Here is a 56,320-nt window from a genome sequence, read left to right as displayed (position 1 = left end):
TTCTTCCAGCCCCGCATTGAGGGTCGTTGCCGACATGCGGACCACACGGAGGGGCGGCCAGTCGATCCGCGGAACGCGGTCGCTGTTGCCGATGGAGACCCAGCGTTCGAATGGTGCTTGGGTGGTCAGGCCATGCAGGCGCAGGGCACTCAGCAGGCATAGACGGGGGTGTGGCAGGCGTTCTGCAATGATCCGCAGTCCATCATCGGTGTCGTCGCTCTTTCTTTCCGCCAACGCGTAGACGCCACGGGACAACCGGATCAGTGCGCCTGCCTCGACCAGGCGGGTCAGTTGGGCGCGGGCGATCCCGGCAGTCACCAGTTCGCGGGCGCGCAGGGTGCCTGCGCGTCGCAATAGCTTTCGTGCCTTGGCCTCAGCGTTTCCCATGACGGCATTGTTCCATAATGTCGGGTGTTTTGAATATCGACTGACAAAAAGGAAAATCGTTGGCTGTGGCGAGTGAATGGTGCGGACCAAGGTCCGCACCCACCAACGCGGAATCCGCACCCACCAGAGCAGCGGAATCGGTAGATCCACGCCATGCATGGATGGATGAACCGGATGCCGCGATCAGCACGGCAGGAAGGGCGTGCGTAGGCTAGAATGTGCGTTGGCGGAGCCGGCCAGACAGTCGCGTCATCCCTTCGGGGGTGCCGAGGAAAGTCCGGGCTCCATAGGGCAAGGTGCCAGGTAACGCCTGGGCGGCGCAAGCCGACGGAAAGTGCAACAGAAAGATACCGCCTACGTCTTCTTCGGAAGGCCGGTAAGGGTGAAATGGTGCGGTAAGAGCGCACCGCGAGTCTGGCAACAGACCGGCACGGCAAACCCCACCTGGAGCAAGACCAAATAGGGATCCTTTGGCGCGGCCCGCGTTGGATCCGGGTAGGTTGCTTGAGCGTTGCGGTGACGTAACGCCTAGAGGAATGACTGTCCACGACAGAACCCGGCTTATCGGCCGGCTCCGCCTCCTTCTTCCATATGCGTGAACCGCGCATCGGTAGTGCCCTGCGGAAATGAACTGCGAGAAGCGCTCGCACCACACCACCACCGTGGTGTAGTCGTCCACGTTGACGTCATCGGGTACATCGACCAGGAAACGGTTGAAGGTCTTCACCTCGCCGATGCGCCGGGCCTGCGCCTTGATCTTCAGGAAGTCCGCCTTGTTGTCGACGAAATCGCGGACCAGGTAGACCTTGTAGTCCGGTCCCGGTCCCATCTTCCCGTCGAAGGCCACCTGGCGTGCGCTGACGCTGACCTTGCCTTCCGCCCAGTGCACCGCATCGCTGCCCTTGAGGTCGCGACGGAAGGTGGTGCGGTAGGTGGCATCACTCATGGCGGCCTGCACCTGCGCGACCGGCGGGTCATCGGGGGCGATCAGGATCGGCAGCAGATAGACGCCCAGGCCGAAGCCAAGGCCGAGGGTGAGTAGATGGGTGGCAAGCAGGATGAGGATGCGGCGCATGGGGCCTCCTTGTGGGTGTGGATCGCGCGGCATGGCGCCGGGCATGACCACCTTGGGAGGTTGCGGGCGGCATTTATAGACACAGTGCCAAGCGCAAAAAGGGCACAGTGGGGTGGCTGCGGCAACGCAGGCCCTGTGGCGCGGGCGGAAATGCGCTGCGTCGGGAAGCTGAATGACGTTGGCAGCCTTGGATCGCAGTGACGGGTAGTGCCGGCCGCTGGCCGGCAGCGGCGTGGCCTGCCCGAAGATCCGGAGGTTGCCGGCCAGCGGCCGGCACTACCCTGCTGGAAAGAGATTCCGGCCAGCGGCCGGCACGACCCGGTCAGAAAATGACGTGACTCTGTCCGTTGGCTGCGCCCTGTGGGCCAAAGCGGCGCTCGTGGATCTGGCCGTGGCCATCGGCGTCGATCAGCAGCACGGTGCTGGCGCGGGTGCCGTAGTCGTCGCCGCGGATGAAGGCGGGGCTCAGCCAGCGCTCGCGTTCCAGGCCGATGCCAGTGTCAGGCAGGTCGCTGTCGGCGGGGCGATGTTCGTCGGCCAGGGCGGCCCAGAGCGGGGTCAGGTCCGGGGTCAGATCCTTTTCGCTTTGCGAAAGGGATCTGGCCCGGTCTTCCTGCAGCCAGGCTTCAAGGGCCGCCATCAGCCGCCGGGTCTTCGGCCAGGGCGCGTCCAGCGCACCGTTGGACATGCCATGCACGCCCGGGCCCAGGCGCTGCCGCTCGGCGGGGTGGTTGCCCAGGAACTCCAGGCTGTGGCCGTCGGCCAGCAACAGGTTGAACGGCGCGTAGGCGCCGGCCACCGTTGCCAACCGGTCGATATGCACGGCGGCCGGGTCGCGGCCGCGCAGGAAGTCGGCCACCAGCGCGCCCCGTGAAGGACCGGTCTGGGAGGCCAGCGGATCACGCACATTGGTGACCACCGCCATCCGGCCTGCGGCACCGACGCCCGCCCAGCCGCCGCCGGAGCGCAGGTCGCGCCCCCCGATGACGGAGGTCTCATCTTGCCAGGGGGCCAGCGCCGCCGTCGGGCGGGCGTGGAACTCATCACGGTTGCCGGTCATCACCAGCCGCCAGCGCGGGTGGTGCATCCAGCCAAGAGCGAGCAGGCACATCGCCTCATTGTGCACGGTTTGCGCAGTCTGGCGCCGCTTCCAGCCCGTTTTGGATGAATGCGCGGCCGATGTTTCACGCGCTGTCCACAGCCCTGAACTTCCGTTCAATCTCAAAAATTGAGACGGATCAGCAACTTGTGGATAAGCCTTGAACAATTCTCTAAAGGTTGTTGCAAGCCATTGATGTGGCTGGCGATTTCCCCGCTGAAAAGTTGTTGACAACCCTTCGGCCGCTGCTAAGGTGGGCATCAGAGGGAAATCCGGGTGTTTTGTGGGTTTTCGTGGTTCAATGTTTCACCGGGCGAAGGATAGGTGCACGCGTCGTGTTCCAGGGCGAGACGGCCATCACAGTTGACGATAAAGGGCGCATGGCGGTTCCCACCGCTTACCGCGACCTCGTCGCGCGCGCCAGCAACAACCGTCTCGTGCTGACCTACAACCCGTTCGAAGCCGGCTGCCTGTGGCTGTATGCAGAGTCGGAATGGGAGCGGGTCCGCGACGACGTGATGTCCAAGCCCAACACCCAGCGCGTCGTGCGCCTGTTGCAGCAGAAGCTGGTCGGCTCGGCCGCCCATCTTGAGCTGGACGGCAACGGTCGCATCAGCATCCCCGCCAGCCACCGCGGTGCGGTGGGCATTGAGAAGAAGGCGGTATTGCTCGGTATGGGCGACAAGTTCGAATTGTGGAGCGAGCAGGCGCATCGGGCCCTGATCCAGCAGACATTGTCTGACGAGGATCTGGGTGATGGGTTGCTCGACCTGAAGTTGTGAGCCGGGGTGCCCGGATGCGCCCAGAAGCGCAGGCCGGTCACCTTCCGGTGTCGCAGTCGCCGGCGGTGCACCTGCCGGTCCTGTACACCCAGGTCCTTGAAGGCCTGAGGGTGATCGAAAACGGACGTTATCTGGATGGCACGTTCGGTCGTGGCGGTCATGCACGTGGCGTGCTCACCCAGCTCGGTCCCGAGGGGCGCCTGCTGGTCATGGACAAGGATCCGGAAGCCATCGCCGTAGCCGAGCGCGATTTCGCGCCGGACCCGCGCGTGTCCATCTTCCGTGGCAGCTTCGCCCAGCTGCTGCAGTGGGATGCGACGGCTGAAGGCCTGGACGGCGTCCTGTTCGACCTGGGCGTGTCGTCGCCGCAGCTGGACGTGGCCGAACGTGGCTTCAGCTTCGGCAAGGACGGCCCGCTGGACATGCGCATGGATCCGGACAACGGTGAAAGCGCCGCACAATGGATCAACCGCGTTGAAGAGCGCGAGATTGCCGACGTGCTGTGGACCTACGGCGAAGAGCGCCAGAGCCGCCGTATCGCCCGTGCCATCGTGGCCCGCCGCGAGAAGCAGCCGTTCTCCCGCACCGCCGAACTGGCTGAGCTGATTAGCTCGGTGATGCCGCGCAGCAAGTCGGGATCCGATAAGAGCCGGATCCACCCGGCCACGCGCAGCTTCCAGGCCATCCGCATCCACATCAACCGCGAGCTGGCCGATCTGGAAGCCGGCCTCGATGCGGCGGTGGAGCGGCTCAAGCCCGGCGGTCGTCTGGCGATCATCAGCTTCCACTCGCTGGAAGACCGCATCGTCAAGCAGTACATGAACCGCCTGGCCAAGGCGCCGCCGGCCAACCGCCGCCTGCCCGAGGCGGAGGTGTTCGTACCGACGCTGGATCTGATCGGGGGTGCCATCAAGGCTACCGACGAAGAACTGGCGGCCAACCCGCGTGCCCGCAGCGCCGTGCTGCGCGTGGCCCAGAAGCGGGAGGCCGATGCATGAGCCGGCTGCTGCTGATCATCCTGTTGGCCTCGACCGTGGCCTCGGCGATCGGCGTCGTGTTCGTGCGTCACCGTCACCGTCAGACGTTCATCGAGCTGTCGCGCGCTGAGCGCAAGCGCGATGACATCAATCTGGAATTCGGCCGCCTGCAGCTGGAGCAGGCTACCCTGGCCGAAGCCAACCGTGTGGATCGCATCGCCCGCGAGAAGCTCGGCATGAAGTTCCCCGAGGCCGCCGACATCGTGGTGGTGCGCCCATGAGCAAGACCGGCCGCAACCGCCCCCGCAACGCCTTCAACCTGCGCCAGCGCCTGCGTTGGGTCGCGCTTGCGCTTGGCCTGTGCTCGGTGTCGCTGGTGGGCCGTGCGGCCTACGTGCAGATCATCAACAGCGACTTCTACCAGCGCCAGGGTGAGGCCCGCTACCTGCGCGAGCTGCCGATCAAGACCTCGCGCGGCATGATCACCGACCGCAACGGCGAGCCGCTGGCGGTGTCGACCCCGGTCGCTTCGATCTGGGTCAACCCGCAGGACCTGCTGCGTTCGCCCGAGCGGATTCCCGAGCTGGCCCAGGCGGTCGGCATGTCGGTGGATGAGCTGAGCAGCCGACTGTCGCAGAAGTCGGACAAGGAATTCATGTACCTGCGCCGCCGGATCAATCCGGACGAGGCAGAGAAGGTGGTCGCGCTGAAGATTCCGGGCGTGGCCGCGCAGCGCGAGTTCCGCCGCTTCTACCCGCAGGGTGAGGCGATGGCGCACGTGCTGGGCTTCACCAACATCGACGACCGCGGCCAGGAAGGCCTGGAGCTGGCGTTCGACGAATGGCTGCGCGGCAAGGCCGGTGCCAAGCGGGTGATCCGCAACCGCAAGGGCGAGACCGTCGAAAGCGATCTGCTGCGCGCCGCCGAACCGGGCAAGGACCTGACCCTCAGCATCGACCGCCGCATCCAGTACCTGGCGTTCAAGGAACTGCGCAACGCGCTGGTGGCCAACAAGGCGGCCGGCGGTTCGATGGTGATCATGGACGTGACCACCGGCGAGATCCTGGCCATGGTCAACCTGCCGACCTACAACCCGAATTCGCTGACCGGCGCGCTGCCCGATGCGCGCCGTAACCGTGCAGTGACCGACCTGGTCGAGCCGGGTTCGACGATGAAGCCGTTGACCATCGCCACCGCGCTGCAGGCCGGTGCGGTGACCAAGGACACCATCATCGATACCAACCCGGGTTACATGCAGGTGGCGCGCTTCACCATCCGCGACGTGCCGCGCAACAACGGCGTGTTGAACGTGACTGGCGTGATCACCCGCAGTTCCAACATCGGCGCGGCCAAGGTCGCGGCGAAGATGCCGGACCAGGTGTTCTATGACGGCGTGCGCCGCTTCGGCTATGGCTCGGTGCCGCACAGCGGCTTCCCGGGTGAATCCGGTGGCGTGGTGCGGCGCCCGGCCAACTGGGACGGTGCCACCAAGACCACCATGTCCTACGGCTACGGCCTGAATGTGACCCCGCTGCAGATCGCCACCGCCTATTCGGCGCTGGCCAATGGCGGCAAATTGATCGCGCCGACCTTTGTCAAAGGCCAGCGCAACGAAGCGCATCAGATCATCGATGAGAGCGTCGCCAGGCAGGTGGTGGCGATGATGGAAACGGTTGTTACCCAAGGCGGCGCCAAGCAGGCGGCGGTGCTGGGTTACCGCGTGGCCGGCAAGACCGGTACCGCGCGCAAGACCGGCCCGGGTGGTTACGAGCGCGGCCATTACAACGCGCTGTTCGCCGGCGTGGTGCCGGCCACCAATCCGCGCTTCGCCACCGTCATCGTCATCAACGACCCGCAGGCCGGCAAGTTCTACGGCGGCCTGGTGTCGGCGCCGGTCTACCACAACGTGATGGAAGGCACCCTGCGCCTGATGGACGTGCCGCTGGACGACCTGCAGTCGTGGCTGGCCGCACAGCAGTCCGGCAAGGTCGGCCATTCGGCCTCGATCCTGCCCGCGCCGCCGGCCGAGGCCGCGCTGCCGGTGGATGCCGCCGCTGAATTCGACGCTGCGCTGCCCAGCGCGCAAGCCCAGACGCCGCCCGCTACGGGAGGCACGCAATGAGTCCTTCGATGTTGCTTTCGCAGTTGCTTCCGGATGTGGCCCTGGCGGGCCACGATCCCGTTTTGACCGGCCTGGTGCTGGACAGCCGCGCCGTGCGCCCCGGCAATGCCTTCGTCGCCATCGCCGGTTTCGGCGCGCATGGCCTGGGCTTTGTCGAGCAGGCCCGTGCGGCCGGCGCTGGCGCCATCCTGTTCGAACCGCCGGCACCGGTCGAACTGCCGGCACCGGACGATGCGATCGCTGTGCCGGGCCTGCGCGCGCGCATGGGTGCGATGGCCGACCAGTTCCATGGCGCACCGTCGCGGGCGATGGCGATGGTGGGCGTGACCGGCACCAACGGCAAGACCTCCACCGTGCAGCTGCTGGCCCAGGCCTGGCACCTGCTCGGAACGCCCAGTGGCAGTATCGGCACGTTGGGCGCCGGACTTTATGGTTCGGTTGAGCCGACCGGTTTCACTACGCCGCTGGTGCTGCAGATGCATGCGCTGCTGGCGCAGCTGCGTGATGCCGGTGCGCGCGCGGTAGCGATGGAAGTCAGCTCGCACGCGCTGGACCAGGGCCGCGTGGATGCGGTGCACTACGACGTGGCGGTGTTTACCAATCTCACCCGCGACCATCTGGACTACCACGGCGACATGGCCAGCTACGGCGCGGCCAAGGCACGGCTGTTCCATCGCCCGGGACTGAAGGCCGCGGTGATCAATCTTGACGACGCGTTCGGTCGCCAGCTGTTCGCCGGCCTCCCGGCGGGCGTGCAACCGATCGGCCTGAGCTCGCGCGGTGCCACCGATGCCAGCGTGCGCGCCGAGGCGCTGCAGCTGGACGGCCGTGGCATTGCCTTCGAACTGGTCATCGACGGCCAGCGCGCGGCGGTGCAGTCGCCGCTGCTGGGCCGCTTCAACGTGGACAACCTGCTGGCCGTGGCCGGCACCCTGCACGCGCAGGGTCAGCCGCTGCCGCGCATTGCCGAGGTGTTGTCGGCGCTGCAGCCGATCCGTGGCCGCATGAACCGCCTGGGCGGCGAAGACGGCCTGCCGACCGTGGTGGTCGATTACGCGCATACCCCGGACGCACTGGAACAGGCGCTGGACAGCCTGCACGGCCACCTGCAGGGCACGCTGTTCTGCGTGTTCGGCTGCGGTGGCGAGCGTGATACCGGCAAGCGCCCGCAGATGGCCGCGATCGCCGAGCGCTTGGCCAACCAGGTCATCGTCACCGACGACAATCCGCGTGGCGAAGATGGCGACGTGATCGTGGCCGACATCCTGGCCGGCTTCACCGATGCCTCCGCCGTGACCGTGCAGCGCAGCCGCGCGCGTGCGATCGGCCTGGCGGTGAAGCGTGCCGGTGCCGGCGACATCATCCTGATCGCTGGCAAGGGCCACGAGCCGTACCAGGAAGTGAATGGCGTGCGCCATGACTTCGACGACACCGAAGTGGCCGCCGCTGCGTTGGCCGCCAAGGCCGGTGTGCTCAGCGCGCAGGCCGGGGAGGGCATCGCATGAAGCGCACCCTGCTTTCGCTGATCGCACACTGGGCCGGCGGCGAGATCCACGGCGACGACGTGGCCATCGATGCGGTCAGCAATGACACCCGCAGCCTCGGCCCGGGCAGCCTGTATGTGGCGCTGCGCGGTGAGCGTTTCGATGGCCATGACTTTGCCGCCGACGCGCAGGCGCGCGGTGCCAGCGCGCTGCTGGTCGAGCGCCTGCTGCCGATCGAACTGCCGCAGGTGCTGGTGGCCGACAGCGAACTGGCGCTGGCGAAGATCGCCACCGGCATGCAGCGTGACCGTGATACCGAGGTGTTCGCGGTCACCGGCAGCAACGGCAAGACCAGCGTGAAGAGCCTGCTGCTGTCCATCCTGCAGCAGGTGGCCCGTCATGCGCACAAGGTGGTCTACGCCAACCCGGGCAACCGCAACAACGAGATCGGCCTGCCGCTGGCAGTGATCGATGCCCCGGAAGATGCCGACTACGCTGTCTACGAGATGGGCGCGGGCAAGCCGGGTGACATCGCCTACCTGACCGATATCGCCCGCCCGCGCTATGCGCTGGTCAACAACATCGCCCCGGCGCACCTGGAACGAATGAGCAGCCTGCTCGGCGTGGCAGTGACCAAGGGCGCGATCTATGCCGCGCTGCCGGCCGATGGCGTGGCCGTGATCAACGTCGACGATGCCTACGGCCGCTGGTTCGAACAGCACTTCGTCGGCACCCCGCCGCGCTGCCGCGTACTGCGCTATGGCCTGGAGCACACCGCGGACATCACCGCGCGCGACATCCGCGCCGGCGCCCAGGGCAGCCAGTTCACCCTGGTCGCACCGGGCGGCGAAGCCCGCGTGGTGCTGGGCCTGCCGGGTCGCCACAACGTCAGCAATGCGCTGGCCGCTGCCAGCCTGGCGCTGGCCGCCGGTGTCGATCTGGCGCTGATCGCGACCGGCCTGGCCGAAGCACAGCCGGTACCGGGCCGCCAGATCGCCCATCAGCTGCGCAACGGCGCGGTGCTGGTGGACGACAGCTACAACGCCAACCCCGGTTCGCTGGCCGCGGCCATCGACGCCCTGGCCGCCGCGCCGGAAGAGGGTTGGCTGGTGCTGGGCGACATGCGCGAGCTGGGTCCGGACGCCGAAGCGCTGCACGCGCAGGTGGGGCTCCGCGCGCGCGCTGCTGGCCTCAAGCGCCTGTATGCGCTGGGCCCGCTCAGCGCCGCTGCCGCCACCGCCTTCGGTGAAGGCGGCCGTCATTTCGCCACCCATGACGCGCTGTCGCAGGCGCTGAAGGACGAGCTGCACGCCGGCGTGCGCTGCCTGGTCAAGGGTTCCCGTGGCAGCGCCATGGACACGATTGTCAAAGCGCTGCTGGCGCAAGGAGAGGAATCCCCGCATGTTGTATGAACTGGCTCGATGGTTGCAGCAGTTGGAGAGCCTGTTCGGGCTGTTCAACTACCAGACGTTCCGCGCCATCCTTGCCGCGTTGACGGCCCTGTTCCTGTCGCTGTGGCTCGGCCCGGCGATGATCCGCAAGCTTGCCCAGTTCAAGGGCGGCCAGCCGATCCGCAAGGACGGTCCGCAGACCCATTTCTCCAAGGCCGGTACGCCGACCATGGGCGGTTCGCTGATCCTGCTCACCATCACCCTGTCGGTGCTGATGTGGGCCGACCTGCGCAACCGCTACGTGTGGCTGGTGCTGGCGGTGATGCTGTGCTTCGGCGCCATCGGCTGGTATGACGACTGGATCAAGATCGTCCGCCGCGACCCGAACGGCCTGAAGTCGCGCTGGAAGTACCTGCTGCAGTCGATCTTCGGCCTGGCCGCGGGCCTGTTCCTGTTCTACACGGCCGACGTGCCGGCAGCGCTGACCTTCTACATCCCGATGTTCAAGTCGATCGCGCTGCCGCTGGCCGGCATCGGATTCGTGGCCATCGCCTACTTCTGGATCGTCGGCTTCTCCAACGCGGTGAACCTGACCGACGGCCTGGACGGCCTGGCGATCATGCCGACCGTGCTGGTGGCCTGCGCACTGGGCGTGTTCGCCTACGCCTCGGGCAACGTGGTGTTTGCCAACTACCTGCAGATCCCGCAGATCCCGGGCGCCGGCGAGCTGGTCATCATCTGCGCGGCCATCGCCGGTGCGGGCCTGGGGTTCCTGTGGTTCAACACCTATCCGGCCATGGTGTTCATGGGCGACATCGGCGCGCTGGCGCTGGGTGCGGTGCTGGGTACGATCGCAGTGATCACCCGCCAGGAGCTGGTGCTGGTGATCATGGGCGGCGTGTTCGTCATCGAAACGCTGTCGGTGATGATCCAGGTCGCCTCGTTCAAGCTGACCGGCAAGCGCGTGTTCCGCATGGCGCCGATCCACCACCACTTCGAACTGAAGGGCTGGCCGGAGCCGCGCGTGATCGTGCGCTTCTGGATCATCTCCGTCGTGCTCGTGCTGATCGGCCTGGCCACGTTGAAGGTGCGCTGAGATGAACGACCTGTCCCGCCAGGCAACACGCCTTGAGGCCATCGAAGGCAGCTACGACAAGTGGCTGCTGGGCGCGATCATCGCGCTCACGGGCATCGGCGTGGTGATGGTGGCGTCCAGCTCGATCGCTCTGATGAGCAGCCCGTTCTACTACCTCAACCGCCACCTGATCTTCCTGGCGGTGGGTATCGTGCTGGCGGTCGTTGCCGCCCGCACTGAACTGAAGTCCATCGAGCAGTACAACCAGATGCTGCTGCTGGGCTGCTTCGTGCTGCTGCTGGCGGTGTTCGCACCGGGCCTGGGCAGCACGGTCAACGGCGCACGCCGCTGGATCAATCTGGGCATCTCCAAGTTCCAGACGGTGGAAGCGGTGAAGGTGCTCTACATCGTCTGGCTGTCCAGCTACCTGGTGCGCTTCCGCGACGAGGTCAACGCGACCTGGCCGGCGATGCTCAAGCCACTGGGCGTGGCCGGTGCGCTGGTGCTGTTGCTGCTGCTGCAGCCGGACTTCGGTTCCTCGACCCTGCTGCTGGCGATCACCGCCGGCATGCTGGTGCTGGGCGGTGTGAACATGCCGCGCATGTCGATGCCGGTGATCATCGGCCTGGTCGGCATGAGCGCGCTGGCGATCATCGAGCCGTACCGCATGCGCCGCATCACATCCTTCCTGGACCCGTGGGCCGACCAGCAGGGCGACGGCTACCAGCTGTCCAACGCGCTGATGGCCGTGGGCCGCGGCGAGTGGACCGGCGTTGGCCTGGGCAACTCGGTGCAGAAGCTGTACTACCTGCCGGAAGCACATACCGACTTCATCTTCTCGGTTACTGCCGAGGAATTCGGTTTCCTCGGCACCTGCGTGATCGTGGCCCTGTACGCGCTGCTGGTCGGCCGCACCTTCTGGCTGGGCATGCGCTGCGTGGAAATGAAGCGCCACTTCTCCGGTTACATCGCCTTCGGCATCGGCCTGTGGATCAGCATGCAGACCTTCGTCTCGATTGGCGTGAACCTGGGCATCCTGCCGACCAAGGGCCTGACCCTGCCGCTGATCTCCTCCGGCGGTTCGTCGGTGCTGATGACCTGCGTGGCGATGGGCCTGCTGTTGCGCGTCTCCTATGAGCTCAAGCGCGCCGAGCGTCGCCAGGCCGTGCGCATCGGCGGTGGCGACGAGGCCGTGGCCGATGCACCCGTGGACGCGCCGGCCGCACCGGCTGCGGCCAGCGTGCCGATGAGCGCCGAGCCGACGGCTGCCGCTGCAGCGAACGCCGCACGCGGTACCAGCCGCCTGCAGTCGCGCATCGAACCGACCTTCGGGAGGCTGTCATGAGCGCAGCCACCGATAACGTGCGCCCGGTGATGATCCTGGCCGGTGGCACCGGCGGTCACATCTTCCCCGGTCTGGCCGTGGCCCGCGTGCTGCGCGCCCGCGGCGTACCGGTCACCTGGATGGGCGCCGATGGTGCGATGGAAACCCGCCTGGTGCCGCAGCACGACATTCCGATCGACACGCTGGCCATCACCGGCCTGCGCGGCAAAGGCAAGCTGGCCCTGCTGGGCGCGCCGTGGCGGCTGATGCGCGCGCTGCGCGCGGCCGGCATGATCATCCGCAAGCGCCAGCCGCGTGCGGTGGTCGCCTTCGGTGGTTTCGCGTCCGGCCCGGGGGGCATGGCCACACGCCTGCACGGCCTGCCGCTGCTGGTGCACGAACAGAATCGCGCTCCCGGCATGACCAACCGCATCCTGTCGCGCTATGCGCGCCGGCTGCTGACCGGCTTCCCGGGCACCTTCGCCAAGGGCGAAGAGTTCGTCGGCAACCCGGTACGTGCGGAGATCGCCGCCATCGCACCGCCGGAACAGCGTTTCGCTGACCGCCAAGGTCCGCTGCGCGTGCTGGTGGTCGGTGGCAGCCAAGGCGCGCGTGCGCTCAACACCGGCGTGCCGCAGGCGATTGCTGCGCTGGGCACGAGTGTGCCGGTGCAGGTTCGCCACCAGAGCGGCGAGAAGCTGCATGCCGAAGCGGTCGAGGCGTATGCCAAGGCCGGCGTGCAGGCCGAGATCACCCCATTCATCGCCGACATGGCAGAGGCCTTCGCCTGGGCCGACCTGGTGGTGTGCCGTGCGGGCGCTTCGACGCTGGCCGAGCTGTGTGCGGTGGGTGTCGGCAGCGTGCTGGTGCCTTTCCCCGCTGCCGTCGACGATCACCAGACCCGCAATGCGGAGTACCTGGTCGAGCGCGGCGCGGCGGTTTTGCTGAAGCAGGACGGAACGCTGGCCGACGGCATTGCCGCACTGCTGCGCGATCTGTCCGAAAATCCCGCCCGCCGCATGCAGATGGCGCAAGCCGCGCGTGCCCTGGCCAAGGTCGATGCCGCCGAGCGCATCGCCGATATCATTCTTGAGGAAGCTGTATGAAGAAGGCATGCCACCGCGCCTGCCCTGCGCGAGGCCGCGCATGATCCGTCGCCTGCACGACACCAACGACCTGGTGCGCGCGTTCCCGCGCGTGCATTTCGTCGGCATCGGCGGCACCGGCATGAGCGGTATCGCCGAAGTGATGCTGACGCTGGGCTATGAGGTGTCCGGCTCGGACAATGCCGACAACGTGGCGACCCGTCGCCTGGCCAGCCTGGGTGCGCGCATCATGCGCGGCCACTCCGCAGCCAACGTGCTGGGCACCGACTGCGTGGTGGTCTCCAGTGCCATCCGCGAAGACAACCCGGAACTGATGGAAGCGCGCAGCCAGCGTATTCCGATCATGCCGCGTGCGGCGATGCTGGCCGAGCTGATGCGCTTCCGCCGCGGCATCGCTGTGGCCGGTACCCATGGCAAGACCACCACCACCAGCCTCACCGCTGCGGTGCTGAGCGAAGGCGGGCTCGACCCGACGTTCGTGATCGGTGGCCAGCTGCTGGCTGCCGGCGCCAACGCCAAGCTGGGCGGTGGACAGTGGCTGGTGGCCGAGGCCGACGAAAGCGATGGCAGCTTCCTGCGCCTGAACCCGCTGATGTCGATCATCACCAACATTGACGCCGATCACCTGGAGAACTACGGCAACGACTTCGCCCGCGTGCAGGCGGCGTTCGCCGAGTTCCTGCAGCGCCTGCCGTTCTACGGCCTGGCGGTGCTGTGCATCGATGATCCCGAAGTGGCTGCGCTGGCCGCCAAGACCCCGCGCCACGTGATGAGCTACGGCATGAGCCCGCAGGCCGACGTACGTGCCGAGAACGTGGTGCAGGAAGGTTCGCGCATGCGCTTCACCCTGCGCCTGCCGCAGGGCACCAGCCAGGAAGTGGTGCTGGCGCTGCCGGGCAAGCACAACGTACTCAACGCGCTGGCCGCCGCTGCGGTGGGCTGGCAGCTGGGCGTGGCACCGGACGCGATCGCGCGCGCGCTGGAAGGCTTCGCCGGTGTCGGCCGTCGCTTCAACGATCTGGGCGAAGTGACCACCGCCAGCGGCGCCAAGGTCCGCATCATCGACGACTACGGTCATCACCCGAGCGAGCTGGAAGCGGTGTTTGCCGCCGCCCGTGGTGGCTGGGCCGACAAGCGCCTGGTGGTGGCCTTCCAGCCGCACCGCTACAGCCGTACCCGCGACCAGTTCGACAAGTTCGCCGCGGTGCTGTCCAGCGTCGATGCACTGGTGCTGAGCGAGGTCTACCCGGCCGGCGAGGAACCGATTGCCGGTGCCGATTCGCATGCGTTGGCCCGCGCCATCCGAGCGCGTGGCCGCAGCGAGCCGGTGGTGGTGGGCAAGGCCGCCGAGCTGGCCAGCGTGCTGCCGGACGTGCTGCAGGACGGTGACCTGCTGCTGATGATGGGTGCCGGCGACATCGGTGCCGTGGCCACCCATATTGCGGTGGAAGGCTTCAAGGGGGAGGGCGAGGCATGAGCGCGCTGACCTTCCCGCCGCTGCGCGTGACCGACCCGGCCGTGTTCGGCCGCGTCGCCGTGCTGCTCGGCGGCAGCTCCAGCGAACGCGAGGTGTCGCTGGACTCCGGCCGCAACGTATTGGAAGCGCTGCAGTCGCGCGGCGTCGATGCGTTCGCGGTGGATGGCATTCCGGCGCTGGCCAAGGCGCTCGCCGCCGGTGGCATCGATCGCGTGTTCAACATCCTGCATGGCCACAACGGTGGCGGTGAGGACGGCATCGTGCAGGGCCTGATGGACGCCTTCGGCGTGCCGTACACCGGCTCGAACGTGCTGGGCTCGGCGCTGAGCATGGACAAGATCCGCACCAAGCAGGTGTGGCTGTCGCTGGGCCTGCCCACCCCGCAGTACCGGAAGGTGGACGCGACCACGGTGCATGCACTGGCAGCCGAACTGGGCCTGCCGGTAGTGGTGAAGCCGGCCAATGAAGGCTCCAGTGTGGGTATCAGCCGGGTCACCGACGACGCCGGCCTCGATGAAGCCGTGGCGCTGGCCGCGCGCTACGACGGCCAGCTGCTGATGGAACAGATGGTGGTGGGCGACGAACTGACCGTGGCCATCCTCGGCGATGTCGCACTGCCGTCGATCCGCATCGTGCCCAAGGGCCAGTGGTACGACTACAACGCCAAGTACATTGCCGAGGACACCCAGTACCTGTGCCCAGGCCTGGACGGTGACGACGAAGAGGAAATCCGCCGCATCGCGCTGGCCGCGTTCCGTGCCGCTGGCTGCCGTGGCTGGGGCCGCGTGGACGTGATGCGTGACCGCAGCAGCGGCTGCTTCTTCCTGCTGGAAGTGAATACCGCGCCGGGCATGACCAGCCATTCGCTGGTGCCCAAGGCCGCGGGCCAGGCCGGCATCAGCTTCGAAGAGCTGGTGTGGCGCGTGCTGGAACAGACCCTGGAGGCCTCGCACGCATGAACGCGGTGCTGCGCATCTTCGTCTGGCTGTTGGCGCTGTCGGTGGTTGCACTGCCGGTGGTGGCCGTGGTCAATGGCTGGGTCGGCGCCGAGCGCTGGCCGCTGGCGAAGCTGCGCGTGCATGGTGAGTTCAAGCGGGTGCCGGCCGAGCAGTTGCAGCAGGTGCTGCTGCCGTACGCGCACGCGGGCTTCTTCGCGGTCAAGCTGCAGGACGCGCAGGACGCCCTGGAGCAGCTGCCGTGGGTGGAAAGCGCGCAGGTGCGCAAGCAGTGGCCGGACGTGCTGGAAGTGACCCTGGTCGAGCACAAGCCGTTCGCGCGCTGGGGCAACGACCGCCTGGTTTCCGAGCAGGGCAAGCTGTTCCCCACGCCGAAGAAGCTGGCCGATCTGGCGCTGCCCGAACTGGATGGCCCCGACAGCCAGACCGAAGAAGTGATGAAGCTGTACAGCGACTCGCGTGCATTGTTCGCACCGGCCGGCGTCGACGTGCGCCGGGTGACGATGGATGCGCGCGGCAGCTGGTCGCTGGTGCTGAGCAACGGTACCGAAGTGGTGGTCGGCCGCGACGACGCGCGCTCGCGCATGCAGCGCTTCGTCAAGGTGCTGCCGCAGCTCAACCGTCAGGACGCGCCGATCGAGCGCGCCGACCTCCGTTACACCAATGGTTTCACGCTGAGCTGGGGTACCCCGGCCACGCCGGCGAAAACGCCGGCGACCCCAGCCAGCAGGACGCAGGAAAGGACATGAATCGCAAGGGTGACAAATCGCTGATCGTTGGCCTGGACATCGGCACCTCCAAGGTGGTGGCGCTGGTGGGCGAGTACTCGCCGGGCAACCCGATCGAAGTGATCGGCATCGGCTCGCACGAGTCGCGCGGGCTCAAGCGTGGCGTGGTGGTGGACATCGAATCGACCGTGCAGTCGATCCAGCGCGCGGTGGAAGAAGCCGAGCTGATGGCCGGCTGCGAGATCCGCTCGGTGTATGCCTCGATCTCCGGCAACCACGTGCAGTGCAAGAATTCGCCCGGCATCGTGCCGATCCGCGACGGCGAAGTGACCTGGGGCGACCTGGATCGCGTGCTCGATGCGGCCAAGGCCGTGGCGATCCCGGCCGACCAGAAGATCCTGCACGCGATCCCGCGCGAGTACGTCCTGGACGATTCGCAGGAAGGCATCCGCAACCCGGTCGGCATGACCGGCGTGCGCCTGGAAGTGCATGCCCACCTGGTGGTGTGCGCGCAGTCGGCTGCGGCCAACATCAGCAAGTGCGTCCAGCGCTGCGGCCTGCAGGTGGACGACCTGGTGCTGTCCTCGCTGGCCTCCAGCGTGGCGGTGCTGACCGCTGACGAGCGCGAGCTGGGCGTGGTGCTGGTCGACATGGGCGCCGGCACCACCGATATCGCGGTGTTCGTGCAGGGCGCGATCTGCCACACGGCTTCGCTGCCGATCGCCGGCGACCACGTCACCAATGACATCGCGCACATGCTGCGCACGCCGACCCCGGAAGCCGAGCAGATCAAGGTGCGCTATGCCTGCGCCCTGGCCCAGCTGGCCACCGCCGAGGAAAGCATCCAGGTGCCGTCGGTGGGCGACCGCCCGCCGCGCCGCATGCCGCGCCATTCGCTGGCGCAGGCCGTGCAGGGCCGCTACGAGGAAATCTTCGAGATGGTGCAGGCCGAACTGCGCCGCTCCGGCTTCGAGGAACTGGTACGCGCCGGCATGGTGCTGACCGGTGGCGCTTCGAAGATGGAAGGCGTGGTCGAACTGGCCGAGGAAATGCTGCAGATGCCGGTTCGCGTGGGCATCCCGCAACACGTCACCGGCCTGGGCGAAGTGGTGGGCAACCCGGTGCATGCCACCGGCGTGGGCCTGCTGCTGATGGGCAGCCAGATCGAGCACCCGCGGCGACCGTCGCTGCCGACCGGGCGCGCTGGAAGCATGTTCAAGAAACTCAAGACCTGGTTCCGCGGCGAGTTCTGACGCGGAACCCGTAACACCGGGCATCGCCCGGGCGCAGCACCCGCAGTACCCGTAGCACAACGCAACACCGGCAACACACAACCCACACAGCCGCAACGTCGGCATGCAGCAGGACGGCAGGACGCCCGAATGCCCATGCCAGCCAAAGCGGATACAACGAGGACACGGACATGGCGCATTTTGAACTGATCGAAAAGATGGCACCCAATGCGGTGATCAAGGTGGTTGGCGTGGGCGGCGGCGGCGGCAATGCCGTGGCGCACATGGTCAACTCGGCGGTGGACGGCGTGGAATTCATCACCGCCAACACCGACTCGCAGGCCATCAAGAATTGCGGTGCCAAGCTGCAGCTGCAGCTGGGTACCAACGTGACCAAGGGCCTGGGCGCAGGCGCGAACCCGGAAGTCGGCCGTCAGGCCGCGCTGGAAGACCGTGAGCGCATCATGGACGCCCTGCAGGGTGCGGACATGGTGTTCATCACCGCCGGCATGGGCGGTGGTACCGGCACCGGCGCTGCGCCGGTGGTGGCACAGCTGGCCAAGGAAATGGGCATCCTGACCGTGGCCGTGGTCACCAAGCCGTTCCCGTTCGAAGGCCGTCGCCGCATGCAGGTGGCGCTGAAGGGCATCGAGGAACTGAGCCAGCACTGCGACTCGCTGATCACCATCCCGAACGAGAAGCTGATCACCGTGCTGGGTCGCAACGCGACCATGATCCAGGCCTTCCGTGCCGCCAACGACGTGCTGCAGGGCGCCGTGCAGGGCATCGCCGACCTGATCGTGCGTCCGGGCCTGATCAACGTCGACTTCGCCGACGTGCGCACCGTCATGTCCGAAATGGGCCTGGCGATGATGGGTACCGGCACCGCCCGTGGCGATGACCGCGCCCAGGCTGCGGCCGAAGCCGCGATCCAGAACCCGCTGCTGGACGATGTGAACCTGGCCGGTGCCAACGGCATCCTGGTCAACATCACCGCCGGCGCCGACTTCACCATGGCCGAGTTCGACGAGATCGGCCGCACCATCGATGGCTTCGCTTCCGAGGACGCCACCGTGGTGGTCGGTACCGTGCTGGATCCGGACATGCAGGACGAAGTGCGCGTGACCGTGGTCGCTACCGGCCTGAACCGCGTGTCGGCCAGCAAGACCCAGCGCCCGGGCGAGCGTGCGCCGATCAAGCTGGTCCGCAATGCCACCACCGGCCAGCCGGAATTCGGTGACTTCGACAACGGCGGTGACGCCGTGTCCAAGGCCGTGGGCGGCATGGGTCTGGGCCTGCGTCGCGCCAGCAGCGATACCGCGGCAGCCTCCGCTCCCTCGGCCCCGGCCGCTTCGGCCCCGGCGGCGGCGGAACTGCCGAACGATTACCTGGACATCCCGGCGTTCCTGCGCCGCCAGGCGGACTAAGCGGGGCGCCCGGGGCTTGTCCTCCCCGGGTTGCGCCACCATGTCCTGAAAACGCGGGCGCCGGGCCAGGATGGGTCCGGCTGCCCTGCTTCACGCGCGTCCCCGCGGCGTGCCGATGCGTCCTGCCGGCAGCCTTCATTGGCGTTTCAGCCAGGGTAGGGGAGGGCGCGTGTTAATCTAATGTGTCACTTCCGGCCCATCCCCCATGATCCAGCAACGCACCCTCAAGAACACGATCCGCGCCACCGGCGTTGGCCTGCACAGCGGTGACAAGGTCTACATGACCCTGCGCCCGGCACCGGTCAACCATGGGATCGTGTTCCGTCGCGTGGATCTGGACCCGGTGGTGGAAGTGCCGGCCAAGGCCGAACTGGTCACCGAAGTGACCCTGTGCACCGGCCTGACCTGCAACGACGCCAAGATCCAGACCGTCGAACACCTGATGTCGGCGCTGGCCGGCCTGGGTGTGGACAACATCATCGTCGAACTGTCCTCGGCCGAGCTGCCGATCATGGACGGTTCGGCCGGCCCGTTCGTGTTCCTGCTGCAGTCGGCAGGCATCGTGGAACAGGACGCGCCCAAGCGCTTCATCCGCGTGCTGAAGACCGTGGAAGTGACCGAGGGCGACAAGGTGGCCCGCTTCAGCCCGTACGAGGGCTACAAGCTGGGCTTCACCATCCAGTTCGATCACCCGATGATCCCGGCCAAGCAGTCGCGCCAGGAAATCGAGTTCTCGACGCTGGCCTACACCAAGGAAATCTCCCGCGCGCGCACCTTCGGTTTCATGCGCGACCTGGAATACATGCGCGAGCGCAACCTGGGCCTGGGCGGTTCGATGGACAACGCCATCGTGCTGGACGAGTTCCGCGTGCTCAACGAAGACGGCCTGCGCTACGCCGACGAATTCGTGCGCCACAAGATCCTCGACGCGATCGGCGACCTCTATCTGGCCGGTGGCCAGGTGCTGGGTGCCTACGAAGGCTTCAAGTCCGGTCACGCCCTCAACAACAAGCTGGTGCGGGCGCTGATGGCCGACGCCACCGCCTGGGAATGGGTCAGCTTCGACTCGCCGGCCACCCCGGACCCGGTGGAATATGCCACTCCGGCCTACGCCTGATTCCTGTAGATCGTTGAATTGAAAGACAAAAGCGCCGCCTTCCAGGGCGGCGTTGTCGTTTCAGGCGTGTCCGGCGCATTCAGCATGCTTGACGCGCGTCAAGGCCGGTTCGAGGTCACGGTTTTGTGAACCTGTTGGATCGGAAGCCTGAATTTAACGTATTTTTAACGGCAATCTAACGACAGGCCCCCGGATGGCAGCTAGGATGCGACCCGGCCCCCGAAATGTTTCACGCCGTGGTGACACGCGCGACGGGGAGCGGAGCCGGATGCTCCGTTGTCGTCAGGACCGCTTCTTCGGCTTCGAAGGAACGTCCTGCAGGCAAGCCAAGGCGTCGCGTAGCCCTTTGTGCGTGGCGGCTGAAACTGCGTGGGGTCCATTCCGGTTGTCGAGCGCTGGGGAGCGCGTGGGAGTGGGAGACGCAGTCTTGATGGTCACCCTGGTGGCCTTCAGCCCGATGGAACGGGCCGCGTCGAGCAACTGGGCTTCGGCAAGCCGCAACTTGGCATGCCAGACCGGGGACTCGACGAGAAAAACGAGGTGTTCCCCGTCCACATTGGCCAGCCGGCAACGGCTGCGCAGAGGTGGCGGCAACTGGGGGCGCAACTGACGGTCCAGCGCGTCGAGCCACAAGGCACGCCGCAGCGGGTTCCCGCTTTTGTCCGCCATCACCGCATCCAGCGCCGGCTTCGGCACTGACGCGGGGCGAACGCTGGATTTCGGCTCAGACATGAAAACTCACTGATGGCATTCAAAAAGATCGTAATCAAAACGCGTGAAGGACAGGCCAAAGCGTCGCCGATCGCGCGTTTGCGGTTCTATTTCGAGGACCGCCCCCGCGCCCTGCTGGGCAGCGTGCTCGGGGTAGGCTGCATTATCGGCCTTGCCGGCGGCATTGGCGCCAGCGCGCTGAATGATTCCCGCCTGCAGGCCAAGGTCGAGCGCCAGGATGCAGAGCTGGCCAAGGTCAAGCGCGATGCGCAGACCCAGGTCAACGCGCTGGCGGCCCGCCTCGGCGAGCTGCAGGCCCAGGCCACCCGCCTCAACGCCCTCGGCGAACGGCTGACCCAGATGGGCAAGCTGGAAGACGGCGAGTTCGACTTCAACGAGACCCCCGGTCTCGGTGACGGCGACGCCGGCGGCCCGACCAGCGACATCCCGGTCAAGGACGTCAACGCCGACTTACAGGTGCTGGAGCAGCGCTTCGCTGCTTCAGGCCGCCAGTTGTCGGTGATGGAATCGCTGATGTTCGACCACCAGCTGCAGCAGAACGCCGTGCCCTCGCGCATGCCGATCCGCAACAGCTACGTGACCTCCGGTTTCGGCACCCGTGCCGACCCGTTCGGCCGCGGTGCCGCCACCCACAAGGGCATGGACTTCCACGCCAGGGTCGGTGACCCGGTGATGGCCGTGGCCGAAGGCGTGGTCAGCTTCTCCGGCGTGAAGGGCGGCTACGGCAACGTGGTCGACGTCGACCACGGTAACGGCTACGTCACCCGCTACGCGCACAATTCGCGCCTGATGGTGAAGGTCGGCGACCTGGTGCGTGCCGGGCAGGAAGTGGCCAAGGCCGGTTCCACCGGTCGTTCGACCGGCGCCCACGTGCACTTCGAGGTGTGGGAGAACGGCAACGTGGTCAACCCGCGCAAGTTCCTCGGTGACGGCGGCAACACGCCGGTCGGCCGCGTCAGCCGCGGCTGAAGCCCCATTGGGGTGCCGGCTGCTGTCGGCACTACCGCCCCCGGAGTACGGGGGCAGCGCCGTAGGCGCGGGGGTGTGGAGGCGAGGTAAGCGGGGCCCACGGTTCGCGCAGCGAAGCGTGGGAGCGCCAGCGCGCATGCGCTGACGCCTACCCGGCCAGCGGCCGGCACTACCGGGAACGTTCGGATGCCATTGCCGCCAAAGGGTTGAAACCCCTTGCGGCCGTCCCAAGCTACAATGGGTGTTGCCATCGACAGGGCGCCAGGCGCCCTGTTTCGTTTGCGGCGGACGGATCCCAAGGGGGAGGCCGGGCGTCGTGTCCATCCAACCCGGTTCCTTCAATGATCAACAGCCTGCTTACCCGCGTATTTGGCAGTCGTAACGAACGACAGCTGCGCCAGCTCAACCGCATCGTCGCCAAGATCAATGCGCTGGAGCCGGAGATCGAGAAGCTTTCCGACGAGCAGCTTCAGGCCAAGACGCCGGAGTTCAAGCAGCGCATCGCCGACGGTGAAGCCCTGGACAAGGTGCTGCCGGAAGCGTTCGCGGTCTGCCGCGAAGCCGGTCGCCGCGTGCTGGGCATGCGCCACTACGACGTGCAGCTGATCGGCGGCATGGTGCTTCACCTGGGCAAGATCGCAGAAATGCGCACCGGTGAAGGCAAGACCCTGGTGGCGACCCTGCCGGTGTACCTCAACGCGCTGGAAGGCAAGGGCGTGCACGTGGTCACCGTGAACGACTACCTGGCGCGCCGCGACGCCGCGCAGATGGGCAAGCTGTACAACTGGCTGGGCCTGAGCGTGGGCGTGGTGTACCCGGGCATGCCGCACAGCGACAAGCGCGAAGCCTATGCCTCGGACATCACCTACGGCACCAACAACGAATTCGGCTTCGACTACCTGCGCGACAACATGGCGCTGTCCAAGGCCGACCGCTACCAGCGCGGCCTGCACTACGCCATCGTCGACGAAGTCGACTCCATCCTGATCGACGAAGCGCGTACCCCGCTGATCATCTCCGGCCCGGCCGACGATTCCCCGGAGCTGTACATCCGCGTCAACCGCGTCGTGCCGAACCTGGTCAAGCAGGAAGCGGAAGACGGCGAAGGCGACTTCTGGGTCGATGAGAAGGGCAAGCAGGTGCACCTGTCCGAAGCGGGCATGGAGCACGCCGAGCAGCTGCTGGTCGAGGCCGGCATCCTCGACGGCGAGACCGAAGGCCTGTACGCGCCGCAGAACCTGACCGTGGTCCACCACCTCAACGCCGCACTGCGCGCGCACGCGATCTACCAGCGTGACGTGGACTACATCGTGCGCGATGGCGAAGTGGTCATCGTCGATGAGTTCACCGGCCGCACCCTGTCCGGTCGCCGCTGGTCCGATGGCCTGCACCAGGCGGTGGAAGCGAAGGAAGGCGTGCCGGTCCAGCGCGAGAACCAGACGCTGGCGAGCATCACCTTCCAGAACCTGTTCCGCATGTACAAGAAGCTGTCCGGCATGACCGGTACGGCCGATACCGAAGCCTTCGAATTCCAGAGCATCTACGGCCTGGAAGTGGTGGTGATCCCGACCAACCGCCCGACCATCCGCAAGGACAGCCCGGACCAGGTGTTCCTGAACCGCAAGGGCAAGTTCAATGCGGTGCTGGCCGACATCGAAGAGTGCGCCAAGCGTGGCCAGCCGGTGCTGGTGGGTACCACCTCGATCGAAACCTCGGAAATGCTGTCCGAGCACCTGCGCAAGGCCGGCGTGAAGCACGAAGTGCTCAACGCCAAGCAGCATGACCGCGAAGCGACCATCGTCGCCAATGCCGGTCGTCCGGCCGCGGTCACCATCGCCACCAACATGGCCGGTCGTGGTACCGACATCGTGCTGGGCGGTTCGCTGGAAGCGGAAATCCACGAGCTGGGCGAAGGCGCGACCGACGAACAGAAGGCCGCGGTCAAGGCCGATTGGCAGAAGCGCCACGAGGCCGTCAAGGCTGCCGGCGGCCTGCACATCGTCGGTACCGAGCGCCATGAATCGCGTCGTATCGACAACCAGCTGCGTGGCCGTTCCGGCCGCCAGGGTGACCCGGGTTCGTCCCGCTTCTACCTGTCGCTGGAAGACAACCTGATGCGCATCTTCGCCTCCGACTGGGTGCAGAAGGCCATGCGCATGATGGGCATGAAGGAAGACGACGTCATCGAAGACCGCCTGGTCAGCCGCCAGATCGAGAAGGCGCAGCGCAAGGTCGAGGCCCACAACTTCGACATCCGCAAGAATCTGCTGGACTTCGACGACGTTAACAACGACCAGCGCAAGGTGATCTACGCACAGCGCGATGAACTGCTGGACGCCGAGTCGGTGAAGGACAACGTCGACGGCATCCGCGACGACGTGATCTTCGACGTGGTGGCCCGCTTCGTGCCGCCGAACTCGATCGACGAGCAGTGGGACCTGCGTGGCCTGGAAGCGACCCTGGAGTCGGACTTCGGCCTGCAGATGTCGCTGACCGACCTGGTCAAGTCGCACGAAGAGCTGGACGCCGAAGCCATCGCTGCCAAGGTGCAGGAGCGCGTCAACCAGCACTTTGCCGAGAAGGAAGCCGGTGTCGGTGAGGAAACCATGCGCGCGCTGGAGAAGCACGTGATGCTGACCGTGCTGGACCAGAGCTGGAAGGAGCACCTGGCGCGCATGGACTACCTGCGCCAGGGCATCTACCTGCGTGGTTACGCGCAGAAGCAGCCGAAGCAGGAGTACAAGAAGGAAGCCTTCGAGCTGTTCTCGGACATGCTGGAGAACGTCAAGCGCGAAGTGGTGACCCTGCTGTCGCGCGTGCGCATCCGCAGCGACGAGGAAGTGCAGGCGCTGGAAGCAGCCGAACGCCAGCAGGCCGAAGCGCGCCTGAGCCAGTCGCAGTTCCAGCACCAGGACGTGGGCGGCTACAGCGCCGACGAGGAAGCCGCGCAGGTGCAGGCTGCCCAGCAGGGCATTGCACAGGCGCAGCGCGATGAGCCGAAGATCGGCCGCAACGATCCATGCCCGTGCGGCAGTGGCAAGAAGTACAAGCACTGCCACGGCCAGCTGAGCTGACCCCGAAGAGCCCCGCGAAAGCGGGGCTCTTTTTTCATGGCGGCTGTTTCGCGGGGCTGATCCGGCCCGATCCGAGATTGCGCGGGCCGCCCTGTTCTGGGCATGCTTCCCCCATGGCTCCCCCCACCCGATCGATCCACGTCGTGGCCGCCGTCATCACCGACGCCCGTGGCCGCGTGCTGCTCAACCGTCGTACCGAGAACCGCGACATGGCCGGCCTGTGGGAGTTCCCCGGCGGCAAGCGCGAATCCGGCGAGACCTCCGAACAGGCGTTGGTTCGCGAGCTGCGCGAGGAACTGGGCATCGAAGCCCATGTCGGCGAATGGCTGATGGATGTGCCGCAGCGCTACCCGGACAAGCACCTGACCCTGGAAGTGCGCCACGTGCGCAGCTGGAAGGGGACGCCACGTGGCCGCGAGGGCCAGGCCATTACCTGGGTGGCGCCGGACAAACTGGGTCGCTATTCGATGCCACCGGCCGATCTGCCGGTGGTGGCCGCGCTGCGCCAACCCGACAGCTACCTGATCACCCCGGCGCCGGCCGATGATGAGGGCGGCATGCAGCACTGGCATGAACAGCTGCAGCGCGCGGTGGACGCGGGCCAGCAGCGCATCCAGCTGCGGTTGCCGACGGCGCATCCGCAGCGCCAGGCGATGGTCGAACAGGCCGTGCGCGCGCATCGTCGCAGCGGGGTGCAGTGGCTGCTCAACCGCGATATCGAACGCGCGCGCGTACTGGGCGTTGGGGTGCACCTGGGCAGCGAGCAGCTGCTGGAGCTGTTGCAGCGTCCACTGCCCGAAGGCCAGCTGGTGGCCGCGTCCTGCCATGACCTGCAGCAGCTGCAGGCCGCACAGCGGTTGGGCTGCGACTTCGCCGTGCTGGGCCCGGTGCAGGCCACGGCCAGTCATCCCGATGCCGTGCCGCTGGGCTGGAACGCGTTCGCCGAGCTGCGCGCGCAGGTGTCACTGCCAATCTACGCCCTGGGCGGCATGGGCCGCGGTCACATCGCCGAAGCGCGTCGCCATGGTGGGCAGGGCATCGCCGCCATCCGCGCGCTGTGGCCGGAGTAAAGCTGCTTCGCTCGCCGGGCATGGCCCGGCGCTACCGTGTGGGATGGAGGCAGTAGATCCACGCCATGCGTGGATGGATGCTCGCGATCACAGCGTGATCCAGAAACACCCGTATTGCCGTCGCAACCCCAGCACCGTCGAAGCGCGCGACGCGCTGCCGGGCAGGGTCTGCTCCAGGCGCAGGCCGATGGGATGCCGCGCCACAGAGGCCACAGGGTCGGATCCCAACGCGGCAGGGCTCTGATCCTCATCCTGCGATTGCGGCAGCGCCTGTGACGCATACACCGGCACCACGTCCACCAGGGGCCGCCGCGCCAAGGATTCCAGCTGGCCGAGGATGCGCTGCGCGCCCGCATCGGAAACCGCGCCCCACAGATACAGTGAGGACAGCCGATTCACATCGTTGCTGACGATGCCGACGCGCAGCGCGTCCACCAGTTCACTCAGCCGCCGCGGGCAGCGTGCCCCCAGGGTGTCGCTCTGCAGGGTATTGCCGGCGGGCGCAGGCGGTGGCAACCGCGACCGCGCGCCCAGGCTGTCGCAGGGCCGGTCGGTGTAGACGCTTTGGCCCTGGGCATCGGTGCAGCGGTTCAGGCGCGTGGACTGTGCGTGGGCGGCGCTCGACAGAACGCACGGCAGCAGCAGCAACAGCAGGAAGGAAAGCCGGATCATCCTCGCAGGGTAGCGCCGATCACGCTTGCGCGCCGTGCTGTCAGCTCTGCAGCAGCTTCAGCACCGAAGTAGTCGGCTTGGCCAGGTTCAAGGTGTAGAAGTGCAGGCCGGGTGCGCCGCCTTCGATCAGGCGCTGGCACAGCTTGGCCACCACTTCAGTGCCGAATGCACGCACCGACTCTGCATCATCGCCATAGGCCTGCATCTTGCGGCTGATCCAGCGCGGGATCTCCGCACCGCACTGTTCGGAGAAGCGGCGCAGCTGGCTGAAGTTGGCGATCGGCATGATGCCGGGCGTGATGGGTACCTGCACGCCCAGCCGCCGCACTTCGTCGACGAAATGGAAGTAGGCATCAGGGTTGAAGAAGTACTGGGTGATCGCCGCATCGGCACCGGCGTCGATCTTGGCCTTGAAATGCTTCAGGTCGGCCAGTGCGTCGGAAGCCTGCGGGTGCGTTTCGGGGTACGCGCCCACTTCGATATGGAACGCATCGCCGTGCTCGGCGCGGATGAAGTCGATCAGTTCGGCGGCATAGCGCATGTCACCGGGGAAACCCATGCCCGACGGCAGATCGCCGCGCAGCGCGACCAGGCGGCGGCAGCCGATGGCGCGATACAGCTTGAGCAGCTCGCGGATTTCCTGACGGGTGCCGCCGACGCAGGACAGATGCGGTGCGGCATCGAAGCCATGGTGCTGGTTGAGATGGCGCACGGTCTCGGAGGTATAGCTCAGGGTCGAGCCACCGGCGCCGAAGGTACACGACACGTACTCGGGACCGTAGTCCTTCAGCCTGGCCGCGGCGCGGTCCAGCTGGCTGCGCTGTTCGTCGGTCTTGGGCGGATAGAACTCGAAGCTGATGGCGGTCATGGCACGGGCGGCAGCGCGGGTGCGGATTAGTATATCGCTTCATCAAGATGGATGTTGTGAATTTCTGCGGGCGTATATCGTCAGCCGCCTGCGACCGTTCGCCCCGGCGATCGGCCGCTGCTCCGAAATCGCCCCCCGGGTGCCATGGCCGGCGGCACGCTGAGCCCATCCCGGCACCACCCACCTGACGAAGGAGCAGACGATGAAGATCTTCCTGGCACTCTGGTATGCAATGAAGGCCCTGGCCCGGCTGGCGATGATCGGTATGGCGATGGCCGTGCTCGGCTCCGGCTCGGCGCACGCCGCCAGCGCCCCGGCGGCGGGCAAGGTGCAGGTCGAGGTGGTCGGCAAGGGCCGCCCGCTGCTGATGATTCCCGGCCTCAACAGCAGCGCCGAGGTGTGGCGCGAGACCTGCCTGGCCCTGAAGGATGTGCAGTGCCATCTGGTGCAGCTGCCCGGCTTTGCCGGTGCGCTCGCGGCCGATCCGCGCCCGGTCGAGTTCCTGCCGGCGATGCGCGGGCAGCTGCTGGCCTACCTGCATGACCAGCATCTGGGGCCGGTGGTGGTGGTTGGCCACAGCCTCGGTGGCCTGCTGGGCCTGCAGATGGCGCAGGCCGAGCCGAAGGCGGTCAGCGCGCTGGTGGTGGTTGACGCCCTGCCATTCCTGCCGGCCGCGCGTGACCCGAAGGCCACCGCTGACAGCGTGCGGCCGGTGGCCGACCAACTGCGCAAGGGCATGCTGGCCGCCGACGCCGCGCAATGGCAGGCGCAGTTGAAGGCGGGCCTGCCGGGGATGACCCGCGATACTCAGCGCCAGGCCGAACTGGGCCGCTGGGGCGAAGACAGCGACCGCCAGACCACGGCCGATGCCATGCATGCGGTGATGACCACTGACCTGCGTGACAGCATTGCCTCGATCACCGCACCGACGCTGGTGCTGGGCAGCTGGGCCGGCTACCAGCCGATGGGCGGCACCGAGGCCGGCACCCGGGCGGTGTTCCAGGCCCAGTACGCGAAACTGCAGGGCGTACAGATCGCGATGAGCGCGCAGGGTTTCCACTTCCTGATGTGGGATGATCCGCGCTGGTTGCAGGAACAGGTGCAGGCCTTCCTCGACCGCCACCACTGAGTTTCAACACGCCTCGGAATGGACATGCCGGATTCCTCCTCGACGGTACGCTTCTGGCTGCTCAATGCGCTGGTATGGGCGCTCTATGGCGTTGCCGGAATCGGCCTGCGCCAAGCCTATTTCAGCGATGCCGGAAGCGCAGGCGTGTTGATCACGCTGGGCCTGGCGTTGGCCCTGTTCGGATGCAGCGGTGCCATCCGCGCGCTGGCGCTGCGTGCAGACTGGTGGGCGCGCGGAACGGCCGGGCTGTTGCTGCGGCTGGCGCTGTCGGTGGCATTGGGCGCGGCAGTGGCGCAGCTGCTGGTGAACATCGCGCTGCACTCGGCGCTGGCCTGGAACTGGGTGAGCCTGGGGCGGCAGACGGCCGACTTCAGCCCCAAGGCGCTGCTGCTCTACTGGTACACCACTGCGGTGATGCTGGCCCTGTGGGTAGCGCTTTGGGCAAGCCTGCACAGCCTGCGCCGGATACGCGGGGCGGAACTGGCCCGCCTGCGCGCCGAAGCCGAGCGCAGTGCGCTGGAACGCGATGCGCTGCGTGCGCGGCTCAACCCGCACTTCATGTTCAATGCGCTGAACAACCTGCGTGCGCTGATCCTGGAAGATCCTGAGCGTGCGCGCGACATGGTCACCCGCCTGTCGCGCACGCTGCGCCAGGCGCTGGCGCACAACCGCAGCGAGCAGGTCACGCTGGCCGAGGAACTGGCGGTGGTCGACGACTATCTGGCCATCGAGGCCATCCACTTCGAGCAGCGCCTGCAGGTGCGGCAGCAGATCGATGCCGATGCCATGCAGGCGCAGTTGCCGGCGATGGCACTACAGCTGCTGGTGGAAAACGCGATCAAGCACGGCATCGCCAGCCGCCCCGGCGGCGGCGAGGTGCAGATCCGTGCCACGCTGGACAATGACGTGCTGCGCCTGCAGGTGGACAATCCGCTGGGCAGCGCCAACGAGCCCACCCCTGGGCATGGTGTCGGCCTGGCCTACCTGCGTGCGCAGCTCGGTACGCAAGGTCGTTTCATCCTGCAGCCGGTCGGCGACCGCATGCGGGCCCTGCTGGAGATTCCGCAATGAATGGCGTGCTGCGCGTGTTGATCGTTGATGATGCGCGGCTGGCGCGGCAGGAGCTGCGCACGCTGTTGTCGGCGCTGCCCTGGGTGCAGTGCGTGGGCGAGGCCGACGACGTTCCTGCTGCGCGCGAGGCGATCGCCACACTGGCGCCGGACCTGGTGCTGCTGGATGTGCAGATGCCGTCCGGCAGTGGCTTCGATGTGCTGGACGGGATGGAGGCGGTGCCGGCGGTGATCTTCGTTACTGCCTACGACACCTACGCGGTGCGCGCGTTCCAGGCCAATGCGCTGGACTATCTGGTGAAGCCGGTCGAGGCACCGCGCTTGCTGGAAGCGTTGCAGCGGGCGCGCCAGCGCGAGGTGGTGGCGGGCGAAACGCCGGAGCCGCGCAGCACGCTGGGCGCGCAGGACCAGGTGTTCGTGCGCGAGGGCGAACGCTGCTGGTTCGTCGCGGTCTCGGAGATCCGCCGGCTGGTGGTGGATGGCAACTGCACGCGGCTGTGGTTCCGCGACCAGAACGCGTTGCTGACCCGCAGCCTGAGTGCGCTGGAAGCACGTCTGCCGCCGGATCTGTTCTTCCGTGCCAACCGCAACACGCTGGTCAACCTGCGCCGTATCCGTGGGGTGTCGCCCAGCATCGGCGACGGCTATGACCTGGCGCTGGATGATGGCAGCGAGGTGGAAGTGTCGCGGCGGCAGGCGCGGGAGCTGCGTGAACGGATGGCGTTGTAGCTGCCGCTACAGCTCGGCACTGACCGGGCTGGTGATGAAGCCCCACAGCAGGCGCGCCATCACCGCCGGTGAACGTGCCTGCGCGCGGGTGTAGGCGAGCAGTGCATCCAGCCGCGAGCGGTCGTAGAGGTGCCCGGCCAGCAGCACCGCGTGCACACGACGGGTGTTGGCGGTGTCCTGCAGCGGGTTGCCGTCGAGCAATACCAGGTCGGCGGCTTTGCCGACCTCGACACTGCCATGCGATGCCTGCAGCTCCAGATGACGCGCCGCGTGCAGCGTTGCCGCGCGCAGCACGTCGGCCTGGCTCAGGCCTGCCTGCCGCAGCCACTGCAGTTCCTCGTGATAGCGGAAGCCACCCAGCCCGGTATCGGTGCCGACCAGCACGCTGACGCCGGCACGGTGCGCGGCACCGGTGAGGGCCAGTCCATGCTCGAAGTACGCCTTCAACGCGTCTTCGCCGCGCAGGCCAGGATAGCGTTCGGTGGTGGCCGTCAGATCATCGCGCCATGCCCAGCGCGAAAGTGGATCGAGATAGGCCAGACGTGGATCGTTGATGAAGGCGGGGTCGCGCGCACGCGCATCCTCTTCGCGGGTGACATGGGTGGGTACGAACGCGGCGCCGCTGGCCTGCATCAAGCCGAACGCCTCATTGCACACGGAAGGCTGGTAGCCACCGACCATGCGTTCGGCCAGTGCGGTCGGATCTTCGCCATCCAGCGTACCGCCGCGCCACGCGGCGGCGTTGTCGAAGCAATGACGCACGAACAGGTGCGCATGCTCGAAACTGCGCTGGCCTGCCTGAAGCGCGTCCTCCAGCGGAACCGCCCTGGGCAGGTGGCCGACCAGAGGGCGATGCAGGTGCCGCGCTTCGCTGGCCAGCCGCTGGTAGGTATCCGCACGCAACCGGTTGTAGACCTTCAACGCGTCGACACCGCGCGCGCTGTACGTGCGCGCACGCTGTGCCGCGGTGTCCGGCGCCAACGCTGGATCTTCGAAATAGAAGCTGGCGATCTGCACGAAGCGCGGTGCGACCTGCTGGCCGGCAACGGCCTGTGCGGTCCAGCGGCGCTTGTCGGCCACGCAGGCGATCAGCGGATCGGTAGCCTGCGGGCAGTCCATCATGTCGCGGGTGCCGGTGATGCCATTGGCCAGCATCAGCGGGAACTGCAGCTGCGGCGACAGCTGCAGGGCGTGGGTGTGCATGTCCCAGAAGCCGGGCAGCAGCCAGCGGCCGCCGGCGTCGAAGACCGGCAACGCTGCATCGGCAATGCCTTCGCCGACGGCGGTGATCGTGCCGTTGCGGATGGTGACCGTGGTGGGTTCACTGGCTTGGCCGCGCATGACGTCCACCACCCGCGCGTTGATGATCATCCGGTTGTCGCCGGCCTCGGGCAGCGGCGGTGCACGCAGCGGCCAGAGCAGGGCGGCGATGAACAGCAATGGCGGTGCCAGCAGGACGACGGCCAGCACCTTCAGCCATCGGCGGCGGACGGGGTGGGGCAACGCACGTGCTGCTTCCATGAGCCGACGATCCTTGTGGTGGGTCGCGCGCAGGGTGCGGCAAGAGGGCGGGGGATGCCAGTGACCATCGGCATGCCGTCCTCCCTGGCGCCGGGGCGGTTACCCTGTGCAGCGGATTCCCTGACCACGCCACGCCATGTCCATCGTCCTCACCGATTTCGCCCGTCCCCGCCTGTTCCCGCGCGTGCCGCGCGGCAACACCATCCAGGATTGCACTGCCGAGCAGTTCGAGGCACACCTCAATGCGCACGCGCCGCTGAAGGTACTCGACGGCTACGCCCCGTTCTGCAAGTTGTTCGTCTACGAGAACTGGACCAGCACGCGCTGCCTGACGGTGCCGGTCACCGAGGCCAACCGCCACCAGCTGCGCAGCGGCTACGAGGCGCGCAACCGAGAGGAACTGCCAGTACTGGTGCGCTGGTTCGAAGGCGTGGAGTCACCGCGTGCGAACTACCTGGTGGTGATCCTGTACAGCGCCGGGCAGCTGGCGAAGGAAGGTTCACCGATCGAGGCTGACTGGGGCATCGTCGGCTGCATTTACACCGCCGAGCCCGAGGAAGTGCCGATGGCACCGATCACCATGATGCGCAATGCACTGGGCGTGGAGGAGGGCGGTTCCGGTGTGCCGCTGGATCGCGAGGCTTACCAGCGCTCCGTCGCGTTCTGGGAGAACAACGCCAACTGGCGGCCGTGAGCCCACGCTGCGGCCGGACAGTCGGTATGTGAACAGGGAAGATTGCAGCGGGGCGCTACCATGGCGGTGGATCAACGCAGGGAGCACAGGGATGGATGTTCGCAGTTGGATGCCGTTCGCATGGGTCGCCGCAGGCCTGCTGGCCGCGTGTGAGGGCTCTGCAGCAAAATACGATGCAGGCGCTGCCTGTGGTGCTTTGTCCGACGTGACGCCGATCCGCGATGCCGGCGTGGGTTCACTGCAGGCGCAGGCAACGTCGGGGCGCTGCACGTTCCATGTGGAAGCGGATGACGCTGCAGCGCTTTCGCGTCAGCAGTCGTTGCTGCAGAGCGTGTCGGCGATCGCCTGTAGTGCGCCAGCCACCACCCGGCCTTCGCAAGGGGCTGCAGGCTTCGACCTGCAGATGCCTGCGCGTTGCCCACTCTCTTCCAGCACGCCCTTGATTGCCCGGGAAGGAGGCTGGCACCAGCGGCGACTTTCGTCGGTCCCGACGTATCCTGCGGCCGCCATGCGCGAGGCCCAGCAGGGAGGTGTCGAGCTGATGCTGCTGCTGGATGCGCAGGGCAAGACCCAGGCGATCATCCTGTCCCGATCCAGCGGCTACCCGCTGCTCGATGCGGCGGCGCTCAAGCACGCGCGTGACTGGCGCTACGAGCGTGAAGCGGCAGGCAAGGCACCAAGCATGAGCCTGATACGCGGCACGGTCACGTTCAAGCTCAACTAAGGCGTCTGCAGGGCGGGCTCGGGCTTCCACTCCCACCAGGTGTAGTGGTATTCGCGCTCGGTCGCGCTCCATTGCTGCGCGCAGCAGGTGCACGTCAATCGGTAGCATTCGCCCCAGCCGTCCTCCGCTTCGCCCCGTGCACGCAGCTGCACGTGACCTTGTTCCAGCAGCGGCTCGGGGCTGAAGAACACATAGGATGGGTAGAGCGCGCACAGGCAGCCTTCGCGTGCCTGCCAGTAGCGCAGCCGTTGCAGGGCCGCCTTGAGGTGCGCCTGGTTGCTGATCAGCATGCCGCCAAGGGCGATGCCTTGGCAGCTGCGTTCGATCGTATCCACATGCGCGACCAGCGCGTCCAACGATGAGGCGCTGAACAGCCGAGCGACCGTACGCGCGGCATCGGTGATGCGCGTTGCATCGCGCGACAACAGGTCCTGCAGCAGCACATCGGCCTGTGCATCGTCGAGCCGGGGTATCGGTGCTGCAGACCACGGCCAGCGCATCAGCGTGACTTGCCGATGGCGGCGTAGTGGCCGGCCGTCAATCGCAGCAGGTCGGTCGGCGCCAGTTCCACCTCGAGGCCGCGGCGCCCGGCGCTGACATGCAGTGCGGACAATGCCTGCGCGCTGGCGTCCAGGAAGGTGCGCAGGCGCTTCTTCTGCCCGAGTGGGCTGATGCCACCGACCAGGTAACCGGTCGCGCGCTGTGCAGCGTCAGCAGCGGCCATCTCGCACTTCTTGCAGCCGGCCGCTTCGGCCAGGGCCTTCAGGTCCAGCTGGCCGGCCACCGGCACGATCGCTACCAGCAGTTCGTGGGTCTCGGTGCTGGCCAGCAGGGTCTTGAACACCTGGGCCGGGTCGAGGCCGAGCTTGTCGACGGCTTCGCCGCCATAGGATTCGGCGTGCGCGTCGTGCACGTAGCTGCGCACGGTGTGGGCGATCTTCTCGCGCTTGAGCAGGTTGATGGCCGGAGTCATGGGGGCATCCTAGCGCGGGGCAGGGGTGTTGCCTTGACCGAGGCTATTGTTCCCGCTCCGGTGGGGAACATCCACGCATGGCGTGGATCTACTGTGGGTTGGCTGGGGGATATCCACGCATGGCGCGGATCTACTGGGGCCGGACGATAAGTAGATCCACGCCATGCGTGGATACGTGGTGTACGGCTGCAGGCAGACGCAGAACGGGCGCCCGAAGGCGCCCGTTCCGTGTGTTGCATGCACCGGTAGTGCCGGTCGCTGGCCGGCACCGCGCAGGCATCAGTAGCGGTAGTGGTCCGGCTTGAACGGGCCTTCCACCGGCACGCCGATGTAGTCGGCCTGTTCCTGGCTCAGGGTGGTCAGCTTCACGCCGATCTTTTCCAGGTGCAGGCGGGCCACTTCTTCGTCCAGCTTCTTCGGCAGCAGGTAGACCTTCTTCTCGTAGCTGTCCTTGTTCGCCCACAGGTCGATCTGTGCCAGGGTCTGGTTGGCGAAGCTGTTGGACATCACGAAGCTCGGGTGGCCGGTGGCGCAGCCCAGGTTCACCAGGCGGCCTTCGGCCAGCAGGAAGATCGCGTTGCCGTTCGGGAAGATGTACTTGTCCACCTGCGGCTTGATGTTGATGTGCTTGATGCCGGCGAACGACACCAGCGCATCGACCTGGATCTCGTTGTCGAAGTGGCCGATGTTGCAGACGATGGCCTGGTCCTTCATCGCGCTCAGGTGCTCGATGCGGATGATGTCCTTGTTGCCGGTGGTGGTGACGTACAGGTCGGCACGGCCCAGGGTCGATTCGATGGTGTTGACTTCATAGCCTTCCATCGCCGCCTGCAGGGCGCAGATCGGGTCGATCTCGGTGACGATGACGCGCGCGCCGTAGGCACGCAGCGAGGCCGCACAGCCCTTGCCGACGTCGCCGTAGCCGCAGACCACGGCCACCTTGCCGGCCAGCATCACGTCCATCGCGCGCTTCAGGCCATCGGCCAGCGACTCGCGGCAGCCGTACAGGTTGTCGAACTTGCTCTTGGTGACCGAGTCGTTGACGTTGATCGCCGGGATCAGCAGGGTGCCGGCCTGGGCCAGCTGGTACAGGCGGTGCACGCCGGTGGTGGTCTCTTCGGAGACGCCCTTCCAGTCCTTGACCACGCGGCCCCAGTAACCCGGGCGCTCCTTGGCGACGCGCTTGAGCAGGTTCTTGATGACCTGTTCTTCGTGCGAGGCAGAGGCGGTGTTGACCCAGTCGCTGCCGTTTTCCAGCTCGTAGCCCTTGTGGATCAGCAGGGTCACGTCACCGCCGTCGTCGACCACCAGCTCCGGGCCGGTCAGGGTGCCGTCGGCCAGGGTGAAGGTCAGCGCGTCCAGGGTGCAGTCCCAGTACTCTTCCAGGGTCTCGCCCTTCCAGGCGAACACCGGGGTGCCGGTGGCGGCAATGGCGGCAGCGGCGTGGTCCTGGGTCGAGAAGATGTTGCACGAGGCCCAGCGCACGTCAGCGCCGATGTCCTTCAGGGTCTCGATCAGCACGGCGGTCTGGATGGTCATGTGCAGCGAGCCGGTCACGCGCACGCCCTTCAGCGGCAGCTCGGCCTGGTACTTGCGGCGGATCGACATCAGGCCCGGCATTTCGTGCTCGGCGATGTCCAGTTCCTTGCGGCCCCAGTCGGCCAGCGTGATATCGCGGATCTTGTAATCACCTTCGGTGGAGAAGGTCTTGGCAACAGCATTCATTCGTGTGCTCCGGTTGTGGGCGAGCGGGTGCTCGCATCTAGCCGGGCGCCGTTGTTACAAAGCCACCTCACCGAGCCTGGCCGGGCCTCATGGGATCCGGTCGCAGCGCCCCTCGGCAGGGGAGAACCCCCATTATATCGCGGCCCCGGCATGACATCCGGATGACCCAACCATCGGCAGGTGGGATCGCGTGCACGGCCTGTTAAGGTCGGTGTTTTCACGCATCACACAGGTGGAACGATGAGCATGCACGCGCGCCGCACACGGCGCTGGACCGGCCTGGTCCTGTCGATGGGACTGCTGGCGGTGGCCCCGCTGGCCTGGGCCGCGTCCCCGCAGCCCGCCCAGGTACAGGCCCAGGGCGTCAACGGCTACGAACTGCCGTCGGCGGCGCTGCAGGCGGTGGTGGACGCGCCGCGCGCGCCCTCGCTGTACCTGTCGCCACGCCGCGATGTCGCCGCGATGATGCAGATGCCGTCGCTGCCGTCGATCCAGGTGGTGGCGCAGCCGGAACTGAAGCTGGCCGGCCTGCGCATCAACCCGCGCACCTTCTCCGACAGCCGCTTCAGCTTCGGCGAGAAGCTGTGGCTGATGAACGTGGCCGACGGCAAGGAACGGCAGATCAGCGGCCTGCCGGCCAAGCTGTCGATCGCCAGCGTGATGTGGTCGCCGGACCAGAAGTGGCTGGCCTTCAACCAGGTCGACGCCGCCAGCGGCGCCAATGAGCTGTGGCTGGTGGACGTGGCCGGCGGCAGCGCCCGTCGTCTGGTCGCCGGCCTGAACACGGTGATCGGCAGTGGCTACCAGTGGCTGCCGGACAGCCGCGGCCTGGTGGTGTTCACCCGTCCGGCCAACCTTGGTGCGGCCCCGGCCGCCGATGGCATCCCGACCGGCCCGGCCGTGCAGCAGACCAGCCAGGGCGGCGGCGTGGTGTCGATCCGTACCTACCAGGACCTGCTGAAGAACGAGGCCGACGCGCGCCAGTTCGATTACTACGCCACCACCCAGCCGATGGAAGTCAGCCTGGATGGCAACACCCGCGCGATCGGCGCGGCCGGCATCTTCATGGGCTTCGCGGTGTCGCCGGATGGCCGCTTCGTGCTGCGCCAGCCGGTGCAGCGCCCGTATTCCTACGTGGTGCCGGTGAGCAGTTTCCCGCGTCGCATTGAAGTGATCGACCGTGCCAGCGGCAAGCTGGTGCACACCGTGGCCGTGCGTCCGCTGGTGGAAGGTTTGCCGACCGGCAACGACGCTGAAGTGACCGGCGTGCGCGATATCAGCTGGCGTGGTGATGCCGATGCCACGCTGGTCTGGGCCGAAGCCCAGGACGGCGGCGACCCGAACAGGGAGGCCAAGGTGCGCGATGCGGTGCTGATGCAGGCTGCGCCGTTCGACAAGCCGCCGGTCACGTTGGCCCAGCTCGGCAGCCGTCTGGTGGGCATCAACTGGGGCCGTGGCGACCTGGCCCTGCTGACCGAGTCGTGGTGGAAGACGCGCAAGACCAGGACCTGGCTGATCGCCCCGGACAATGCCGGCGCCGAGCCGCGCCTGCTGTGGGATCGCGACGGGCAGGACCGCTATTCCGATCCGGGCCGGCCGCTGTTGTCCAGCGACGACCGCGGCCGCTCGCTGCTGCAGACCAGCGCCGATGGCAGCAGCCTGTATCTGGCCGGTGCCGGTGCATCGCCGGAAGGCGATCGTCCGTTCGTGGACCGCTTCGACGTCGCCACGGGCAAGGCCACCCGCCTGTTCCACTCGCAGGCGCCGAGCTATGCGCTGCCGGTGGCGTTGCTGGACAACCAGGCCAGCTCGCTGCTGCTGAGCCGCGAGAGCCCGGATGAGCCGGCCAACTTCTACGTGCAGTCGCTGGCCGATGCCGGTGCTGCACCGCGTGCGCTGACCCACTTCGCGCATCCGCTGCCGCAGTTGAAGGGCGTGCAGAAGGAGCAGATCCGCTACAAGCGCAAGGATGGCGTCGACCTGACCGCGACCCTGCTGCTGCCGCCGGGCTACGACCCCAAGCGCGACGGCCCGCGGCCGCTGCTGATGTGGGCCTACCCGGGCGAGTTCAAGAGTGCGGCTGCGGCCAGCCAGGTGACCGATTCGCCGTACCGCTTCAATGCGGTCAGCTACTGGGGCCCGCAGGCGTTCCTGGCCAAGGGGTATGTGGTGCTGGCCAGCCCGTCGATGCCGATCATCGGCGAAGGCGACAAGGAGCCGAACGACACCTACATCGAACAGCTGGTGGCCAACGCGCAGGCAGCCGTGGATGAAGTGGTGCGCCGTGGCGTGACCGATCGCGATCACATCGCCATTGGTGGCCATTCCTACGGTGCGTTCATGACCGCCAACCTGCTGGCGCACACGCGCCTGTTCAAGGCCGGCATCGCCCGCAGCGGTGCCTACAACCGCACGCTCACCCCGTTCGGCTTCCAGGCCGAGGAGCGCAACTACTGGCAGGCGCAGGACGTCTACCAGAAGATGGCGCCGTTCAACTACGCCGACAGGATCAAGGATCCGATCCTCTTCATCCACGGCGTGGACGACAACAACTCCGGCACGTTCCCGATGCAGAGCGAGCGCATGTTCGCGGCGGTGAAAGGCCTGGGTGGTACCGCGCGTCTGGTGATGCTGCCGAACGAATCGCATGCCTACCGTGCACGCGAGTCGATCATGACCATGCTGGCCGAAAGCGAGCGCTGGCTGGAACAGACCATCGGCCCGGCCGAGCAGGACAAGGCGAAGAAGAAGCGCTGACGTGACCCGGTAGTGCCGGCCGCTGGCCGGCAACCTCATGGACTCACGCGACCTGAGGTTGCCGGCCAGCGGCCGGCACTACCAGATGAAACCATTTTTGCATCGCAGCACGAGGCCCGTTCTGGTTTAGGCTTGGGGCCTGGATCCGTTGACCGAGGCCTGTGCGTCGCCGATGAACGAGTACCGCAGCAGCATCGAGTTTGCTTCCCCCGATCTTCCGCTTCGCGACGACGTGCGCCGGCTCGGCGCGCTGGTTGGTGACCTGCTGGTCGAGCAGGTATCCGCCGCCTTCCTCGACGATGTCGAGGACGTGCGCACCCGCGCCATCGCCCGCCGTGAGAATCAAGCTCCATTGTCGGAGCTGGCCGATGGCCTGGCCGGACGCACGCCGCAGCAGGCAGAAACCATGGTGCGGGCCTTCAGCACCTACTTTCAGGTGGTCAACATCGCCGAGCGCGTGCATCGCATCCGCCGTCGCCGTGACTACCAGCGCGCCGGTACCGCAGGGGCGCAGCCCGATGGCCTGCAGGATGCACTGCAGCACCTGAAGGCGCAGGGTGTGGGCCTGGACGAACTGGCGCAGTGGCTGCCACGCATCGACATTGAACCGGTGTTCACCGCACACCCGACCGAAGCGGTACGCCGCGCGCTGCTGGAAAAAGAGCAGTTGATGGTGGCCAGCCTGGTCGACAACCTCGACGGCCAGCGCACACCGGGTGAAGCCGCCGCCGATGCCGCGCGCTTCCGCATGGCATTGACCGCTTCGTGGCAGACCACGGATTCCTCGCCCGTGCGGCCCACCGTCGATGACGAACGCGAGCATGTCGGCTTCTATCTGGTGCAGGTGCTGTACCGGGTGATTCCGGTGCTGTACGAATCGCTGCAGCAGGCGCTGCGCGATACCTACGGCGAAGAACTGCCGCTGCCACGCCTGCTGCGTTTCGGTACCTGGGTGGGCGGCGACATGGACGGCAATCCGAACGTGGATGCCCATACCATCCGCAATACGCTGGATGCGCAGCGGCAGGCGGTGCTCGCGCGCTACCAGAAGGAACTGCTGCAGCTGGCCAGCCTGCTCAGCCAGTCCACCGAGCGGGTGGGTGTGAGCGATGCGCTGCAGGCACGGGTGGCGCACTACCAGCAGTTGCTGCCCAAGGTGCAGTCGCGACCGCGTCATGCCGACATGCCGTACCGCCTGCACAATGACCGCATGCGTGCACGCCTGCAGGCCACGCTGGATGACGGCGAAGGCGCCTACGCCGGCCCCGATGAACTGATCGACGACCTGCAGTTGATCCTCGACAGCCTGCGCGCCAACCGCGGCGAACATGCCGGTGGCTTCGCCGTGCAGCGCCTGCTGTGGCGGGTGAAGACGTTCGGTTTCCATCTGGCGCGGTTGGACGTGCGCCAGGAATCGAGCGTGCACGCGCGCGCGCTGGCCACCGTGCTGGGCGGCGACGCGGCGTGGGACGGTCTGGACGCATTGGGCCGCGCGCGTCTGCTGGCGCCGCATGCCAGTGGTGACGCGCCGTTGCCGAAGGGCGACGACGAAGGCAACCAGCGTCTGGATGCGGTATTTGCGGCGTTGGCCGATGCGCGTGTGCGCCATGGTGGCGATGCGCTGGGCAGCTACATCATCTCGATGGCACACGACCGCAGTGACGTGCTGGCCGTGCTGGCGCTGGCACGCCGTGGCGGCCTGGTGGAAGAGGGCGGTTCGGTGCCGCTGGATATTGCGCCGCTGTTCGAGACGGTGGACGACCTCAAGCGTGGCACCGCGACCCTGCGCGACCTGCTGGCCGATCCGGTGTACCGCGCACACCTGCATGCACGCGATGACGTGCAGATGGTGATGCTGGGCTATTCGGACAGCAGCAAGGACGGCGGCATCGCTGCTTCGCGCTGGGGCCTGCAACGCGCGCAGGTGGAACTGCTGGAGGTGGCGGCCGAGGCCGGCATCCGCCTGACCTTCTTCCATGGCCGTGGTGGTTCGATCAGCCGTGGTGGTGGCAAGACCACGCACGCGGTGGATGCGTCGCCGCGCGGCAGCATCGATGGCCGCCTGCGGGTGACCGAGCAGGGCGAGGTGATCCATCGCAAATACGGCATCCGTGCGCTGGCGCTGCGCTCGCTGGAACAGGCTACGGGTGCGGTGTTGCGCGCCAGCCTCCGCCCGCGGGCTGCCGAACCCCGCGAGGATGAGTGGCGACCGGTGATGGATGTGGTCGCTGGCTCCAGCAGCGAGGTGTACCGCGCCTTCGTCGGCCAGTCTGGCTTCATGGACTACTTCCGCACGGCCACGCCGATCGACGTGATCGAGCGGATGACGCTGGGTTCGCGTCCGTCGCGCCGGCTCGGCCAGGACGCGGCGTTGGGCAACCTGCGCGCGATTCCGTGGGTGTTCGCCTGGAGCCAGGCGCGTGCCGTCATTCCCGGCTGGTACGGCGTGGGCAGCGGCCTGCAGGCGGCGGTCGATGCTGGTCACGAGCAGACCCTGCGCGAGATGGCACGTGACTGGCCGTTCTTCCGTACCTTCCTGGACGACATCGCGATGGTGCTGTCCAAGGGGGATATCACCATTGCCGAGCAGTTCTCGCTGTTGTCGGGCGACCTGCACGGGCGCTTCTTCCCGCAGGTACAGCGCGAACTGGAACTGACCCGGCACTGGTTGCTGGCGCTGATGGGCCAGCAGACGTTGCTCGACCACGATGCGCGGCTGTCGCTTTCGATCCGCCTGCGCAATCCGTACGTCGATCCGATCAGCGTGCTGCAGGTGGATCTGCTGCAGCGCTGGCGCGAGAGCGGGCGCGAGGATGAAGACCTGCTGCGCGCGCTGGTGGCCTGCGTGAACGGTGTTTCGCAGGGTGTGCAGAACACCGGGTGAAATGCATCCGCCGGGCGTGGCCCGGCGAATTCGAAATGGTAGTGCCGGCCGCTGGCCGGCAACCTCATGATGTCTGGCAGCACGCGCGAGGTTGCCGGCCAGCGGCCGGCACTACCGGGTTCACGCTCATTCTTCCGGCGACGGCGGGTTCGACGCCAGCAGTTCCAGATGGCGCTGCTCCATTTCCTGGCGCAGCTGGCGGCGGATCAGTGCGGCCGCCTGGCGGCGCTTCTCGTCCGACGTGACCGGCTGCAATGACGGCACCGGCGTTGGCCGGCCTTCCTCATCCACGGCCACCATGGTGAAGAAGCAGCTGTTGGCATGGCGCACGCTGCGCTTGAGGATGTCCTCGGCCACCACCTTGATGCCGATCTCCATCGACGAGGTGCCGGTGTAATTCACCGAGGCCAGGAAGGTGACCAGCTCGCCCACCGCGATGGGCTGGCGGAACATCACCTGGTCCACCGACAGGGTGACCACGTAGCTGCCGGCGTAACGGCTGGCGCAGGCGTAGGCGACCTGGTCGAGCAGGCGCAGGATGGCGCCACCGTGGACCTTGCCGGAGAAATTGGCCATCTCCGGCGACATCAGCACGGTCATGGACAGCTGGTGGGTTTTCAGTTCGGTCGACATGGGGCGATTGTATCGGCAACCGGTTGTGCCGGCCGCTGGCGGGCAACCACGCGATTGTTTCCGGAGGCCATGAAAAAGCCGGCCAGCGGCCGGCTCTACCAGAAGCAGAAGGGCCGCTTGCGCGGCCCTTCGTGTTTCTTACTTCAGCTTCGCATCGGCGCGCAGGGCGGCGGCGCGGTCGGTCTTCTCCCAGGAGAAGGCCGTGGCGTTGACGGTCTCGCCTTCGCCGTTGAGGTAGCTGAACTCCTTCGGCTTGCGGCCGAAGTGGCCATAGGCCGCAGTCTGCTGGTACATCGGGTGCACCAGGTCCAGCATCTTGATGATGCCGTACGGGCGCAGGTCGAAGTGCTTGCGGATCAGCTTCTCGATCTTGTCGTCGCTGATCTTGCCGGTGCCGAAGGTGGTGACCGAGATCGAGGTCGGCTCAGCCACGCCGATGGCGTAGGAGACCTGCACTTCGCAACGGTCGGCCAGGCCGGCGGCAACCACGTTCTTGGCCACGTAGCGGGCCGCGTAGGCCGCCGAACGATCGACCTTGGACGGGTCCTTGCCGGAGAACGCGCCACCACCGTGACGGGCCCAGCCGCCGTAGGTGTCGACGATGATCTTGCGGCCGGTCAGGCCGCAGTCGCCCACCGGGCCGCCGATCTCGAACTTGCCGGTCGGGTTGATGTGGAACTTGGTGCCCTTGTGCAGCCACTTGGCCGGCAGCACCGGCTTGATGATCTCTTCGCGGACAGCCTCGATGAGGTCCTTCTGCTTGATGCCCGGGGCGTGCTGGGTCGACAGGACCACGGCGTCGATGGCCGAGACCACGCCGTTTTCATAGCGCAGGGTGACCTGGCTCTTGGCGTCCGGGCGCAGCCACGACAGCGGCGAGTTCTTCTTCTTGCGGATCTTGGCCTGCTGCTCGACCAGGCGGTGCGACAGGTGGATCGCGGCCGGCATGTAGCTGTCGGTCTCGTTGGTGGCATAGCCGAACATCAGGCCCTGGTCGCCAGCGCCCATTTCTTCCGGCTTCTTGCGGTCCACGCCCTGGGCGATGTGCGGCGACTGCTTGCCGATCAGGTTCAGCACGCCACAGGTGGCGCCGTCGAAGCCGACGTCGGAGCTGTCATAGCCGATGTCCGTGATGACCTTGCGGGTCAGCGCTTCCAGGTCGATCCAGGCGCTGGTGGTGATCTCACCGGCCACAATGGCAACACCGGTCTTGACCATGGTCTCGCAGGCCACGCGGGCGCGCTGGTCCTGGGTCAGGATCGCGTCCAGCACCGCATCGGAGATCTGGTCGGCAACCTTGTCCGGATGGCCTTCGGAGACCGACTCGGAGGTGAAGAGATAGCTGGACATCAGGCGTAATATCCCTTGATTCGGATGGAAAGATGGGCGCGAATGATACACGGGGTGCGCCGCCTGTGCATTGTGAACCTGTACCGGTTGCCGGTGGTTAAGCCCGCGTAGGCCCGGCAGGGGCCGTCCGGCCGGGATTGGGGCTCAGCCTCGAGGCCCAGTGTTCCACCAGCGTGACAACGCACCGGGCGGCTACCGGCCCCGACTGCGCGGGCCACCTCGCCCGCCCTAGGACCGGCCAGCCGTCATCGTTCTGCCCCAAAACCGCCATCTGGCTGCCGCCTGCCGGGCGCAGGCTGTCGGCCAATCCGGCCGCCGGGCATGAGTGGATCCGCCATGCAGGAACTTGAACAGCGTCTCCAGCAACGCTTCCCCGATTGGTTCCATGGCCGCCGGGGCCAACTGGCGCGGCCGTTGCTGCGCAGCGTCGGTCGCTGGTCGCGGTTGGACCAGATCGAAGCCTTCCTGCAGCGCAGCTCAGGCCTGCGTGGCTTCGGCTTCGTCGCCGCCGGCCTGGAGTTCATCGACGGCCAGTACCAGGTGGACCCGGCCGCGCTGGCCAGGATCCCGGCCACCGGCCGCCTGCTGATCGTCGCCAACCATCCCTCCGGGGCACTGGATGCCCTGGCCCTGCTGGACGCGGTCGGCCGCATCCGCCGTGACGTGCGGATCGTGGCCAACGACCTGTTGGGGGCAATTGCGCCACTGCAGGACCTGCTGCTGCCGGTACGCATCCTCGGTGGCAAGGCCCAGCGTGGCAGCCTGCATGCCGTCGAAGAGGCGCTGGCCGCCGAGCAGTGCGTGATCGTGTTCCCGGCCGGCGAGGTCTCGCGGCTGTCGCTGCGCGGCATCCGTGATGGCCGCTGGCAGCGCGGGTTCGTCCGCTTTGCCCGTGCCGCTGGCGCGCCGGTACTGCCGGTGCGTGTGGAGGCGCGCAACTCGGCGCTGTTCTACGGCGCCTCGACCCTGTTCAAGCCGGCGGGCACCGCGTTGCTGGCGCGCGAGATGTTCACCCGTCGTGGCCGTCCGCTGCGGCTGCGCATCGGTGAGCCGATGCAGCTGGGCAAGGGCGGCGACCCGGGCGCACAGCTGCTGGCGGTGCGCCGCACGCTGTATGCGCTGGGCCGTAATGGGGCGGCGGGCGATGCAGCTGCTGTAGCAGGCCCCGAGCCGCTGGCGTCCCCGGTGCCACCTTCGCAGGTCGCCGCCGGCATCGCTGCCGCCACCCAGCTGGGCCAGACCGCCGACGGCAAGCAGATCCTGCTGGCGACCTGCAGCGCTGATTCACCGCTGCTGCTGGAGCTGGGGCGCCTGCGCGAGCTGACCTTCCGCCAGGTAGGCGAGGGCACCGGGCGCAGCCGCGATCTGGATGATTACGATCCGCGGTACGAACACATCGTGATCTGGGACGCGGCCGCGCAGCGCATCGCCGGCGCCTACCGGATCATGCGTGGTGCCCACGCGCTGGCCCGGCACGGCCTGTCCGGGCTCTACAGCGCATCGCTGTTCCGCTATTCCGACGACGCCATCACCCACATCGCCGAAGGCCTGGAACTGGGCCGCAGCTTCGTGGTGCCTGATTACTGGGGCAGCCGCAGCCTGGACTACCTGTGGCAGGGCATCGGCGCCTACCTGCAGTGCCGGCCCGGCATCCGCTACCTGTTCGGCGCCGTGTCGATCAGCGCAGCGCTGCCACGCGATGCACGCGAGCAGCTGGTGGCGTACTACCAGCGCTACTACAGCGGTACCGCCGGCCTGGCCGAATCGAACCGCCCGTTCCAGTACTTCGCCGCGCCGCCAAGTTTCGGCGAGCTGGATGCAGGTGCCGCGTTCGATGTGCTCAAGGCCAATCTGGCCGCACTCGGCACCGGCGTGCCGACGCTGTATCGCCAGTACACCGATCTGTGCGAACCCGGTGGCGCCCGTTTCCTTGCCTTCGGTGTCGACCCGGACTTCAGTGATTCGATCGACGGCCTGATTGAAGTGGACCTGTGCGCGATCAGGCCGAACAAGCGAAAACGCTACCTGCGCGACGCGGGGACGCCGGCATGAGCGCGCTGGCGAACCTGTCGCCGCACCGGCGCGCAGTGTTCGTCTCCGACGTGCACCTGGGGTCACGTCATTGCCATGCCACCGAGCTGGCGCGGTTCCTCTCGCAGCTGCGCTGCGAACGGTTGTACCTGGTGGGCGACATCATCGACCTGTGGTGGATGGCGCATCGCCGCGCCAACTGGCGCCAGTCGCACAGCGAAGTCATCCAGGCCCTGCACGCGCTGCGCCGTGCCGGAACGGAGATCGTCTACATCCCCGGCAACCATGACGCGTCACTGCGCCACGTGTGCGGGCTGATGCTGCCAGCGATGCAGGTGCGCCGTCGCGCCATCCATGTGACCGCCGATGGCCGTCGCCTGCTCGTTGCGCATGGGGACGAGTACGACGGCGTGACCCACTTCGGTGGCCTGCAGGAAAAGTTCGGTGACTGGCTGTACTACCGCATCCTGACCGGCAACCAGGCGTTGAATGCGGTGCGGCGGCTGCTGGGGATGCGCTACTGGTCGCTGTCGGAGTTCCTGAAGAAGCGCAGCGGTGCGGCCGAACGCTACATCGAACGCTTCGTGCAGGCCGGGCTGGACGACGTGCGGCGGCGCGGACTGGATGGCATCGTCTGTGGCCACATCCACCGCGCGGCGCTGATCGAGCGCGATGGCCTGGTCTATGCCAACGACGGCGACTGGGTGGAGAGCCTGACCGCGCTGGCCGAAGACCATGATGGCGCGCTGCGCCTGCTTGACCACAATGGCCAGACCCTGGTGGAACTGCCGGGCGCGCGCATCAAGCAAGCGGCTTGACCCACTCTTGTAGAGTCGAGCCATGCTCGACTGCTCTTCTCAGACTGCCCCGCGTACAGCAGTCGAGCATGGCTCGACTCTACAAAAGAGCGCGAGCGGCTGTGCCATCAAGACGGCACGCCCGCAAGCCGCTAGCATCGGCCCATGGATTCCCTGACCCAGATCGTGCTCGGCGGCGCCGTCGCTGCTGCCATCGCCCCGCCCGGACATCGCCGTGCGGCCCTGCTGGCCGGTGCCGCGCTCGGCACCCTGCCGGACCTCGACGCCCTGTGGCTCGGCTTCACTGCCGCCGACCCGGTGGCGAACATGATCGAACACCGCAGCTTCAGCCACTCGCTGCTGGTGCTGCCTTGGGTGGCGGCACTGATCTGGTGGTTGTTCAAGCGCTTCGGCAATGGCCGCGTCGCCCAGTCACCGGTGCGCTGGTTCTGGGCGATCCAGCTGGCGCTGGTCACCCATCCCATGCTGGATGCGTTCACCGTCTACGGCACCCAGCTGTGGTGGCCGCTGCGCCCACACCCGACCATGGGTTCCAGTGTCTTCATCATCGATCTCGGCTACACGGTATGGCTGCTGCTGGGCTGCGTGCTGGCCTGGTTTGGTCGCGCCCGCCCCTGGGCTGGCAAGGTGCTGGGTGTGGCGTTGCTGGTCAGCAGTGCCTACCTGGGTTGGGGCCTGATCGCCAAGGCGCAGGTCGACCGTGCTGCCCAGCAGAGGCTGACGGCGATGGGCCTGGGCGATGCGCCGCGCTTCTCGGTGCCGATGCCGTTCAACACCCTGCTGTGGCGCGTGGTGGCAATGACGCCGAACGGCTACGTGGTGGGCGACCGTTCGCTGGTGGCCGACCACGGGCCGATGCAGTTCGAAGGCCACGCATCCAACGTGCAGGCCTTGCGCGAAGCGCAGGCCATCCCGGCGGTGCAGCAGCTGACGTGGTTCAATCGTGGCTTCATGCGTGCGCAGGTGGTGGACGGCCGGCTGGTGCTGAGCGACCTGCGTATGGGGCTGGAACCGGACTACACCTTCAACTTCGCGGTGGCCGAGCAGGCTGATGGGCAGTGGCGGGCGATCACGCCCGAGCAGGTGCGGGTGGATTACAGCAGCCCGGCTGCACGCGCCGACGTCGGACGCCGGTTGGCCGCGATGTGGCAGCGGATCTGGCAGGAGCCGGCAGCACAGCCGGGTGCGGCCGACCACAGCGCCGTGCATTGATCAGTAGATCCACGCCATGCGTGGATGGTGCGGGCATCGGAAGGCAGCCACGCATGGCGTGGCTCTACTGCCTCAATCGGCAGTGCAGTGTCGCATCCGCAGATCCACGCCATGCGTGGATGGTGCGGGCATCGGAAGGCAGCCACGCATGGCGTGGCTCTACTGTCTCCATCGGCGGTGCAGTGTCGCATCCGCAGATCCACGCCATGCGTGGATGGCGGGGTGCATCGGCGAAGGCAGCCACGCATGGCGTGGCTCTACTGCCTCCATCGGCAGTGCAGTGTCGCATCCGTAGATACACGCCATGCGTGGATGGCGCAGGCATCGGCGAAGGCAGCCACGCATGGCGTGGCTCTACTGCCTCCATCGGCGGTGCAGTGTCGCATCCGTAGATCCACGCCATGCGTGGATGGCGGGGGGCATCGGCGAAGGCAGCCACGCATGGCGTGGCTCCACCGAATCAATACACCGTGGCGCGGCCCTGCACGAACGAATAGAAGAACACCGCGTTCGGATCGTTCTGCACCAGGCGGAACTCGCGACGCATGCCTTCCACGGTTTCCTCGTCCACCGATCCGGCCTGCAACAGCTGGTCGGCGGCCGACAGCAGCAGCTGTTCCCAGAACGCGATCATCGTCTTGCGACGGGCCGGTTCGCGGTTGTCCAGGTGGATGGTCTTGATCTCGGTGTGCACGTCGCGGAAGCCGCCGGCCAGCAGCAGGTTGCCCAGCTTGGCGCCGACGAACGGATCTCCCCCGTGGTCGTACTGGAAATCGTTGAAGGCCATCCAGTAGCGCCAGATATGCGGCGAATACGGGTCGAGCAGGAACGAGGCATTCATCACTTCGGTGATGTAGACCGGCGAACCCGGGGCCAGCACGCGGCGCACCTCGCTTAGTACGCGTGCTGGTGACGGCACGTGCTCCAGCACCCAGCACAGGAACGCCGCGTCGAAGCTGCGTGCTTCGAACGGCAGCTCACCGGCGTCGGCCTGCTGCAGGGTGTAGCGGTCGCTGCACCACGGCGTGCGCGCCAGGTTCTCACGCGCGGTGGCCAGCTGCGTTTCGCTCAGGTCCACGCCGGTCACGTGCAGCTCGGGGAAGCGGCGCAGCAGGATCTCGGTCTGTGCGCCGACGCCGCTGCCGACTTCCAGCAGGCGCCGCGCGCCGCTGTAGTCGATCTGGCCGAAGATGCTCGATTCCAGCAGCCGGGCCTGGGTCATCAGGCGCTGCTGCTCGGTGCCGGAGAATCCGTGCAGGTAGGTCGGGGAGGAAATCGGCGGGGTCATGGGGGCGGGCTCTTGTAGCGTCGAGCGTGATCAATGGAAGGGGCGCGTAGAGTCGAGCGTGCTCGACTGTTCAGAAAGCCAGTCGAGCACGCTCGACTCTACGGTGTGGAGCAGTCGAGCAAGCTCGACTCTACGGATCAAGGCAGTCGGGCGGGTTACGAGGGGCTGGCGCGCTCAGGCTGCCGAAGACAACGCCGGTTCCCCGGTAATCAGGCGGTCGAAGTACTCGGTCGTCAATGCGATCTGGCTGGCCGGATCTTCGGCACGGTTGACCACCGCGCGGAAGGCGGCATTCTCCGGCCGGTCCTTGGCGTACCAGCCCAGGTGCTTGCGCGCGATGCGCACGCCCTGCGGCTCGCCATAAAACGCATGCAGCGCATGCAGGTGACCAAGCAGGATGTCGCGCACTTCATCCAGCGACGGTGGCGGCAGTTCCTCACCGGTGGCCAGGTAGTGCGCCACCTCGCGGAAGATCCATGGCCGGCCCTGTGCCGAGCGGCCGATCATCACTGCGTCCACGCCGGTTTCCTTCAGGACATAGGCGGCCTTCTGCGGCGAATCGATATCGCCGTTGGCGATCACCGGAATGCGCAGTGCGGCCTTGATCTCGCCGATCGTGGCGTACTCGGCCTGGCCGGTGTAGTGCTGGTCGCGGGTGCGGCCGTGCACAGCCAGTGCGGCGATGCCGCTGGCCTCGGCGATGCGGGCGATCACCGGGCCGTTGCGGTGGTCGCAGTCCCAACCGGTACGGATCTTCAGGGTGACCGGCACGTCCACCGCGTTGACCACCGCTTCGAGGATGCGCGCCACCAGCTGTTCGTCGCGCATCAGTGCCGAACCGGCCCAGGCGTTGCACACCTTCTTGGCCGGGCAGCCCATGTTGATGTCGATGATCTGCGCGCCGTGGTCCACGTTGTAGCGCGCGGCCTCGGCCAGCTGCTGCGGCTCGGTGCCGGCGATCTGCACGCTGATCGGTGCCGGCTCGCCCTCATGGTCCATGCGATGGATCGACTTGCGCGTGGTCCAGAAGCGCGGGTCGCTGATGGTCATTTCCGAGGCGGCCAGTCCCGCGCCCAGCCGTTTGCACAGCAGGCGGAAAGGCTTGTCGGTGACGCCGGCCATGGGCGCCAGCACGACGTTGGGGGCAATGGTGTACGGGCCGATCTGCATGCGCCCATTGTAGGGCGCGGGCGGCGGTACGGCCGTGTCGGGGGCGTTCCGGTTCAGGCCGATCCGCACCCAGCTCATGCCGTACCGGCATCAACAGATGCTTGACGGTTGCTTCCGCCGCCCCCAAGGGCGGGCGATGGTAGGGGGCTACCCCAGGCTCTGCCAGGCCTGGCGGGTACCCAACGCGAAGGCCAGCCCCAGGCTGAGGCAGGCCAGTGAACTGACTACCCAGAAGTACCGGCCGTTGTAGCCGGGCCGGAGCAGCGCCAGCCCGAAGCCCATCGCCGCGCGCACCAGCAACAGCAGGGCGATGCCCGACAGCACCGGACGGCTGGCCGGCAGCGGCGAATGCCAGCCTGCGGCTGCCAGCGCGTACAGCGTCCAGGCCACCAGCACGGCAGTAATGCCGGCGGTCATCAGTGGTGGCCACCAATGTCCCGCCTGTGCCAGCCGGACCATGCGCGGGCCAGCGCCGAACCACCGGTACCAGGGTGCCCCAAAGGCAATGCAGCCGATATGCAGCAAGGCTGCGATGGCACTGCCGGCGGCGGCAACCAGCAACCAGGGGAATCCGTCCATGTCCTGCCCACGCTGAAATGCTGCGCGGATGGTGGGTGAGGGGCGGGATGCGGGCAATGCGACCGGCAGTCGCAGCCGCTCGATGCGACCGTCGGTGATGGCGCTGCGCTCAGCGCGGCGGATCGATCTGCAACCCGGTGCCGAGACGGTCCAACGCCACGTCCACGCGTGGCAACCGCTGCCGGCCCTGCGGCCACAACAGGCGCAACGGCAGGCCGCGGCAGTCCAGCGACGTCAGGATCGACACAAGGCTGCCGCGCGCCAGCGCATCCTCGACCAGCCAGGTGGCCAACTGCGCGATGCCGAAGCCGGCCTCGACCGCCGCCACCTGGGCTTCGGCGCTGCCAACCACCAGGCGCGCGCGGGCCTGCAGCGGTGTACTGCGCTGCCCGCCATCGGCCACCTGCCACGGCCCGACGCTGCCGTCGGCGCGTCCGAACAGCACGCCGTCATGCCCGGCCAGCTCGGCCGCGGATGTCGGCAGGCCATGTCGCTCCAGATAGGCCGGGGACGCGCAGAAGCGCAGGCATTCGTAGCCGAGCAGGCGGCTGCCCAGGGTGGCCGGCAGCGGCTCCGGTCCACCGATGCGCACGGCCAGGTCGATGCCGTCCTCGGTCAGGTCGACGAAACGGTCGCTGAAGGTCACCTGTGGCCGCAGCTGCGGAAACGTGTCGGCCAGCTGCAGCAGCAGCGGCCAGACTTTCAGGCGCCCGAAGGTGGCCGGGGCATCCACGCGCAGCCGGCCCACGGGCGCGTCTGCGTGCGACACCAGCACCGACTCGGCATCGGCCAGCTCACCCAGCACCCGCACGCAGGTGCGGTAGAAGCCCTCACCGGCCTCGGTCAGGCGAAGGCGGCGCGTGCTGCGTTCGAACAGCCGCGCTCCCAGACGCGCCTCCAGCCGCGCGATGGTCTTGCCCACCGCAGAACTGGTCAGGTGCAGGCGTTCGGCGGCGGCAGTGAAGCTGCCAGCATCGGCGGTGGCGACGAAGGCCTCGATGCCGCGCAGGCGCTCGGTGGGAAGCATGGGGGAAATTCAGTCCGGAATCGATGGAAAACATAGCAGTAATCGGAACTCAGGGAGGAAATAGGCTGGCGGCCCCTGTCCTGATGCCCGCTCATGTCCACCCTCGATTCCACCGTGGCCGCTGTCCACGCAAACGCTCGCGCACGTCTTTCGGTCGTCCTGCTGGCGGTGTCCGCCTTCGTCATCGTCACCACCGAATTCCTGATCGTCGGCCTGTTGCCCGCGCTGGCGCGCGACCTTGGCCTGGGCATCGCCCGTGCCGGGCAGCTGGTCACCCTGTTCGCGTTCACCGTGATGCTGGCCGGGCCCCCATTGACCGCGCTGCTGTCACACGTCGGCCGGCGCCGCCTGTTCGTGACCATCCTGCTGTTGTTCGCGGCTTCCAACGCGCTGGCTGCGATGGCCACGCAGCCGTGGCTGCTGGCGCTGGCGCGGGTGCTGCCGGCACTGGCCCTGCCGGTGTTCTGGGGCACCGCCAGTGAGACTGCTGCGCAGCTGGCCCCTGCAGGGCAGGGCGGTCGTGCGGTCGCGCGCGTCTACCTGGGTATTACCGCCGCAATGCTGTTCGGTATCCCGCTGGGTACGTTGGCCGCCGACGCCCTCGGTTGGCGCGGCAGCTTCTGGCTGTTGGCGGCCCTGTCGCTGTTGATGGCCGGCGCGCTGGCGTTGTGGATGCCGGACACCGTGGCCGGACCGCGGCGCGCGCTGGGCGAACAGGCACGAGTGCTGCGCCAGCCGCAGTTGCTGGGCCATGTGCTGCTGTCGGTGCTGGTGTTCACCGCGATGTTTGCGGCCTACACCTATCTGGCCGATGTACTGGAGCGGCTGATGCAGGTACCGGCGGCACAGGTGGGCTGGTGGCTGATGGGCTTCGGGGCCGTCGGGCTGATCGGCAATGCACTGGGTGGGCGCTGGATCGATCGTGCGCCGCTGGGCGCGACCCTGGTGTTCTGCGCGGTGCTGGCGCTGGGCATGCTGGCCAGTGTCGGCCTGGCCGGCCACGGCACGTTCGTGCTCATCGCACTGGCCCTGTGGGGCGTGGCGCACACCGCGCTGTTCCCGTTGTGCCAGGTGCGGATGATGCGTGCGGCGCCACGGGCGCAGGCGCTGGCGGGAACCTTGAATGTGTCCGCGGCCAACGCCGGAATCGGCTTGGGCGCGCTGCTCGGCGGCGGTGCGATCGAACGCTGGGGCCTGGACACGCTGGGCGTGGTGGCTGCTGCCGTGGCGTTGCTGGCGATTGCAGCGGGGCTGCTGTTGCGGCGCTGGCAGTAGATCCGCGCCGCGCGCGGACCGCCCATGAAAAAGCCCGGGCATCTGCATGCCCGGGCTCGTTCATCCACGCATGGCGTGGATCTACTTCACTTCCACGTCGGCCGGAGTGAAGCGCGGCATCGCCGCCGCAGCGCCTTCCTTCTCGGTCGAACGACCGGCGAACTGGTTGGCGAAGCGCACGTGGCGGGCGAACGGGGCGTCGGCCACCTGCGCCAGCGACGCGGCCAGCGCACCGTTGAAGGCGTCACCGGCACCGGTGGTGTCGATCGCCTGCACCTGTTCGGCACCCACGCGGTAGTACGGCTGGGTATCGCCGCGCAGGTTCTCATCGGCATGCGACACGAACACACCCACCGAACCCAGGGTCACCACCACGGTGCCGTTGCCGACCAGCTTGCGGCACAGCGCATGCAGGCTGGCACCGTCCAGCGCGGCGACGTCATTGGCATCCACGCGCTCACCGACATGGCGGCCGAGCAGGGCTGCGAACTCGGTTTCGTTCGGGGTGATCACATCGGCCAGCTTGAGCAGGCCGATGGTCGAGGGGGCGTCGGCCGGTGCGGTGTTGAGCACGGTGGTGACGCCGGCCTCGCGGGCCGTGGCCAGTGCCGCTTCGATGGTCTGCACCGGCGATTCCAGCTGCACCAGCACCACCTTGGCGCCGGTCAGCAGGGCCTGCTGCTGTTGCAGGAAGTCGGTGCTCAGCGCGGCGTTGGCACCCGGTCCGATCACGATGGTGTTGCGGCCACGGGCATCGACGTAGATGCCGGCGGTGCCGGTCGGTTCGCTGCTGGCTTCGGCGATCAGACCGAAGCCGTCCTGCGCGGCCAGCTCACGGGCGGTGGCGCCACCAGCGTCGTCGCCCAGCGCGCACACGAAGTGCGTGTCGGCACCGGCGCGGCAGGCCGCCACGGCCTGGTTGAAGCCCTTGCCACCGGGGCCGGTGCTGTAACGGCCGGCAATGGTCGCACCCGGTGCCGGCAGCGACTCGCACCGCCACACGTGATCGACATTGAAGGAACCGACGACAACGACACTGCTGCTCATAGGGAATCTTTTCTCAACCAAGGGTTCAACTGAAGTGCGTCAGCACGCCGGCGATGGTCGCCGTCATGAAGGTGGCAATGGTACCGCCCAACACCGCGCGCAGGCCGAACTTGGCCAGGTCGTGGCGACGTTCCGGGGCCAGGCCGCCAATGCCGCCGATCTGGATCGCGATCGAGCTGAAGTTGGCGAAGCCGCACAGCGCGTAGGTGGCGATCAGACGACCTTCCTCGGACAGGCTCACGCCGGCGATCTGGCCGTTCACGATCTGCGACAGCTCGGTGTAGGCCACGAACTCGTTGATCACGACCTTCTGGCCGATCAGCGAACCGACGGTGGTGGCATCGGCCCACGGGGTGCCGATCACCCAGGCGATCGGGGCCAGCACGTAACCGAAGATGGTCGACAGGTTGGTCGGCTTGCCGATGGCAGCGGCCAGGCCGGTCACATCGCCGATCCAGGTCAGCGGGGCGTTCAGCAGCGCGATCAGGGCGATGAAGGCCAGCAGCATCGCACCGATGTTCAGCGCCAGCTTCAGGCCGTCACCGGCGCCGGCGGCGGCCGCGTCGATGATGTTGCTGGAGGTCTTCTCGACTTCCATCTTCACCGTGCCGCGGGTCAGCGGGGTGCCGGTCTCCGGGATCAGCAGCTTGGCCACGACCAGCGTGGCCGGGGCTGCCATGATGCTGGCCGCCAGCAGGTGCTTGGCGTAGAAGGCCTGCTGCGCCGGATCGCCACCGCCGAGCATGCCCACGTAGGCCGCCAGCACGCCGCCGGCGATGTGCGCCATGCCGCCGATCATCATGGTCAGCAGCTCGGACTGGGTCATCCTGGCGATGTACGGGCGCACGGTCAGCGGCGCCTCGGTCTGGCCGATGAAGACGCTGGCGCAGACGCTGGTGGTTTCAGCACCGGACACGCGCATCACCTTGGTGATCGACCAGGCCATCACGCGCACGATGCCCTGCATGATGTTGAGGTGGTACATCACCCCCATCAGCGCAGAGAAGAAGATGATGGTCGGCAACACCTGGAAGGCGAAGATGAAGCCGTAGTTCTTGGTGTCCATCAACGAGCCGAAGATGAAGCCCGAGCCCTCGTTGACGTAGCTGAGGATCTTGACGAAGCCCTTGCCCAGCGCGTCGAACACGTCGCGCCCGCCCGGCACCAGGATCACCAGCGCCGCAAAGGCGATCTGCAGGGTGATACCGGTGGCAACCAGCTTCCAGTCAACCGCGCGCTTGTTATTGGAAAACAACCAGGTGATGCCGATCAGCACCGCCAACCCGAACAGGCCGAAGCCGATCCTGCCCAAACCTTCGACCATGTGAGTGACTCCCCTGGGGCGTCGCGAAAAACGGGAAGCCTAGTGCAGGGCAGGGGCCGGGGCAAGAAAAAGCAGCGTGTGCGCGGCCAACGGTACCGATCAGGCCAGCAACGGCAAGGGCTTGCGGCTGGCGGCGGCGGGTAGAATGGGGTTCGATCCCGGCCCGGATGCGGGCCCGCAGCAGGAGATTCGCATGCAATACCGTCGCCTGGGCTCCACCGGCCTGCCGATTTCCGCCTTGTCCTTCGGCGCCTGGGTGACCTTCGGCGACCAGATCCCGCGCGATGAGGCCCGCAACCTGGTGGCCGCCGCCTGGGATCATGGCGTCAACTTCTTCGACAATGCCGAGGGTTATGCCAACGGCCGTGCCGAACAGGTCATGGGCGACGTGATCACCGACCTGCGACTGCCGCGCGACGGTTTCTGCGTGTCCAGCAAGGTGTTCTTCGGCAGTGCCAAGGACCCGCGGCCGACCCAGCGCGGCTTGTCGCGCAAGCACGTGACCGACGCCTGCCATGCCGCGCTCAAGCGCCTGCGGGTGGACTACCTGGACCTTTATTACTGCCACCGCCCGGATCCGGACGCGCCGATCGCCGAGACCGTGCACGCCATGGATACCCTGGTACGGCAGGGCAAGATCCTCTACTGGGGCACTTCGGAGTGGTCGGCGGCGCAGATCCAGCAGGCGCTGGACATCGCCGAGGCGCGCAACCTGCAGGGCCCGACGATGGAGCAGCCGCAGTACAACCTGCTGCACCGCGAGCGGGTCGAGGTCGAGTACGCGCCGCTGTATGCGGGTGCCGGCCTGGGCACCACCATCTTCTCGCCGCTCGCCTCGGGCCTGCTCACTGGCAAGTACGACCAGGGCATCCCGGCCGATGCGCGGCTGGGGCGGGAAGGCATGGAGTGGTTGCAGGACCTGGTGCTGGGGGCCGACGCCGGGGCCCGCCTGGGCCAGGTGCGGCGCTTCAGCGAGGTGGCACGCGCGCTCGGCCATGCCCCGGCCACGCTGGCCATCGCCTGGTGCCTGCGCAACCCGAACGTTTCCAGCGTGATCCTCGGCGCAAGCCGGGTCAGCCAGCTGCTGCAGAACCTGCAGGCACTGGACGTGCTGGAGCAGGTCGACGCGGCCGGCTGGGCCCAGGTCGAAGCCGTCTTCGCCTGACAACCCTTTGGAGAGTCGAGCCACGCTCGACTCCAGGTTGGTCGGGCCTTT

Annotated in this window: 47 protein-coding genes, 1 other RNA gene, 1 pseudogene and 1 riboswitch (1 of these 50 cut by a window edge); of the genes and pseudogenes, 32 read left to right on the top strand and 17 right to left on the bottom strand. The window is 67.2% G+C overall.

The features are described 5' to 3' along the window. Window positions 1-546: the 5' portion of a type IV toxin-antitoxin system AbiEi family antitoxin domain-containing protein gene (locus N7573_RS12820; protein WP_279913500.1), read on the bottom strand. Its footprint begins 216 nt before the window's first position; only the first 546 of its 762 coding nucleotides appear in the window; the start codon lies at window positions 544-546; the stop codon falls past the left edge of the window. A 69-nt stretch (window positions 547-615) separates the two neighbouring features. Between N7573_RS12820 and rnpB the strand changes: the two genes are divergently transcribed. Continuing rightward, an RNA gene (gene rnpB / locus N7573_RS12815) (RNase P RNA component class A) lies at window positions 616-967 on the top strand. A 15-nt stretch (window positions 968-982) separates the two neighbouring features. Continuing rightward, window positions 983-1,429, top strand: a complete 447-nt coding sequence (locus N7573_RS12810; RefSeq protein ID WP_279943175.1) for a hypothetical protein — start codon at window positions 983-985, stop codon at window positions 1,427-1,429. A 355-nt stretch (window positions 1,430-1,784) separates the two neighbouring features. Here the strand turns inward: N7573_RS12810 and N7573_RS12805 are convergent, their stop codons facing one another. Then, window positions 1,785-2,573: an NRDE family protein gene (locus N7573_RS12805; RefSeq protein ID WP_279913331.1), complete on the bottom strand. Its 789-nt coding sequence runs from the start codon at window positions 2,571-2,573 to the stop codon at window positions 1,785-1,787. Between the two features lie 323 nt (window positions 2,574-2,896). Between N7573_RS12805 and mraZ the strand changes: the two genes are divergently transcribed. From mraZ to lpxC, 15 genes and pseudogenes are all read left to right on the top strand, one after another. After that, the gene (mraZ, locus tag N7573_RS12800) at window positions 2,897-3,343 is read left to right on the top strand and encodes a division/cell wall cluster transcriptional repressor MraZ (RefSeq protein WP_004143635.1); all 447 of its coding nucleotides are present in this window, start codon (window positions 2,897-2,899) and stop codon (window positions 3,341-3,343) included. Window positions 3,344-3,357: 14 nt separating this feature from the next. Further along, on the top strand, window positions 3,358-4,341 hold the full coding sequence (gene rsmH / locus N7573_RS12795) for a 16S rRNA (cytosine(1402)-N(4))-methyltransferase RsmH (RefSeq protein WP_110711045.1): 984 nt from the start codon (window positions 3,358-3,360) through the stop codon (window positions 4,339-4,341). Then, window positions 4,338-4,601, top strand: coding sequence for a cell division protein FtsL (gene ftsL, locus N7573_RS12790; RefSeq protein ID WP_005412242.1), 264 nt, complete (start codon window positions 4,338-4,340; stop codon window positions 4,599-4,601). The genes rsmH and ftsL overlap by 4 nt, the downstream gene beginning before the upstream one ends. Further along, window positions 4,598-6,442, top strand: coding sequence for a penicillin-binding protein 2 (locus N7573_RS12785; protein ID WP_049399810.1), 1,845 nt, complete (start codon window positions 4,598-4,600; stop codon window positions 6,440-6,442). The genes ftsL and N7573_RS12785 overlap by 4 nt, the downstream gene beginning before the upstream one ends. Beyond that, a complete protein-coding gene (locus tag N7573_RS12780; protein ID WP_049425024.1) occupies window positions 6,439-7,947 on the top strand; it encodes a UDP-N-acetylmuramoyl-L-alanyl-D-glutamate--2,6-diaminopimelate ligase in 1,509 nt (502 codons plus the stop codon). Before N7573_RS12785 ends, N7573_RS12780 begins: the two co-directional genes overlap by 4 nt. Continuing rightward, window positions 7,944-9,338, top strand: a complete 1,395-nt coding sequence (murF, locus tag N7573_RS12775; protein WP_279913332.1) for a UDP-N-acetylmuramoyl-tripeptide--D-alanyl-D-alanine ligase — start codon at window positions 7,944-7,946, stop codon at window positions 9,336-9,338. The genes N7573_RS12780 and murF overlap by 4 nt, the downstream gene beginning before the upstream one ends. Continuing rightward, a complete protein-coding gene (gene mraY, locus N7573_RS12770) occupies window positions 9,328-10,413 on the top strand; it encodes a phospho-N-acetylmuramoyl-pentapeptide-transferase (RefSeq protein WP_010481929.1) in 1,086 nt (361 codons plus the stop codon). The genes murF and mraY overlap by 11 nt, the downstream gene beginning before the upstream one ends. Window position 10,414: 1 nt before the next feature. Further along, window positions 10,415-11,737, top strand: a complete 1,323-nt coding sequence (ftsW, locus tag N7573_RS12765; protein ID WP_049399807.1) for a putative lipid II flippase FtsW — start codon at window positions 10,415-10,417, stop codon at window positions 11,735-11,737. Next, window positions 11,734-12,822 carry an undecaprenyldiphospho-muramoylpentapeptide beta-N-acetylglucosaminyltransferase gene (gene murG / locus N7573_RS12760; protein ID WP_049461621.1) on the top strand — a complete coding sequence of 363 codons (1,089 nt, stop codon included), beginning with the start codon at window positions 11,734-11,736 and terminating at the stop codon, window positions 12,820-12,822. The genes ftsW and murG overlap by 4 nt, the downstream gene beginning before the upstream one ends. A gap of 40 nt (window positions 12,823-12,862) precedes the next feature. After that, window positions 12,863-14,299 carry a UDP-N-acetylmuramate--L-alanine ligase gene (murC, locus tag N7573_RS12755; RefSeq protein ID WP_012510048.1) on the top strand — a complete coding sequence of 479 codons (1,437 nt, stop codon included), beginning with the start codon at window positions 12,863-12,865 and terminating at the stop codon, window positions 14,297-14,299. After that, window positions 14,296-15,258: a D-alanine--D-alanine ligase gene (locus tag N7573_RS12750; RefSeq protein ID WP_279913333.1), complete on the top strand. Its 963-nt coding sequence runs from the start codon at window positions 14,296-14,298 to the stop codon at window positions 15,256-15,258. Before murC ends, N7573_RS12750 begins: the two co-directional genes overlap by 4 nt. Continuing rightward, window positions 15,255-15,929, top strand: a pseudogene (locus N7573_RS12745) (cell division protein FtsQ/DivIB); the annotation flags it as partial. The gene N7573_RS12750 and the pseudogene N7573_RS12745, both read left to right, overlap by 4 nt. 71 nt (window positions 15,930-16,000) lie before the next feature. Further along, the gene (gene ftsA / locus N7573_RS12740) at window positions 16,001-17,236 is read left to right on the top strand and encodes a cell division protein FtsA (RefSeq protein ID WP_005408083.1); all 1,236 of its coding nucleotides are present in this window, start codon (window positions 16,001-16,003) and stop codon (window positions 17,234-17,236) included. Window positions 17,237-17,406: 170 nt separating this feature from the next. Then, entirely contained in the window at window positions 17,407-18,642 is a 1,236-nt protein-coding gene (ftsZ, locus tag N7573_RS12735; RefSeq protein WP_043397963.1) for a cell division protein FtsZ, read from the top strand. A 205-nt stretch (window positions 18,643-18,847) separates the two neighbouring features. Continuing rightward, window positions 18,848-19,759 carry a UDP-3-O-acyl-N-acetylglucosamine deacetylase gene (gene lpxC / locus N7573_RS12730; RefSeq protein WP_005408085.1) on the top strand — a complete coding sequence of 304 codons (912 nt, stop codon included), beginning with the start codon at window positions 18,848-18,850 and terminating at the stop codon, window positions 19,757-19,759. A gap of 282 nt (window positions 19,760-20,041) precedes the next feature. Here the strand turns inward: lpxC and N7573_RS12725 are convergent, their stop codons facing one another. Beyond that, entirely contained in the window at window positions 20,042-20,491 is a 450-nt protein-coding gene (locus tag N7573_RS12725; protein WP_005408086.1) for a DUF721 domain-containing protein, read from the bottom strand. 12 nt (window positions 20,492-20,503) lie between these two features. Here N7573_RS12725 and N7573_RS12720 point away from each other — a divergent pair, with 12 nt between their 5' ends. The 3 genes from N7573_RS12720 (at window position 20,504) to N7573_RS12710 (ending at window position 25,604) form a co-directional block, all read left to right on the top strand. Continuing rightward, a complete protein-coding gene (locus N7573_RS12720; RefSeq protein ID WP_279913669.1) occupies window positions 20,504-21,460 on the top strand; it encodes a M23 family metallopeptidase in 957 nt (318 codons plus the stop codon). Window positions 21,461-21,801: 341 nt separating this feature from the next. Further along, a complete protein-coding gene (gene secA, locus N7573_RS12715; RefSeq protein ID WP_032129708.1) occupies window positions 21,802-24,534 on the top strand; it encodes a preprotein translocase subunit SecA in 2,733 nt (910 codons plus the stop codon). 113 nt (window positions 24,535-24,647) lie between these two features. Beyond that, window positions 24,648-25,604 carry a Nudix family hydrolase gene (locus N7573_RS12710; RefSeq protein ID WP_279943173.1) on the top strand — a complete coding sequence of 319 codons (957 nt, stop codon included), beginning with the start codon at window positions 24,648-24,650 and terminating at the stop codon, window positions 25,602-25,604. An 87-nt stretch (window positions 25,605-25,691) separates the two neighbouring features. On the opposite strand, the gene N7573_RS12705 is transcribed toward N7573_RS12710, so the two are convergent. Then, the gene (locus N7573_RS12705) at window positions 25,692-26,276 is read right to left on the bottom strand and encodes a DUF4124 domain-containing protein (RefSeq protein WP_279943171.1); all 585 of its coding nucleotides are present in this window, start codon (window positions 26,274-26,276) and stop codon (window positions 25,692-25,694) included. A gap of 40 nt (window positions 26,277-26,316) precedes the next feature. Continuing rightward, window positions 26,317-27,144, bottom strand: coding sequence for a methylenetetrahydrofolate reductase [NAD(P)H] (gene metF, locus N7573_RS12700; RefSeq protein ID WP_279913618.1), 828 nt, complete (start codon window positions 27,142-27,144; stop codon window positions 26,317-26,319). Between the two features lie 202 nt (window positions 27,145-27,346). On the opposite strand from metF, the gene N7573_RS12695 reads away from it, so the two are divergent. The 3 genes from N7573_RS12695 to N7573_RS12685 are packed head-to-tail and all read left to right on the top strand — an operon-like array spanning window position 27,347 to window position 30,072. Further along, window positions 27,347-28,273, top strand: coding sequence for an alpha/beta hydrolase (locus tag N7573_RS12695; protein ID WP_279913617.1), 927 nt, complete (start codon window positions 27,347-27,349; stop codon window positions 28,271-28,273). A 24-nt stretch (window positions 28,274-28,297) separates the two neighbouring features. After that, window positions 28,298-29,344 carry a histidine kinase gene (locus N7573_RS12690; RefSeq protein ID WP_279913616.1) on the top strand — a complete coding sequence of 349 codons (1,047 nt, stop codon included), beginning with the start codon at window positions 28,298-28,300 and terminating at the stop codon, window positions 29,342-29,344. Continuing rightward, window positions 29,341-30,072 (top strand): LytTR family DNA-binding domain-containing protein, encoded by a 732-nt coding sequence (locus tag N7573_RS12685; protein ID WP_279913615.1) that lies wholly within the window; start codon window positions 29,341-29,343, stop codon window positions 30,070-30,072. Before N7573_RS12690 ends, N7573_RS12685 begins: the two co-directional genes overlap by 4 nt. Before the next feature lie 6 nt (window positions 30,073-30,078). Here the strand turns inward: N7573_RS12685 and N7573_RS12680 are convergent, their stop codons facing one another. Further along, window positions 30,079-31,593 carry an amidohydrolase family protein gene (locus N7573_RS12680; RefSeq protein ID WP_121504883.1) on the bottom strand — a complete coding sequence of 505 codons (1,515 nt, stop codon included), beginning with the start codon at window positions 31,591-31,593 and terminating at the stop codon, window positions 30,079-30,081. A 136-nt stretch (window positions 31,594-31,729) separates the two neighbouring features. Here N7573_RS12680 and N7573_RS12675 point away from each other — a divergent pair, with 136 nt between their 5' ends. Next, window positions 31,730-32,287: a DUF3228 family protein gene (locus N7573_RS12675; RefSeq protein WP_049425078.1), complete on the top strand. Its 558-nt coding sequence runs from the start codon at window positions 31,730-31,732 to the stop codon at window positions 32,285-32,287. Between the two features lie 91 nt (window positions 32,288-32,378). Beyond that, window positions 32,379-33,011: an energy transducer TonB gene (locus N7573_RS12670; RefSeq protein ID WP_175392800.1), complete on the top strand. Its 633-nt coding sequence runs from the start codon at window positions 32,379-32,381 to the stop codon at window positions 33,009-33,011. Here N7573_RS12670 and N7573_RS12665 read toward each other — a convergent pair. From N7573_RS12665 to ahcY, 3 genes are all read right to left on the bottom strand, one after another. Continuing rightward, window positions 33,008-33,511 carry a hypothetical protein gene (locus N7573_RS12665; RefSeq protein WP_049425051.1) on the bottom strand — a complete coding sequence of 168 codons (504 nt, stop codon included), beginning with the start codon at window positions 33,509-33,511 and terminating at the stop codon, window positions 33,008-33,010. The two genes, N7573_RS12670 and N7573_RS12665, sit on opposite strands and share 4 nt — an antisense overlap. Then, complete coding sequence (ybaK, locus tag N7573_RS12660) at window positions 33,511-33,984, bottom strand: Cys-tRNA(Pro) deacylase (RefSeq protein ID WP_134951145.1); 474 nt, start codon at window positions 33,982-33,984, stop codon at window positions 33,511-33,513. The genes N7573_RS12665 and ybaK overlap by 1 nt, the downstream gene beginning before the upstream one ends. Window positions 33,985-34,263: 279 nt before the next feature. Then, complete coding sequence (gene ahcY, locus N7573_RS12655; protein WP_197615411.1) at window positions 34,264-35,709, bottom strand: adenosylhomocysteinase; 1,446 nt, start codon at window positions 35,707-35,709, stop codon at window positions 34,264-34,266. Between the two features lie 36 nt (window positions 35,710-35,745). Then, a riboswitch (S-adenosyl-L-homocysteine riboswitch) is annotated at window positions 35,746-35,829 on the bottom strand. Between the two features lie 120 nt (window positions 35,830-35,949). Between ahcY and N7573_RS12650 the strand changes: the two genes are divergently transcribed. Together N7573_RS12650 and ppc are read left to right on the top strand one after the other, a co-directional pair. Next, entirely contained in the window at window positions 35,950-38,466 is a 2,517-nt protein-coding gene (locus N7573_RS12650; protein WP_279913937.1) for a prolyl oligopeptidase family serine peptidase, read from the top strand. Window positions 38,467-38,638: 172 nt separating this feature from the next. Further along, window positions 38,639-41,350, top strand: a complete 2,712-nt coding sequence (gene ppc / locus N7573_RS12645; protein WP_279914008.1) for a phosphoenolpyruvate carboxylase — start codon at window positions 38,639-38,641, stop codon at window positions 41,348-41,350. Window positions 41,351-41,476: 126 nt separating this feature from the next. Here the strand turns inward: ppc and N7573_RS12640 are convergent, their stop codons facing one another. Together N7573_RS12640 and metK are read right to left on the bottom strand one after the other, a co-directional pair. After that, complete coding sequence (locus N7573_RS12640) at window positions 41,477-41,983, bottom strand: acyl-CoA thioesterase (protein WP_049399791.1); 507 nt, start codon at window positions 41,981-41,983, stop codon at window positions 41,477-41,479. A 138-nt stretch (window positions 41,984-42,121) separates the two neighbouring features. Then, a complete protein-coding gene (gene metK, locus N7573_RS12635; protein ID WP_010481882.1) occupies window positions 42,122-43,333 on the bottom strand; it encodes a methionine adenosyltransferase in 1,212 nt (403 codons plus the stop codon). Window positions 43,334-43,669: 336 nt separating this feature from the next. Between metK and N7573_RS12630 the strand changes: the two genes are divergently transcribed. The 3 genes from N7573_RS12630 (at window position 43,670) to N7573_RS12620 (ending at window position 47,394) form a co-directional block, all read left to right on the top strand. Beyond that, window positions 43,670-45,385 carry a lysophospholipid acyltransferase family protein gene (locus N7573_RS12630; protein WP_279913285.1) on the top strand — a complete coding sequence of 572 codons (1,716 nt, stop codon included), beginning with the start codon at window positions 43,670-43,672 and terminating at the stop codon, window positions 45,383-45,385. After that, the gene (locus N7573_RS12625; RefSeq protein ID WP_032129692.1) at window positions 45,382-46,182 is read left to right on the top strand and encodes a UDP-2,3-diacylglucosamine diphosphatase; all 801 of its coding nucleotides are present in this window, start codon (window positions 45,382-45,384) and stop codon (window positions 46,180-46,182) included. The genes N7573_RS12630 and N7573_RS12625 overlap by 4 nt, the downstream gene beginning before the upstream one ends. Window positions 46,183-46,326: 144 nt before the next feature. Further along, window positions 46,327-47,394, top strand: coding sequence for a metal-dependent hydrolase (locus N7573_RS12620; protein WP_279913288.1), 1,068 nt, complete (start codon window positions 46,327-46,329; stop codon window positions 47,392-47,394). Between the two features lie 460 nt (window positions 47,395-47,854). Here the strand turns inward: N7573_RS12620 and N7573_RS12615 are convergent, their stop codons facing one another. The 4 genes from N7573_RS12615 to N7573_RS12600 form a co-directional block, all read right to left on the bottom strand. Further along, window positions 47,855-48,682, bottom strand: coding sequence for a class I SAM-dependent methyltransferase (locus N7573_RS12615; protein ID WP_005408109.1), 828 nt, complete (start codon window positions 48,680-48,682; stop codon window positions 47,855-47,857). A gap of 174 nt (window positions 48,683-48,856) precedes the next feature. Then, a complete protein-coding gene (gene dusB / locus N7573_RS12610; RefSeq protein WP_279913289.1) occupies window positions 48,857-49,852 on the bottom strand; it encodes a tRNA dihydrouridine synthase DusB in 996 nt (331 codons plus the stop codon). Between the two features lie 147 nt (window positions 49,853-49,999). After that, window positions 50,000-50,431 carry a hypothetical protein gene (locus N7573_RS12605; protein WP_121504891.1) on the bottom strand — a complete coding sequence of 144 codons (432 nt, stop codon included), beginning with the start codon at window positions 50,429-50,431 and terminating at the stop codon, window positions 50,000-50,002. A gap of 109 nt (window positions 50,432-50,540) precedes the next feature. Then, a complete protein-coding gene (locus N7573_RS12600; protein WP_279913290.1) occupies window positions 50,541-51,458 on the bottom strand; it encodes a LysR family transcriptional regulator in 918 nt (305 codons plus the stop codon). Window positions 51,459-51,551: 93 nt separating this feature from the next. Here N7573_RS12600 and N7573_RS12595 point away from each other — a divergent pair, with 93 nt between their 5' ends. Beyond that, entirely contained in the window at window positions 51,552-52,733 is a 1,182-nt protein-coding gene (locus tag N7573_RS12595) for an MFS transporter (RefSeq protein WP_279913292.1), read from the top strand. A gap of 81 nt (window positions 52,734-52,814) precedes the next feature. Here N7573_RS12595 and N7573_RS12590 read toward each other — a convergent pair whose 3' ends face one another. Both N7573_RS12590 and N7573_RS12585 read right to left on the bottom strand, forming a co-directional pair. Continuing rightward, complete coding sequence (locus N7573_RS12590; RefSeq protein ID WP_132809230.1) at window positions 52,815-53,780, bottom strand: ribokinase; 966 nt, start codon at window positions 53,778-53,780, stop codon at window positions 52,815-52,817. A 25-nt stretch (window positions 53,781-53,805) separates the two neighbouring features. Then, the gene (locus N7573_RS12585) at window positions 53,806-55,104 is read right to left on the bottom strand and encodes a nucleoside transporter C-terminal domain-containing protein (protein WP_010481870.1); all 1,299 of its coding nucleotides are present in this window, start codon (window positions 55,102-55,104) and stop codon (window positions 53,806-53,808) included. Between the two features lie 193 nt (window positions 55,105-55,297). Here N7573_RS12585 and N7573_RS12580 point away from each other — a divergent pair, with 193 nt between their 5' ends. Beyond that, entirely contained in the window at window positions 55,298-56,269 is a 972-nt protein-coding gene (locus N7573_RS12580; RefSeq protein WP_279913293.1) for an aldo/keto reductase, read from the top strand. The last annotated feature ends 51 nt before the right edge of the window (window positions 56,270-56,320 follow it).

Source organism: Stenotrophomonas sp. GD04054, from assembly GCF_029836955.1.
GTDB classification, from domain to species: domain Bacteria; phylum Pseudomonadota; class Gammaproteobacteria; order Xanthomonadales; family Xanthomonadaceae; genus Stenotrophomonas; species Stenotrophomonas maltophilia_A.
Note: the sequence above shows the minus strand (reverse complement) of the source record. Positions and strands in the feature narration are given on the sequence as shown.

Excerpts from the sequence above, each read along its gene's own strand:
- N7573_RS12805 (WP_279913331.1), bottom strand. The coding sequence starts at position 2,573 with ATGTGCCTGCTCGCTCTTGGCTGGATGCACCACCCGCGCTGGCGGCTG.
- rsmH (WP_110711045.1), top strand. The coding sequence starts at position 3,358 with ATGCGCCCAGAAGCGCAGGCCGGTCACCTTCCGGTGTCGCAGTCGCCG.
- ftsL (WP_005412242.1), top strand. The coding sequence starts at position 4,338 with ATGAGCCGGCTGCTGCTGATCATCCTGTTGGCCTCGACCGTGGCCTCG.
- N7573_RS12785 (WP_049399810.1), top strand. The coding sequence starts at position 4,598 with ATGAGCAAGACCGGCCGCAACCGCCCCCGCAACGCCTTCAACCTGCGC.
- N7573_RS12780 (WP_049425024.1), top strand. The coding sequence starts at position 6,439 with ATGAGTCCTTCGATGTTGCTTTCGCAGTTGCTTCCGGATGTGGCCCTG.
- murF (WP_279913332.1), top strand. The coding sequence starts at position 7,944 with ATGAAGCGCACCCTGCTTTCGCTGATCGCACACTGGGCCGGCGGCGAG.
- mraY (WP_010481929.1), top strand. The coding sequence starts at position 9,328 with ATGTTGTATGAACTGGCTCGATGGTTGCAGCAGTTGGAGAGCCTGTTC.
- ftsW (WP_049399807.1), top strand. The coding sequence starts at position 10,415 with ATGAACGACCTGTCCCGCCAGGCAACACGCCTTGAGGCCATCGAAGGC.
- murG (WP_049461621.1), top strand. The coding sequence starts at position 11,734 with ATGAGCGCAGCCACCGATAACGTGCGCCCGGTGATGATCCTGGCCGGT.
- murC (WP_012510048.1), top strand. The coding sequence starts at position 12,863 with ATGATCCGTCGCCTGCACGACACCAACGACCTGGTGCGCGCGTTCCCG.
- N7573_RS12750 (WP_279913333.1), top strand. The coding sequence starts at position 14,296 with ATGAGCGCGCTGACCTTCCCGCCGCTGCGCGTGACCGACCCGGCCGTG.
- ftsA (WP_005408083.1), top strand. The coding sequence starts at position 16,001 with ATGAATCGCAAGGGTGACAAATCGCTGATCGTTGGCCTGGACATCGGC.
- ftsZ (WP_043397963.1), top strand. The coding sequence starts at position 17,407 with ATGGCGCATTTTGAACTGATCGAAAAGATGGCACCCAATGCGGTGATC.
- lpxC (WP_005408085.1), top strand. The coding sequence starts at position 18,848 with ATGATCCAGCAACGCACCCTCAAGAACACGATCCGCGCCACCGGCGTT.
- N7573_RS12725 (WP_005408086.1), bottom strand. The coding sequence starts at position 20,491 with ATGTCTGAGCCGAAATCCAGCGTTCGCCCCGCGTCAGTGCCGAAGCCG.
- N7573_RS12720 (WP_279913669.1), top strand. The coding sequence starts at position 20,504 with ATGGCATTCAAAAAGATCGTAATCAAAACGCGTGAAGGACAGGCCAAA.
- secA (WP_032129708.1), top strand. The coding sequence starts at position 21,802 with ATGATCAACAGCCTGCTTACCCGCGTATTTGGCAGTCGTAACGAACGA.
- N7573_RS12710 (WP_279943173.1), top strand. The coding sequence starts at position 24,648 with ATGGCTCCCCCCACCCGATCGATCCACGTCGTGGCCGCCGTCATCACC.
- N7573_RS12705 (WP_279943171.1), bottom strand. The coding sequence starts at position 26,276 with ATGATCCGGCTTTCCTTCCTGCTGTTGCTGCTGCTGCCGTGCGTTCTG.
- metF (WP_279913618.1), bottom strand. The coding sequence starts at position 27,144 with ATGACCGCCATCAGCTTCGAGTTCTATCCGCCCAAGACCGACGAACAG.
- N7573_RS12695 (WP_279913617.1), top strand. The coding sequence starts at position 27,347 with ATGAAGATCTTCCTGGCACTCTGGTATGCAATGAAGGCCCTGGCCCGG.
- N7573_RS12690 (WP_279913616.1), top strand. The coding sequence starts at position 28,298 with ATGCCGGATTCCTCCTCGACGGTACGCTTCTGGCTGCTCAATGCGCTG.
- N7573_RS12685 (WP_279913615.1), top strand. The coding sequence starts at position 29,341 with ATGAATGGCGTGCTGCGCGTGTTGATCGTTGATGATGCGCGGCTGGCG.
- N7573_RS12680 (WP_121504883.1), bottom strand. The coding sequence starts at position 31,593 with ATGGAAGCAGCACGTGCGTTGCCCCACCCCGTCCGCCGCCGATGGCTG.
- N7573_RS12675 (WP_049425078.1), top strand. The coding sequence starts at position 31,730 with ATGTCCATCGTCCTCACCGATTTCGCCCGTCCCCGCCTGTTCCCGCGC.
- N7573_RS12670 (WP_175392800.1), top strand. The coding sequence starts at position 32,379 with ATGGATGTTCGCAGTTGGATGCCGTTCGCATGGGTCGCCGCAGGCCTG.
- N7573_RS12665 (WP_049425051.1), bottom strand. The coding sequence starts at position 33,511 with ATGCGCTGGCCGTGGTCTGCAGCACCGATACCCCGGCTCGACGATGCA.
- ybaK (WP_134951145.1), bottom strand. The coding sequence starts at position 33,984 with ATGACTCCGGCCATCAACCTGCTCAAGCGCGAGAAGATCGCCCACACC.
- ahcY (WP_197615411.1), bottom strand. The coding sequence starts at position 35,709 with ATGAATGCTGTTGCCAAGACCTTCTCCACCGAAGGTGATTACAAGATC.
- N7573_RS12650 (WP_279913937.1), top strand. The coding sequence starts at position 35,950 with ATGAGCATGCACGCGCGCCGCACACGGCGCTGGACCGGCCTGGTCCTG.
- ppc (WP_279914008.1), top strand. The coding sequence starts at position 38,639 with ATGAACGAGTACCGCAGCAGCATCGAGTTTGCTTCCCCCGATCTTCCG.
- N7573_RS12640 (WP_049399791.1), bottom strand. The coding sequence starts at position 41,983 with ATGTCGACCGAACTGAAAACCCACCAGCTGTCCATGACCGTGCTGATG.
- metK (WP_010481882.1), bottom strand. The coding sequence starts at position 43,333 with ATGTCCAGCTATCTCTTCACCTCCGAGTCGGTCTCCGAAGGCCATCCG.
- N7573_RS12630 (WP_279913285.1), top strand. The coding sequence starts at position 43,670 with ATGCAGGAACTTGAACAGCGTCTCCAGCAACGCTTCCCCGATTGGTTC.
- N7573_RS12625 (WP_032129692.1), top strand. The coding sequence starts at position 45,382 with ATGAGCGCGCTGGCGAACCTGTCGCCGCACCGGCGCGCAGTGTTCGTC.
- N7573_RS12620 (WP_279913288.1), top strand. The coding sequence starts at position 46,327 with ATGGATTCCCTGACCCAGATCGTGCTCGGCGGCGCCGTCGCTGCTGCC.
- N7573_RS12615 (WP_005408109.1), bottom strand. The coding sequence starts at position 48,682 with ATGACCCCGCCGATTTCCTCCCCGACCTACCTGCACGGATTCTCCGGC.
- dusB (WP_279913289.1), bottom strand. The coding sequence starts at position 49,852 with ATGCAGATCGGCCCGTACACCATTGCCCCCAACGTCGTGCTGGCGCCC.
- N7573_RS12605 (WP_121504891.1), bottom strand. The coding sequence starts at position 50,431 with ATGGACGGATTCCCCTGGTTGCTGGTTGCCGCCGCCGGCAGTGCCATC.
- N7573_RS12600 (WP_279913290.1), bottom strand. The coding sequence starts at position 51,458 with ATGCTTCCCACCGAGCGCCTGCGCGGCATCGAGGCCTTCGTCGCCACC.
- N7573_RS12595 (WP_279913292.1), top strand. The coding sequence starts at position 51,552 with ATGTCCACCCTCGATTCCACCGTGGCCGCTGTCCACGCAAACGCTCGC.
- N7573_RS12590 (WP_132809230.1), bottom strand. The coding sequence starts at position 53,780 with ATGAGCAGCAGTGTCGTTGTCGTCGGTTCCTTCAATGTCGATCACGTG.
- N7573_RS12585 (WP_010481870.1), bottom strand. The coding sequence starts at position 55,104 with ATGGTCGAAGGTTTGGGCAGGATCGGCTTCGGCCTGTTCGGGTTGGCG.
- N7573_RS12580 (WP_279913293.1), top strand. The coding sequence starts at position 55,298 with ATGCAATACCGTCGCCTGGGCTCCACCGGCCTGCCGATTTCCGCCTTG.